We start from the raw sequence: 57,671 nt of genomic DNA on the forward strand, positions 1-57,671 counted from the left end.
TGGACAATCCCGCCGGATTCAAGGCGAAGTTGAGACCGTTCGCGCTTCCGGAGTTGAACCACATTAAGATATTGGCCCCCGGCGCGACCGAACTGGAGCTGATATCCAGGAATATACCGCTTCCCGCGTTGATCAGGTTGTATTTCGAACCGTTCTCGACGATCCACCAACGCTGCGCCGCGGTATCGTTGCTTTCGTTCTGGGCTACCGGATTAGCCAGAACATGGACGCCGTCCTTATTCTCCATGACCTTCCCAGTGAGGGAATTGGTTATCTTGTAAGATCCGTCGCTTTGCCGCTGGAACAGGAATATTTGCTCCTTGGAGCTGACCGTTCCCTTCGCGGCGGTTGTGAACTGCGTGCCGTTATTCGAGTCAGCTACGCTCATATTGGTTGCGTCAGTATTGTTCGTGATGAAATAATAGCCATCCTCTATCGTCGTGGGAACGATCGGCTTCCATACCGCGTACAAGATGACGCTGGCGTCCGCCGTATAGACTTGTGTCGGATCGTATACTCTGGTTGTTCCCGAGCTGTCGGTATCCCACCCGTCGAAGTAATAGCCCGCGCGGGTCGGGATCCCCCCTGACAGACTCAAGTTGACGCCGCTGTGCTTCATCTGCGACGCCGGTGCGCCTGTCCCGCCGTTTGCGTCGTAGAAAACCTGGTATGCATTGAACTTTAAGTCAACAAGTACCGGATAATGGTCGGAGGCATTAATTGCGCTATCATTTACATATACCCTATGAGTCAGGGCGGTAAAATGGCTTGGATTATAGAAAATCAGATCTTCATTGACTCTGTGTGTCTCTCCAATGCCAACAGTATGGAATGTACCGTATCCCGGGGTGTACTGGACTTGTGCGTTGTCGGTCGCATCTAAATATCCGTTCTGGATGACAAGATCATAAGGCGCATGACCTTTCCAGAAGTACCAGTCTCCACTAAGGATAACGGGAATCTCTCCGAACTTAGCCAGCAATTCGTTCACTCTATGGATCGTTTGCTCGGCAAAGAATGTAAACTTTCCTCCCGGCATTGACTGATCGCCATAATGGTTGTTCGAGACAAGGAAGACGCGGTCTGTCGCCAGTTCCTTAAACAATCCCCATGTATGGTGATGAAAGTACACAAGCTCCCCGCCGTAAAACCTGTAACCCGAGTCGATGACCTCATATTTTCCGGTACGGTATGCGATCGGAGTTTCATGATAGGACCCTAATCTCGGGTCATCCAGTCCCGACAAGTCGTATACATTCTCGAAAGGAGCCTTATCAATCGTATAATAATCTTTAATTAGATCAGTAATCCGATAGGATATATCATTTAAATATTCATTGAAGGTAATGATGTCCGGCAATGTCGCAAGGTAGATATCCGCTGCCAGTTCTGCGCGTTTCTGGAATGAATAACCGTTCACGAACTCCGGCGAAGGGAATAAGATATTGCTTTGCATCACTTTCATATTCGTATCGACGGGAGACACCGCAAACGCCTCAGCTTTGCAATCTCCGGACAGATCTAGGCCGGTTCCTATTTCCAGGCCGCTCAGTCCGTTAATATAACCTTCTAATGCGTCCTCCGCCTTGTCTGCCGACATCTTGCCTTGGCTTACGATAAGAAGTTTATCTCCCGCGGGCTTAATGGTGTAATAAACATTGGGCCTGTCGTACGCCGTATAAACGTCTCGGCTTGCCTGTCTTGATGTGCTTCCCACAAGGATTTCATAGCTGCTTTCTGGTTCGGAATCGGGCACGATCTCTAAATTCGCCCCTGTTTTATTCAGGAGCATGTCGCGCACGTTGTTTGCCGCGTCTTTTGAAAAAACCAATTTCGAGTTATAGACGATTTTATATGCCGTGATCGGATTGCCATTAATGGTATAGTCCGAAATGCCGCTGTCCCATGTGTCTTCGACCTCGCTGTCCTGCATGATAAGACCGGCGTATACCTTGATGTTTTTTATGGCGGACTTTACCGTGCCCGGAGCGGTGGTATCGGCAAAGACATCTTGAATAGCCAAGGCAAGGACATCGCTGGTATATCCGGATTCAAGATGTCTTTGCAGCGGTTTGCCTACATCCCCAGTAAGAAGCTTGACTCCGTTGATGTAAACGGTCATCTGATAGCCGTCGATTTCAATAGCCACATTATTGAAACCATTGTCAACATAAATACTGCCATCCTGCTTCATAGCGTCGTCATAATCGACGTAGGACGCGTAACCGTTAGGATTCTGTCCATACAATAGGGTGCCTTTACCCTCGGGATTGTCCTCGAAGCCGGCCGAACTTACATAAGAACCGTTGGTGCTTATGCGAAGCCCGGTACCTGCGTCCACAGGCATTTTATTTTGATACGTTATGGTATATTTGGATCGAGAGTTAAGAGAGAGATTGGTATAGCCCCCGAATAAAGCTTGGTTCGCAACATAGTGTCCGTATAACGTTTCGCCTACGACGCTTTTATTAGAAGTCGATATCGTTGCGCCTTCAACCGAGTCATAAGAATAGGTCGCCATGTCAGCGGAAGATTGGTGAGAGATACCTGGCGTATATACTGCTCCCTGCGCGCCGGTTGCAGGCTGCGTTAAATCTGATAGATCAAGCAGCAGCTCGCCGTTTTCAACAGGCGTTATCCCGCCGCGGGCCAACAAGCCCTCGTATACCTTTACGTCATTAAGCCTCACAAAAACGTCGGTGCCAAATGTAAACAGTATCATCGATAAATTCTCGGTGCCAAAATCCAGAACAGGGGTAGCCCCGACAAATTTATAAATGCCGCCCGATCTTATATAACAGGAGATTACGCCTGTTTCTCCGTCTACCTCATACTTAAAGTATTGGGTCGCTCTTCCGTCTTGATCGATAACAGTATCCTTGTCCGGATAAGTAACAAAACGATAACCTTCAGGACCTTGTTCGCGACTGCCGATTTGATACCGTGCCACATACATCTGCCTGGAACCGAAGGTATGAAAGCCATAGGATAAAGCGCCGTTGCCGTTAAGGTTCTGCGAATCGTTAAAGGTATGGACGCCCGCGCTTCCCGAAGCTTCATTAGTACTTCGGGTAATCGAAAACTCAACCGTATAATTATTGTTCTTAAGCGGCATATTCGGAATTTCACCGCCCCAGAAGTACCCGGATCCCGCGGCTCCGGTAATCGTCACCGAAGAACCGTCCTGTGACACATCTACTTTTGGAGTTCGCAAGTCGGCTTTACTCCTAAAACCCCAGATAGAATCATTGAAATTTGCCTGATACAGCAATGCTCCCTCCTGAGATTCGAAAGCATTGGTCGATGCGGGCATAGATGGGAATAGCATGAAAATCAAGAAGCCCGTGAGCAGAATGGAGATCAACTTATTATTCATAATAATTTCCTCCTCGATTAGCCATTCATGAAGCCATATTTGAATTAATATCCAAGTATCTTCCAGCTAACTTATTCATACTCGAGTAATACTCGCCGAGTGGGTCGTCCATTGTTGCGTGTGCTGTCATACACCGCGGCTGTTATGCCGCCTGGGCCTACCTCCACCACCCAATAACAGGTGCGGGTTCGTCCGTCCACAATCGACCGCAACGTGTGATAGCCAATGCCGTTCTTCACGCTCTCATGCCCGGTGTGCATATGTCCCTGAAGCACCACCACGGATTTATTGCAGTTTTCCAGTATGCGGCGCACCTCGGGGGCGTTCTTGATCACATGGGGGTCCTCGAAATCATCCAGCAGCGCGTGCACCATCAACACCACGACGTCCGATTGCGCCGCCGCCAAATCAGCCTCTAGCCAACGTAGTTGAGGATGTGGCAGGTAACATTCGTCCCATTTGTTCGCCTCCGGCCGGTAGGGTACGCCCTGAGCGTTGAAGTTACAGTCTAACGCAACGAAGTGCACACCCTTATGATCGAAGGAATACCAGGTTTGTCCGCCCGGCATCTCAAACCATGCGGCCAGTTCGGCGCTAGGCACCGAGTCTACATCGTGATTACCCAACAGATAATACATGGGACCGCGAAATTCGCGCATCACCGGCATGATGGCGGCCAGTGCCTCCCGGCCCTTGTCCGGCCGATCGGGCCAGTCGATGAGGTCTCCCAGGTGTACGCAAAAATCCACCGACATGCCGTTGAACTTGTCCATGCATTGACGCGTTTTACCCAGGGCGTTCCGGTAATACCGCCCCATCCGCATGGGGCGGTCTGCATATTGTATGTCTGCCAATAGACCAAAGCTAAACGGTTCCATCTCATTGCTCCTTCGATCGTGGGTTTGTGACCGAGCCGCTTGTAACAACAAAAACCAGTCCCAGAATCCCGAGGCTGGTTTCCGTCATTTCATTTTATTTGTCCAAAAAGGCTTGAGCTTCTTTCTGTGCCTTCTGAAGCGTTGCAGTGATGTCGGCATTGTTCAGATAACTCTCATCCAGCGCCAATTTGAAGGTGTTGGACACTTCGGCGAAATGACTTGTGACCATAAAAGGGCTTCTCAAGATCGGAAGTAACTCTAATGTCGTAGCGAACTGAGGCTTTTCCTCATACATGGCCTTCATCTCGGGCAGCTCATAGGCAGATTGACGAGGTCCGAAGTACCCGCTGGCTAGCATCCATTTGGCGGAAACTTCCGGACTGGTCATGTATTTCACAAACTCCCAGCTGGCATCTATCTTTTCCTGAGGGTGCTCGCCGATGATGATGAAGCCGCCTCCGCCCAAGAGGGCAACAGGGTCTTTGCCGTCGCCAGCAGGAAGTTTGGCAATGCCCCAGTCGAAAGTCGCGGTTTTGGACACATTGCCCAAAGAGCCGCTGGAGTTGGTCATAATAGCGGTGGTCTCGGCCAGGAAATTCTCCGCTGCGCCGCCGTAACTGGTGTTATCCTCGGCCAGGCCAGAGTCCATCAGACCTTTGAAAAAAGAGACGGTTTCGATGAGTTCGGGATTGTCAAGGGACATGGTGTCCATATCCTGATGAACGCCGCCGCCGTTGGAGAGCGCAAGAGCCTCGGTCATCCAATTGTCGCCCATAAACTCAAAGGGTATAAGGCTGGCATCGTGGGCCTTGATGACCTCGGTGGCCGCTTTCAACTCGCTCCAGCTTGCAGGAGGGTTCTCAGGGTCCAGGCCTGCAGCTTTAAAGATATCTTTGTTATAATACATAATCGTGCCGCTGTGCTGGAAAGGCATGCCGTACAGCAAATCGCCAGGGTATTCGAATAATGTGAAGAAGCCCGGTATATAATCGTCCAGGAAGTCCTTCGGCTCTTTGGCGATCAGAGTGTTCAGATCCACCAGCGCGTCAATGCTGAGCAGGTTGGAGAGACTGTAGCCGCTGAGAACCACATTCGGGGCATTGCCGCCAGAGATGGCCGTCAAGGTCTTCTGCATGGTTTCATCGTAGTTGCCGGTGAAGGTGGCGGTCACGCGGACTCCGGTATTAGCCGCGTTGAATTCTTTCACAATCTCCTCCATAGCAACGGCCAATGGTCCCGAGGTTTGGGTAGGGAAATAATAGACCAGTTCAACCGCTTTGCCGTCACTTGGGGATTTAGTGGACGAGTCGACAGAATTGCCGTCACCGCACCCCGCCAGAAAAACGAGCGTCAGAGACAACAAGGTGCTGAGCAGTGAAAACCTTCTGTTTTTTTCCAAGGAACTTTTCTTCATGAATGATTTCCTCCATTCGATATTTTATTACACACGCCAACGTGCATAATACAAGTTACAGGCATCGCAGATCCCGGGCTTTATTAATGGCCGGCTACTTGATGCCCGAGGTGACGAAACTGTCCACCAGTTGACGCTGGAAAAACACAAAGGCCACTAAGAGAGGCAAAACGACCAGAATCGCCGCCGCCATGGTCAGTCCCCATTCCGAGGCACTTTCCGCCTGAATGCCAAAGTAGGCCATGCCCACGGCGAGGGTGCGCTTTTGCACCGATTCGGTGATGACCATGGGCCAGAAATAATTGTCCCATTGATACACCAGTGATGTGATCGAAAACGCGATAATACGAGATTTTATTGTAGGAATGCCTATCACCAGCATGTACCTGAAGTCGCCGCAGCCGTCGATGCGTGCACTGTCTTTCAGTGCGGCTGGTATCTCCAGAAACGCTCCGCGAAATATGATGATGGCAATGGCCGAGGCAATGCTTGGAAGAGCAATGCCAAGCAGGGTGTTGTACAGATTCAATCCGTTGATGGTAAGGTAGTTGGGCAACAGCAGGCTTTCCGGAGAAACCAGCAGCCGCGCCAGCACAAACAGGTAGAAAAAGCTCATGAACTTGAATTTAAAGCTGGCAAAGGCGTAAGCCGCCGGAATGCTGATACAAAGCTGGGCCACCAAGACTCCCACCGCCACGATGATCGTATTTTTGTAAAAAACACCCCAGGGCGCGCGGCGCAACACCTCCTTCATATTCTCCACAAACATAAACTCCGACGGGATAATGGCGAGCGGCTGCTTCAGCACGTCCATCTGGTCTTTCATACTGGTGATGATGATCCATACCAAGGGCAACAGGAACAAAAGACTGACAACGAGAATAATGGCGTTAACGATCACAGTGGCTGCGATTTTTTTGCGTTTGGCCGCCGCGCCGCTTTTGTCCCAATCAACATTTGTTGCTTTAGCGCTCATACTCCACCCTCCTCTCACCAAACTTCAGATAAACGATTGTGAACGCAACTAATACCAGCAGAAATATCGTGCTCATGGCACTGCCGTAACCAAGACGTCGATTGATGATGCCTTCCTGATAGATGTAATACATCAGCACATTGGAGGAATGGCCTGGACCGCCCTGGGTCATAATCGCAACGAGATCCATAGATTGGAAGCTACTGGTGACGCACAATAGACACACGACAAACAGCGTGGGCATCAGCATAGGCAGTGTGAGCATGAAATAACGTTTGACATGGTTGTTTGTTTCAAGCGCCGCAGCCTCGTAATACTCCTTAGAGATGTTCTGCATCCCCGCCAAAATCAGCAAAAAGCTGAATCCTAGCGATTTCCATACCGAGACAATAATGAGTGCAATCAGGGCGTATTCATAGCTATTCAGCCACTGGATGCGGTGGTCCAGCAGCAGGTTAATGGCGCCGCGAGAAGGATTGTACAGATAGATCCACACCATAGCGGCCACCGCGATGGGCAACACATAGGGGTAAAAGGCCGACAGCCGGAATAAAGTGCGGAATTTAACCATATTGCTGTTGGCCACCGCCGCAAACAGCAGCCCCAGCCCCAAGGTGAGAATGACCTGGGAGAAGCCATAAATGGCCGTGTTCCCAACAACTCTCCAGAAGTGCCTGTCCGAAGTCATGTCCGAATAGTTGCCAAGACCGACAAATTGCATTTGGGTCGCGATAGCGTTAGTTTCCATAAATGATAAAAATACGGTGCGTAGCATGGGATATACGCTAAACACCCCAAAGATGACAACCATAGGCAAGATATATAGATACGGTTTAACCGACCATTTGGCCAATGATCCTCTGCTCAATAGCTTCCCTCCGTCCCAAACGATTGACCGTTTGCGCAATATGCAATATCCTTTGATAAAGCTCGTCATTCATAAAGAACTACCTTGATGAATGCTTACACCTCCCTGCAATCAATCAGTCCGCACTCTACCGTTTCGCTTTGTTCACGTTCATTCGGCAATTTAATCGCTTGCTTTATTAACGAAATGTAAACGCTGTTATAAATTTAAAAGAAAATATTAGTCAATCACGCGGATCCGGTATCAGAGAGCGAATGCACGTCTTTAACGTTGTAGAAATGTTTAATAAGCATTTTCTCATTCCGTTCGACTTTTGTCTTATCGTCCTCAATCACCCTAAACCAAGCACCTTTTTCCATTCAAAAAATCTTAACATAAATTAATAAGAAATTTACAAACCCCTTATAATCACTATTGTTTAACCCTTCTAAATCATAACGCACTTATTCTAAGCAGGAAATATCAACAAGTAGTCTATTTTTAGCATTTAGTAGTTTGTTCAAATAGCCCTTGTGGGAGGCGGCGCCATATGCAGGAAACACCCGTGGAGTTTATAGATTTGTGGTACTACAAGCCGGATGGTTTTGCCGAGCTCGGCGGTGTATGGCCTGTCCGTATTGGAACTAACATCGCAAAGCCCAATTATCGGAACGGGCCGCGTCAAACTCCCTATTGCAATATTCATTTCATCCATGAAGGAAATGTTGAATTTGTCTATAACGGAGAGAAAGTCGTGTTAGGCAAAAGAGACATGTTTTGTAAATTCCCGGATACGATCTATTCCTATCAAATTGTGAATTCAGAGCATCCTCTTCGAATGACATGGATCACATTCGACGGGCACCAGGCCCGGCAAATATTGTCGATGATTGGTTTTTCCGAAGAACAGCCCTATCAGAGGGGCACAGTGGATAAAGACATGGAGTTGTTGCTGCAGCAAATTTTTCAGTGGTGCAAGGGAGACAGCCGTAAACATCTGATGACGATGTACAGTCTGATGTATCGTATATTCAGCAAGCTGCTGCCCGACGCTCGTTCAAGTTATACTCAATCGCAAAGCGAATGGGTAAGCAAGTGCCTGGATTTCATCCATGCCTATTATACGGAAAAAATCACCGTGGATGATCTGGCGAAGTATGTAGGCCTGCACCGAACATACCTGTCAAAAATTTTTACCAAGGAAGTCGGCATGCCGCCTTCCGAATATTTAATAAAGACAAGACTTGAACAAGGCAAGAAATTACTTCTAGAAAGTTCATTGTCCGTAACTGAAATAGCCTTGTCCGTCGGCTATCCCGATATCTATTCGTACACCCGCGCATTTACGCGCCAATTCGGTTGTTCTCCAAATACAATTCGCAAACAGGGATAAGCTGCGGAAGGTCCAAAATCAGTAAATACGAACGAAGCCGGAAAATCTGGTGATGGACACAATCACCAGATTTCCGGCTTTCCTGTTTACGGATTTATTTTTCGAGTTTATTTTTCGGATTTATGCTTGCCAGTTTATGAGTTAAACTTCGCTTAACTCTATTGAGTCAGACCCGCGCGTAAATACAATCATTTTGCGATAAAATGATGGATACTTTAGAAATCTTTTTTCCAAATCATGCGGTTACGATCTTTATGCAAAGCATACAAATCATTTGAATTGAAGTCAATTGTCCTGCATCTGCGACTTATACGATTGCAATTTTCTTTGCGTTCTCCTATACATCAGGTAGTCGAATAGATTGGCTGCGCATATAACGCCGAGCACAATTCCCAAAACAGGCACAAGCTCTCCCTTATCATCCACGCTACTGCCCGGGAAAATCATTAATAATGCCATAAAGAAAGCAGCCACGATAACGGCAATCAGGTTATTGATAAAAAAATAGGTTCGAGCTTTGGCCAAACTAATGGGAAGCATCGCCGTCATCCACTCTGTCATGAATCCAATGAGGAAACCGATGCTCCCGCTGGCTAATACGCTGATCAGCCTAACGTCGCTTGGAACAGCCTCATGGTTATACATAAGCAGTGCTATGCCAATGCCGATACCGAGAAAAAACGATTTTATTACGTTTGCCAGGTTCATATTTTCCATGTCGTTTCCCCTATAGGTTGAGTGTGTGCCTAAGCTTCTTCGAGAACATCTTGGATACTTCCAATTCGGCGCCATTGTCCATTCTCAGCATATATCTGGAATTAAACCAAGGAATGATTTCTTTGACATGCAGCAGATTGACAAGTTGCGATTTATTGATCCGTATAAACCCTTTGGCTGCCCATACGTTCTCGTAATACTGCAACGTCTCCCGAATATGATATCGGTTGGTTTTTGTGCATGCCACGATGCCGTCAGAGCCTGCTTCCAAATATCTGACATCCTTCGGCTCCATAACCGCATATTTATTTTCGCTGATACCGGCAAGGGTATCCGTTTTCAGCTCGTTCTCCCGAATCCCGGAGACCAGAAGCCGGATGACATCCATATAGTCGATACCGTCGAATACGATGCAGAGCTTGTCGCCCGGGAATTCATACCCCTTCTCGACCAACGCCCAATCGCTGTTCGGGTTTATCTCGATTTGGTTCCTGGACAACTCCCGACTTAATTTCTCGTACACCTTATCCGAACATACTAATTGAACCATCTCGAGTCTCCTATATAACAGCATGCACGTCGATTAATCCACTCTCATTCTATCATATATCATTCTTATTTTTATCAGTTCTTCTATTCCCTTCTCGGCGTAATCAAGCGAGCCGAAGTTGGCCATATAGTAGGTGTCCTTCTTCTCGTCATAGAACATAAAGGTCCCCGTCGCGCCGACGCCGCCATACAAATCGGTCATGGAACCCAGCAGAAACGACAGCTCGCTAAAGTCGAAATACATCATTCCCAGACCGTAATAAATCCCCTTCTCGTACTTGTGTGCAAAGTCGCTCATTTCGGCATACACTTTCTCGGACACGATATCCCCCGCTTCCAGTGCCCTCATGAACAGTAACAAGTCCTTCATTGTAGTAACAATGCCGCCGCCGGCCCAATCAACCGATAATGCCTTTTTGCCGCTATAATCAATGCCGTTGATATAAATTCCGATGATATCGGACGGCTCGCCATGATGGAGCATCAGGTAGCTGTCGTCCATACCCAAGGGACGGAATATTTGCTCGGCCAGGATGTCCGAATACGGCTTGCCTTCAATGGCTTCCAGTATGAGACCGAGCAAAATGTATCCGGTATCCGAATAATGGAATTGCTGTCCCGGCCGACCGACAGGCTCCTGGTTATCTCTCGTAAAAGCAATCAGGGTATGCGGAGTAAACGTTTCGTCCGGGTTCTTGGCTATACGCTCCAACATCGTCTCCCCTCTAACGACAGGCCCTTCGAAGTAATCCGCGATTCCCGAAGTATGACTCAGCAGCTGCCTCGATGTAACTTCATGGCTGTAATCCACTCCCTCTATTACAAATAATCCCTCAAGCGTATCCTGCGACAGCCACGTATCGATGGAATCGTCAAAACTGATGATGCCTTCGTCGACCAGCTTGCCAAAGATCGCGGCGCACATCGTTTTGCCGATGCTGGCGGAATGATAGGGACTATCGACATGAACGGGCTCCTTCGTTTCGTGATTTTTGGTGCCGGCCGCAAACTGTCCGAAGTAACCCGTCTCATTGGAGTAAATCGTCAATAGGACGCTGGACAACAACGGATCGTCTTCCACCAGCTCGTTCAGGCTCTTTTGGATCTTGGCGTTAACGGCCTCCCTGGATATGGGCCGGTTCATGATGGCCAGTACGCCATAACCAATGAGAGCCAACGCAACTACACCGGCTAATATCTTTATTCCTCTCCTCATAGAGGCACCTCCGTCTCAACTCTGCTTCCTTCCCAATTTAATCCGGAATCAAACCATTTAATATACTTTTGGACTCAACGGTCGAAATTCGGGGTTAAGCCGTCTTTTTCGTGCTCCAACCGTCGACTAAGACAGTAGGGCATGGAGACCGCGACGCGTCATAACAGCTCTTTACGAAATCGCAAACAATCGTAATAAACGTTGGACGCTTCGAACAGAAGCATCACGCCTACGGGTGCCTTTTCTATTTAACCATCTGCCGTCTAGCCAGAACATCTTTACAAAATTCATACGGCCGCAACCTCCTGCATCCTTTATTTACCTAAAGTTAACGCTTACACATGCTCCGACACAAAAATTACAGGGAAATGCTTGTTTTTTCACGCTGAACTGCGGCTAAATTTGCAGAGATCATGTATAATAAACAATTGAATGACAATTGGACAGGAGATTGGAAGACGAGCCTGCCGGGAACTGCCTGGTTTGTTAGCGCGCTGGTATGCAAACATGCCAATGAGGAAGAGACTAAGCTGAAGAAGGATCCCGCAGACCGTATCCCGATCGGGAAGTGCGGCAAGACCATAGAGCAATGATCTAAAAAACACAATGTAGGAGGCAATCAACAATGGCATTGGAATCCATGAAGGACATGCTGAACAAAGCGCTTAAAGAAGGTTACGCGGTAGGACAGTTCAATATCAACAACTTGGAGTGGACGCAAGCGATCCTCGACGCTGCTCAATCCGAGCAATCTCCGGTAATCCTCGGCGTATCCGAAGGCGCGGCCAAATATATGGGCGGCTTCAAGGTCGTTACGGCTATCGTTAGCGCCCTGATCGAAGAATCCAAAATCACGGTTCCGGTCGCTATCCACCTCGACCACGGCTCCAGCTTCGAGAAGTGTAAAGCGGCTATCGACGCAGGCTTCACTTCCGTTATGATCGATGCTTCCCACCACCCGTTCGAAGAAAACGTAGAAACGACAAAAAAAGTCGTTGAATACGCGCATTCCAAAGGCGTTTCCGTTGAAGCCGAGTTGGGCGTTGTTGGCGGACAAGAAGACGACGTTATCGCTGACGGCGTAATTTATGCGGATCCGAAGGAGTGCTTCGAGCTTGTTCAACGTACGGGCATCGATTGCCTCGCTCCCGCGCTGGGCTCCGTGCACGGTCCTTACAAAGGCGAGCCGAACCTGGGCTTTAAAGAAATGGAAGAAATCTGCCAAGTGATCAAACTTCCGCTCGTTCTTCATGGCGGCACTGGCATCCCGACGGATCATATCAAAAAATCTATCTCTCTTGGCACAGCTAAGATCAATGTAAACACCGAGAACCAAATGGAGTTCACGGCAGCTGTTCGCAAGGTTCTAGCTGCTGACGGCGAAGTTTACGATCCGCGTAAATTCATCGGCCCGGGCCGCGAAGCTATCAAACAAACGGTTATCGGCAAGATCAGAGAATTCGGATCCTCCAACAAAGCTTAATCGGACAGGCTGATGCCTGCCGAGCCACGGTGAAACGGCTGTCGTCGTCCTTTGGCGGCGCGGCGCGTTACTTTCCGAGAAATATAGAGAAAGTATGGCGAAATCATATACTTTCCGATATTTGGCCAAACAGCCCGAAAATCCTGTTGCAGGATTTTCGGGCTGTTTTTGATTAGCGTACGACAAGGCGAAACGACTGTCGCCGTCCTTTGGCGTCGCGGAAAGTTTCATTCCGAGAAATAGATGCCAAGTATAAAAAAACTTATACTTCCTTATATTTTGAGAAAACCTCTACCCTCGGCCTCTCGAAGATGAACGACCCCCGGCTTTGCAAAGCAAAACCGCTTCAGAAGTATGAGGTAAGTTTTATCGCAATAAGAATTTCCCATTCAAGGCAAACTCGGCAACTTTTAAATGCTTTTGTTGTAAATAAGGGGAAAAGCTCCCTTTAATTTACTAGCCTTTCGGTTCTTTGAAGTGTTAGAGGGAAATTCTCCCTCTAAATCAAGTGGACTTGAGGTCAGACGTCCATTTGATGGAGAATAAAGGGAGGATTTCCCCTTAAAGCTGCAAAATCCGGTATAGAAGCGAGATTAGAGGGAGATTTCCCCCCTATTCTCTTCATGACTTGCAATGGCTTTTTACGACTTGCTACGACTTGCCACGACTTGCAATGCCTTGTTACGAATTGATATGAATTGCTATAACTTGCTACGACTTACTATGACTGCAGTGTCCTCCTACAGACACTATCGTTTCGTCCGGAGAAACGTATGTAGAAGCATGAGCAAACTCCTATGCTTTCTTGTAGGCAAGGAGGACGGCTACGCCATCCTTTGGCGGCGCAACGCGTTTCATTCCGAGAATATAGAGAAAGAAGCGTGGCGAAATGATGTACTTTCTTTCCTATATTTTAAAAGATACAGTCGTCCCCACACCCGGTTCGCTAACATTGTTAAGACCGGCTCCGTACAACCGATTAAGCCGAAGGTCTATATTGCGCAAAGCGATACCTTGGCCGGCACCGGATTTCAGCAGGACATCCGCTTTTTCCTTCTCCATACCTATTCCGTTGTCGATAACCGATATTACGACTCCGTCTTCTTGCTTTGCGATCTTGATCCGAACCGTAGCGTTTTCTCTGCGCCTTATCAAACCGTGACGGATCGCATTCTCCACAAGAGGCTGAATCGAATAAGGCGGAATTCGCAGCTCCAGACCGTCTTCTATCTCCCATTCCACGCGCAACCAGTCAAATCTGGTCTGCTCAATGAACAAGTAGGAGCGCACCAACTTGAGCTCATCTCTCAAACTGACCAAATCGCCAACACTCTGGAACTTGAACTTTTCTCGCAAATAATTGGCCAAATGTTCAATCAGCAGCAGCATCTGCCCGGGATCCACCGCATGCAAGGCAGCAATCGAATTTAAAGTGTTGAAGAAAAAATGAGGCTCGATTTGCGCCTGCAGCCACGCCACCTCCATGCGTATACGTTCTCGCGACGAGCTGGTGAGCTCAGTCAGAGCCTGCACTCTGACGCGCAACTCTCTGGCATTAACCGGCTTGGTGACATAATCATTGGCGCCTGCCAGGAAGCCTTGCTCAATATCCTCCGGCCTTGTACGAGCAGTCAGCACCAGCACTGGCAGATCAGACATCGTATATCGCTCTCGTATTCGCCTCGTAAGCTCATACCCTGTCATTCTCGGCATCATAATGTCTGTAATGACAAGGTCCCATGACCGTTTCAGAAGCATCGCCAAGGCGTCGTCACCACTTGTAACGGTCGTCACCTCATACGCATCGCCGGAAAGCAGGGATACGAGCACCTTCAAGTTCAAAGAGTCGTCGTCTACAGCCAATATGCGAGGCCTATCCTTCATATTGCGTGCGGTCGGCTGTGCCTGGACCGTCTCTGCATTTATAGTTGGGACAAAGTCGATCGGTTTCCCATATTCCTGATTCGCTTTCTGGACAGAAACCAAGCTGGCAAGCGCGGTCTGTGCTTCAGCCCCCTTCGCCTCAACACCTTGATCAAGCGCCATCGTAAAAATAAACCGAGAGCCTTGATCGGGAACGGAGTGCACCTCGATCGATCCTCCATGAATTTCAACCAACTGTTTGCATATGCTCAGCCCGAGGCCGAAGCCGCCCTCATAGCCGTTTATCGAGGCTTGCTCGTAGGGCTCAAAGATTCGAGGCAGTATCTCCTTATCTATGCCCACGCCTGTATCCGATACGGTGATAACCGCTCTGTTCTTCTCCGTATGCGCCCCTACAACGATCTCGCCTTGGTGCGTGAATTTCACTGCATTATGAAGCAAATTAAATAATATCTGAATGAGACGGTTCTCATCGGCCAGAATATTCGGGAACTCTTCGGACACTTGATTTTTTAAAATAATCGGCTTGCCGTCAGCTATAAATCGAACCATGTCTATTACTCCACTGACGACCGGCTGCAGGGCAACACCTGTTAACTGAAGCCGTAGACTGTTATCCTTCAATCGTTCAGTGTCGAGCAGATCATGCAGCATAAGCGACATTCGACGACCGACTTTCAAGATCGTATCCAATTCGTGGATGCTGGTATCGCTGATGATCTCCCTCTCGCGCTCCAACACAACCTGGGACATGCTGATCATCCCATGCAGCGGATTTCGCAGCTCATGGGACGTATTGGCCAAAAACTCATCTTTTCTCCGGTTGATCTCTTCCAGCTTCGCGGCAAGCTCCCTCTGCTCGGTATACATGACGTAGTAGCGCTTAATCCAGATCGAAGATAACAGAATCATAGCCAAAATCAGATCAAAGGGGTACGACATGGTTTTGGTACCGGTATAGATTAATAACAGCCACCAAAATATTTGATTGGCAAACGCCAAAAAAGCCAGAAATTGCAGCAAACTGTTTGTCATGCCCCGCACCGACTTGCGTAGCGCAGACACGGTTAGAATCAAGATCACCGGCGCAGCGCACAGAAAGATAGCGTACTGCAAGGCATCGCTGTTCTGGGGCGGCAACGCAATGCTTGCAACGAGGCCGATGACGGCCAACACACTGTAGACTCGCATGACAGGAACCCGCCATGCCGCTGACATCTGATCGATGGTCATTCGGAGCAGCGAATACATCAATACGGTTAGGGACAGACATAAAATTTTGTAGCCCCAGGCATAGGAAATCTGCACCCATTGATGCAATAATTTATCATCGCTGCTGTTTAACATGATGGTGGTATAACTTAAAATAACGAGGGCAAAGTATAACCAAAATGGCTTCCGTTCGATCATAAAAAAGATGATCAGGTAAGCTGCCTGCATGATAAGCGCAGCGGCGATCAGATATTGTGTCGCCAGGGAGAGCTGCCTTTCACGATAGATCGCTTCGTCCGTTCCGAATTTAAGTGATCGCACAAGTCCGCCGCTTCGCGGGTCGGAATAATTGGCAACCTGAATGACCAGCTCGATTGTACGTTGCTCGTCCGCCATAAAGGTCGCGGTGTAGGGCAAATTTTCCGCCCGATACTCCTGCTCCGTACTCGCCGGACGACCGGAAGAGGCCATCCGCCTGCCGTTAATATACAGCTCCGACGAAGTGCGAGCGCTAGGCACATGAATGCTGTATACCTCATCCGGGTCATCGACCTCGATTGTCAGACGGTAACTTCCAAACCCGTAGGGCGTCTGTATGCCAGTTCGCACCCACTCATTCCATTCCGAGGGAATGCCAACCTTAATCGCGGATTCGGATAATGGCCGACGGGCCTGCTCCTGGGACATGAGAAATAAGCCGGGATAAAATTCCCACTCCCCATCCAGGGTAATCGTTCCAGCGGACGCCGCTTTCCAGCCATGCAAATCAAGCCTTCCGTTTACAGCGTAAGGCTGCTCGGAAGGCTTAAACAGATCGAGCCAAACAAGTCGGCCAACCGTCAGTAAGGAGACGAAAACGAAGATCGTAAGGATGACATGGTGTTTTTTCATAACGTTCTATATTCCGTATAACCGGCTATAGTCCTTCTCCAAAACCTGGAGTAATTTTTTTTTGAAATTACCTATTGCTTATTGCGATTTTTGTGATAATATATCCTAGTGGAAGTGAGAAAGCCGATATTCAATATATCCTGATCATTGAAGCAGATAATTTTTGACCACAACCCATCGGGGGAGTTAAGGCCATACGGACAGCCGGGTCAAATGCCGATTGGCAACTTTAGTTGCCTTATTGATTGAGTTAAAAGCTCAAATTTTATAAGTTGGTTACTTTACAACCTGTGCATCCGCACATCAACTTGTGAAACGGTCAATAAGAGTGGTAAAAGTGATTATTTGCTATATAGACTCTGATCAAATGATGATATATCCGAATATTAAAGAGCTTCCTTACCGAAGTCTGTTTATTACTGATGTACTGATGTAATAAGACAGCCCCGAGCTTTTTAATTGGTGATGATATCAAAGCAAGTGTGATGCGCGACTAAGCGTATTTGCATTTGCTTTTTTTGCTTATTGGACGTTGATGGCAAATGATGGCAGGTAGCAGATACAAACGCGACTCGGAATGATATGGAACACTGTTCCACCACACCCCACAACGTTAGGAGCTAAAAACAATGAGCAAAGCACTAATCATCGGCTGCGGCGGCGTAGCCTCGGTAACGATTCACAAATGCGTACAGAACAGCGACGTTTTTACGGAAATTTGCATCGCAAGCCGGACGAAGTCCAAATGCGACGCGTTAAAAGCAAAACTAGATGGCGGCAAAACAAAAATTTCGACGGCTCAAGTCGATGCCGACAACGTGGATGAGCTCATTGCGCTGATCAACGATTTCAAGCCGGACATCGTCATGAACCTGGCGCTGCCGTACCAAGATCTTACGATCATGGACGCTTGCCTTGCAACAAAAACGCATTACATGGACACAGCTAACTACGAGCCGGAAGACACGGCTAAATTCGAATACAAGTGGCAGTGGGACTACCGCGAGCGCTTTGAGAAAGCCGGCATCACGGCGCTTCTCGGCAGCGGCTTCGACCCTGGCGTAACAGGCGTATTTTCCGCTTACGCGCTCAAGCACTATTTTGACGAAATCGAATATATCGACATCCTGGACTGCAACGGCGGCGATCATGGCTACCCGTTCGCGACGAACTTTAACCCGGAGATCAATATCCGCGAAGTTTCCGCTAACGGCAGATATTGGGAGAACGGCGAATGGATCGAAACCAAGCCGATGGAAATCAAACGCGAGTACAACTTCGCCGAGGTTGGCCAGAAGGATATGTACCTGCTGTACCACGAAGAGCTGGAATCCCTTGCGGTTAACATGCCGGGCCTGAAGCGTATCCGCTTCTTCATGACTTTCGGCCAAAGCTATCTGATGCACCTTAAGGCGCTTGAGAATGTCGGCATGACTTCCATCGAGCCAATCGAGTACGAAGGCAAAAAAATCATTCCGCTCCAGTTCCTGAAGGCGGTATTGCCGGATCCAGCTTCGCTTGGACCGCGCACGGTGGGCAAAACGAACATCGGCTGCATCTTCCAAGGCAAAAAGGACGGCCAAGACAAAACGTATTACGTCTACAACGTCTGCGACCACCAAGAGTGCTACAAAGAAGTGGGATCCCAAGCGATCTCCTACACGACCGGCGTTCCTGCCATGATCGGCGCTGCGATGATCCTGACTGGCAAGTGGAACAAACCTGGCGTATTCAACATCGAAGAGTTCGACCCGGATCCGTTCATGGAAGAGCTGAACAAATGGGGCCTGCCATGGGTTGAAGATTTCAACCCCGTGCTGGTCGACAACGATCGCGTCGATTCGAAGAAAGCGGAGCTGGTTCGCTAAGATGCGCTTCGAAGAACTCCCGACTCCTTGTTACGTAGTTGATCACGAGCTCATCGAGCGCAATCTGAAGATCCTGAACGGCGTCATGCAGCGGACCGGTGCCAAGATCGTATTAGCTCAGAAAGCCTTCTCGATGACGGCCATGTATCCCTTGATCGGACAATATCTTAGCGGCACCACGGCCAGCGGCTTGTACGAAGCCCGCTTGGGCCACGAGGAGATGGGCAAAGAAAATCATGTCTTTGCCCCTGCCTATCGTGAAGATGAGATCGACAGAATCATTGAGATTTGCGATCACATTATTTTCAACTCCTTCTCCCAACTGGAGAAGTACAAGGACAGAGCGCTTGCAGCCGGCAGGAAGGTAGGCCTCCGCATCAACCCGGAGTGCTCCACGCAAGTCGGACATGAAATTTATGACCCTTGCTCCCCGGGCTCCCGCTTCGGCGCCAAGCGCGACCAAGTGCGTCCGGAGCTGCTGGAAGGCGTAACGGGCCTGCACTTCCATACGCTGTGCCAACAGAACTCCGATGACCTGGCCACGACGCTGGATGCCGTGGAAGAGAAGTTCGGCGAGTTCCTGCATGGCATGGAGTGGATCAACTTCGGCGGCGGGCATCATATCACGAGAGAGGATTACGATCTCGAGACGCTCGACGCTTGCATCAACCGCATGAAGGACAAATACAACCTTCAAGTCTATTTGGAGCCGGGCGAAGCCATCGCGCTGAACGCAGGCTACTTGGTTACCTCTGTGCTGGATCTGCACCAGAACGGCCTGGACATCGCCATCCTCGACACATCGGCGACCTGCCATATGCCAGATGTACTGGAGATGCCTTACCGCCCGCCGCTCGAAGGTTCGGGCGAATCCGGCGAGAAGCCTTACACGTACCGTCTCGGCGGGCAAACTTGCCTGACGGGCGACGTGATCGGCGACTATTCGTTCGACCAGCCGCTTAAGGAGGGCGACCGTCTCGTATTCGGCGACATGGCGATCTACTCCATGGTTAAGACCAACACCTTTAACGGCATGCCGCTTCCGGCGATTGCCATCAAGTACGCCGACGGCGACTGCAAGGTAGTTCGCGAGTTCGGTTACGAGGAATTCAAAGTTAGACTTGCATAAGCGCTTAAAACGGTGGCTTCCAACTCCCCTTTTTTCGGGAAATTGGAAGCCACCGTTGCGAGAGTAGTTTGACGCTAACGGACATCAGCGACGCTAATCGTCACATTTGTGGTGCTTCATCATTGTAACGGACATGCGAGCCCCTATTAACACGATACAAGCCGAATATGGCTTGATTTCGTTGCTATAAGGGCTCTCATGTCCGTTAAACGTTTGTCTTAGCGAAAAACCCGCATTTAGTGTCGCTTATGTCCGTTAGATTAGAATCGTTCCAGTCCCAGTCGAACATATTGCTCCTCCGGGGAGTCGTGCTCGGCCATCAATCCAAGCATCAATGTGATCATACGTTGCTCGAGCTCATCATCCTGGATCGGATGATGCTGCTGCGGGTCTTTTTCGACGTCGAACAACATCGTGCCAAAGCCATGGAATCGGTCCGACCGCGCATATACGTTGGCATAAGGGTGTAGTTATAGATCGGCATGTTGTCCGGCGATGCAGGGGCGCGCATATAGACATATCGTCCATCCGTGACGTTGACATGCGCGCCATGGATGCCAAACAACGTAGCTTATACCAATCATTCAAATAATTAGCATGATACAGATAACGTTCCTGTATCGGCGCTACTAAACATAGCAAAAAAGGCCCCGCAAACCTTGCCTAGATCCTTGATCCAAGCAAGATGCGGCAGCCTGACAGCTCTTGAAAACGCTACTGTGGATTCTCGTTGGCGTAACGCTGCTTCTAGCCAGAGACTCTAAACTCTTCATTGAATACGAAGCGATGAAGCACCCACTCCGCTACGCCGATCAGGAAAGCGATAAACGCCGTTTCGCCCCAAGACAAGTCCCAGCTGAAGCCGTAGGACAACACTGCCAGATAGATCGCGGCCAACACGATATCGCACAAGGCGGCAAAAAAGTTGTTCGTCGTCCGGAGCAGGAATTGATCGCCGATCAAATAGGACACCACTGTTAAACCGGTGGCGGCAAGTGCGGCATTCCAGAATCCGATTTCCGTATAGTACAAGAGGAGCGCGACAACGATGGCTCCGTTGACAAGCCACTTCAATATAAACTTCAACATCCGAGTAAGTCGACCTCCTTAGAGCTGCCGGTTACGCTGATTTATCCGCGTATAGGTATAGAATTCCACACCGGGCAGACTTTATTCGGCGACTCATATTCATGGAGGTGTCACGGAGCCAAATTACTTAATAACGACGTACTCCAAGTTAACCAGCTTCGCGTAGGTCACGATTTGGTCCGTCGTTAGATTTAAGGAAACTACGGTATGGTGTCCGCCGCCATTTTCGATCCAGGCCTTGACCCCATCTTGGAAGTTTGGCTTCACGGTCCACAACACACGGGCGACGGGCAGCTTGGGAGCAGGGACCGTCGGCTCGAACGCGGATACCTCGTTGATAAGCAGCTTATAGTGCGTGCCAAAGTCCGCCATGGAGACAACGACGCCTTCGCCGGCTTTGCCGTCGAATACGAGGCGCGCCGGATCCTTGCGATCGCCGATGCCGAGCGGGGACACGATAATCCTTGGCTGGCTGCTCGCCAGGGTAGGATCGACCTCGAGCATATGGGATTGCAGGATCGCTTCCTGACCGGCCGCCATCTCGTACGTGTAATCCTCCATAAAGCCCGTGTTCTGATTGCGACTCATGACCTTTAGCAGGCGGTCAAGCGCGGCAGTCTTCCAGTCGCCCTCGCCGGCGAAGCCGTAGCCTTGCGCCATCAGGCGCTGCACCGCAAGACCCGGAAGCTGCTTCATGCCATGCAGATCTTCGAAGTTCGTCGTAAAGGCATTGTAGCCTTTCTCGTCCAGAAACCGTTTGATTGCGATCTCGTAGCTCGCTTGGATTCTGACGCTGGCTTCCCAAGCTTCCTTGCTGTTCTCGCCATATTCGAATACGTAAAGTTCTGCGTATTGCGCCATCAGGTCGTCGATCTCCTGCTCGGTAACGGCGTTTACGTATTGCACGAGGTCGCCGATGCCATAATAGTCCACCGTCCATCCGAATTGGATCTGGGCTTCGACTTTGTCTCCATCCGTTACGCCGACGTTGCGCATATTGTCGCCGAACCGGGCGACTTTGATGTTAAAACTTTCGTTGTACGCAACTGCTACGTCCATCCAATCGGCAATCTGCTGCTGTACTTCCTGACGCTCCCAGTAGCCGACGACGATTTTATTTTGTTTCTGCAGACGGGCGTTGATGAAGCCGTATTCGCGATCACCGTGAGCAGCCTGGTTGAGGTTCATAAAGTCCATGTCGATCGTGGCCCAAGGAATGCTTTCGTTGTATTGCGTGGCCAGGTGCAAAAGAGGCTTCTGGAGCAGCTTCGTGCCGCGAATCCACATCTTTGCGGGCGAGAACGTATGCATCCACGTTATGACGCCGGCCACCTCGTCGCGATAGTTGACTTCCTTCATGATGCTTGTGATCTTATCCGCGCTTACGGCCAAATCCTGCAACACAAGCGGGTAAGGAAGCAAGCCGCTGTTATTCAAGGCATCGGTCATCGTCTGCGCGTGCGCCTTCACTTCGGCCAGCGCCTCTTCCCCATACAGATGCTGCGAACCTACGACGAACCAAAATTGTTTATCTGCTGCTGCTGACAACCTGATCATCCTCTTTTCTATATGATATGTGGAATAAGTCCCTTACTTCTGCCCGTAGTAGGCGTCTTTGCCGTGCTTCCGGAGGTAATGCTTATCCAGAATGCCCTGCGGCAGCTCCTTGGCAAAATGGTTCAATTGACGCGCGTACAGGTTCATCTTGCACACTTCCTCCAACACGACGCTGTTCACGACCGCCGACTTCACATCCTTGCCCCAGGTGAACGGCGCATGGCCTTGCAGCAGGACGGCGGGAATCGCCATGACGTCCAGCCCGCGCTGCTCGAACGTCTCGATAATGACATGCCCCGTCTCCGCCTCGTATCCCCGGTCAACCTCTTCCTGGTTTAAGAACCGTGCGCAAGGAACCGCGCCATAGAAGGTATCCGCATGCGTCGTGCCCATGACGGGCACATCCAGTCCCGCTTGCGCCCAGATGGTCGCCCAGGTGGAGTGGGTATGTACGATACCGCCGATAGTCGAATAATGTTTGTACAAAACGGCATGAGTAGCGGTATCGGAGGATGGCCTTAATTCGCCTTCGACCACGTTGCCCTCGAGATCCACCACCACCATGTCGCTCGGCTTCATCTTCTCGTAGCTCACTCCGCTTGGCTTGATGACGAACAGGCCGCTCTCCCGATCGATCGCGCTCGCATTGCCCCAAGTAAATTTCACGAGACCGTGCTTCGGCAAGTCCAGATTGGCTTGATATACTTCTTCCTTCAACTGCTCCAACAACGTTAGCGCCCCCCGTTCTCGAGCAGATGCTCGACGGCAGCCTGCTCGATCGCCAGCCCTGCCTTGTAGCGTTCGACGAAGGCCCCGAACCCTTCGACATCCTTGGCATCCGGAGCGATCTCCGTTCCTTCGACATCCTTAAACACTTTGCCCTCGAGGAAGTCGGCCAGGCTCTCTCCCGAAGCCTTGCCCGTCAAGTAGGAGGCCAGCAGCGCCATGCCCCATGCCCCGCCTTCTCCGGCCGTGGACATCACCGAAACGGGGACGTTTAGCGCGGCGGCTACGATCCGTTGTCCGACTACCGGAGTTTTAAATAGACCGCCGTGAGCCAGTATGCTGTCTATCGCCACATGCTCGTTTTCAGTCAGAATATCCATCCCAAGCTTCAGCGCCCCGAAAGCGCTAAACAGATGCGTCCGCATGAAATTAGCCAGATTGAAATGGCTCTCCGGAGACCGGACGAACAATGGACGGCCTTTTTCGATGCCCGTAATATTTTCGCCGGACAGATAGCCGTAGCTGAGCAGTCCGCCGCCATCCGGATCGGCCTCGAGCGCCTTGTTCAGCAGCACGCTGAACAACTTGCCGGAATCGATATCGAAGCCCATCGCCTCGGAAAACTCACGAAATAATCCCACCCAGGCGTTGAGATCGCTGGAGCAGTTGTTGGCATGCGACATGGCGACCGGACTTCCATCCGGCGTCGTGACCATATCGATCTCCGGATATACCTTGGACAATTCCTTCTCCAGCACGATCATGGCGAATACGGATGTGCCCACGGAGACGTTGCCCGTACGCTTCTTTACGCTATTGGTCGCCACCATGCCCGTCCCTGCGTCGCCTTCCGGCGGACAAAGCGGAATGCCGGGCTGCAGATCGCCTGCAGGGTCCAGCAGGAGCGCCCCCGCTTCCGTAAGCTCGCCGGCTTGCTCGCCGGAGACATACACCTTGGGCAGGAGCTCCTCCAGCTTCCATGCGTAGCCTTTGGACGCAATCCGATCGTCGAATTGCCCTATCATCGTAGCGTGGTAATTATGGCTGGCTTCATCAATAGGGAACATGCCGGAGGCGTCCCCGATGCCGATGGCTTTGTTGCCGGTCAGCAGCCAGTGGATGTAACCCGACAGCGTCGTTATGAAATCAATGCGAGGGACATGCTCCTCCTCATTTAAGACCGCTTGATATAAATGCGCGATGCTCCAGCGCTCGGGTATATTGAATTGGAATAAGTTCGTGAGCTCCCTGGCCGCCTGCCCCGTCGTTGCGTTGCGCCACGTTCGGAACGGTACTAGCAGCTCGCCCTTGCCGTCGAATGCCAGATAGCCGTGCATCATCGCGGAGAAGCCTATGGAACCTGCGGTCCGAAGAGTCACGCCATAATTCCGATCTACTTCCTGCTTTAATTCGCGATAAGCGGTCTGGAGCCCCTTAAGGATATCCTCCTGGCTGTACGTCCAATATCCGCCCTTTAGCTGATTCTCCCACTCGAAGCTCCCCGATGCGATCGTCTCGAAGCTTTGATCGATCAGTACCGCCTTGATCCGCGTCGACCCCAATTCTATCCCTAGCGATGTTTCGCCCTTGGTTATTGCTTCCTTTAAGTTCACTTGACTCCTGGTCACGTTTATCCTCTCCCCTTCGCGGTTGCAAGTCCAGACGATTGTTAATGCTATAATAGCCGCTCCCGTCTGCCCGACAGATTCCATAATAAACCAGTCGATTGACATATGGAAGAAGGCGCTTTCCCTTACTGACAGCCTTAGTATATTTTTTGTACGTACATTTGTCAATGAAATTGGATAGTTATACCCACAATGTCCCCGTCACTACCTTTTGTTGCATTTTCATTCTGCAATAATCGTGTTAGAATATGTACGTACAACTTTCCGAACACTAATGAAAGAAGTGGATATCGTGAAGCCCAAGTATCAGATCATTATAGATGATATTAAAAGCAACATCCTGTCGGGGACCTACAAGGCCGGCGAACAAATCCCTACGGAGCTGGCTCTGCAGGAAAGCTACGGGGTCAGCCGGCAGACTGTCAGGAAGGCCATTCTTGAGCTCTCGAACGTGGGGTTTCTGCGGAGCGAGAAAGGCTCCGGCACGTATGTCAGCAGCCAATATCGTTCCAAAACGAGCGGAGCCGCTGCAAAAAAAACGATCGGCGTCATTACGACCTATATCTCCGACTATATCTTCCCTTCCATTATCCGCGGCATCGAGAGCCGTCTGAACGAGGATAACTACTCCCTGCTGCTCGCGAGTACGAACAACGACATCATGCAGGAGAAGAAGGCGCTCGAGATGATGTTGTCCTACGGCGTGGACGGACTCATAATCGAGCCTACCCGAAGCAACGTCTACAACCCTAACATTGCGTACTACTTGTCGTTTAAGGAACGGGAGGTTCCTTTTACGATGATTAATGCCTATTACGAAGAGCTGGAGGTTCCATTTTTTTGCCTCGACGACGTGCAGTCCAGCTATCTCGCCACTCGGGAGCTGATCGCCAAGGGCCATGCCCGGATCGGGATAATCGCAAAAATGGATGATTTGCAAGGGAAATATAGAATGAAAGGATACATCAAGGCGCTTGGGGAAGCCAAGCTTCGCTTCCACCCCGAGCAGGTGCTGTCCTTCGACACGGAGACGAAGCCGGATCTGTCCGTCAATCTGGAGGAATTCCTGGTCGATAATCGGGAAACATTGACCGCGCTGGTATGCTATAACGACGAGGTGGGTCTGGAAGTGGTGCATGCGTGCCGAAGGCTTGGGATCAGCATTCCGGACGAGCTGTCCATCATAGGCCAGGACAATTCGTATATCGCCAAAAACGCGAATATCAAGCTAACGACGCTGACCCACCCCCAAGAACAGATGGGGCGCGATGCGGCCGATTGGGTCATCAAATATTTGCAGGGCAAACGGGACTTGCCGGCGAGCATCTACTATCAGCCCGAGTTGATCGAGGGCGAGACGGTAAAGGCGATTGAGGCGAGGCGATTATGAGATCCTGCTCTTGCTTATGGCATGGTTCTGGTTGCCAAGGATGCAAATAAGGCACTCTGGTTAGAGTGCCTTATTTGACATACTGAGCCAGCCTGTATCTTCATTTATTTGTACGAGCTCAAATCTTTTCTAATGCATCCGTTTCCGTGGCTAACTTATCTTTTAATTGATCAATCTCGGATTTTGTAATACTCGTAACCAGCGCTAACGTTCTTTCGGACGCCAACCCGGCTTGTTCTGCCGCTTCCTCGTTCCGCCCCAGCCCTTCAAGCGTTTTAGCATAATAGTAATACGAATCCGCATACCTGGGCGATTTGGCCATCACCTTTTCATACATCCTTGCCGCCTCGTCCAACCTGCCCAGCATATAGTAATTCTGCGCCAAGTTATCCGTAATGGTCAGATCATTGTCGTCGTACTCATAGGCTTCCTCATTAAACGCAAGCGCTGTCTCCAGATCGCCTTTCAGCAGCTTAAAATACCCCAGGTTTCCGACCACCGTCACCGTTTTATAATCCTGACAGATTTCCTCAAGCAGCCGAATCGCCTCGTCCTGCCTGTTCAGCAGCCAGTACGCGGTCGCCAGATTGGACTTAGCCTGCATGCGAACATCCGTTGATGTAGCGACCTGCAGGAGCTTCTGCAGCACTTTCTCCGCCTTCTCCTGCTCCCCGACCTTCATAAGCAAAAATGCATATTGAATATGATGCTGAGGGTTGGCGTTTTTCGATTTATACGCCTTCTCCAGAAACGCCAGCGCTTTATCCAGATCCCCCTGCGCATAAACCGCATTGCCCCTCAAAACATACCACGTCGAAAGATTGGCGTAGATCAGATAAATCAACAGTCCGGCAATTAGCCCGATTCCAAGCAACCAGTGCACCTGAAATCCAATAACAATGACAATGAATACTCCAGCCAGTATAAGCAGTACTTTCACGATTTGCGGCACTGTCCTTCACCTTCTCCCTCAAGTCTTAATCAGCCACAATAAGTATTTCTACATAAGTCATTCTAACTCTTTTCAAAAATAATAAATAATTTAATTTGGCATGTTACAATCCATGTATGAAGAACAGTTGGAGTGTGACGAAAATGAGTAAACGAGAACAACAAAAACAACAACGCCGCCAAAAAATTATCCAGATGGCAAAGGATTTATTTTTGGAGCAAGGCGTGCAAAATATACAAATGCAAGACGTAGCGACTGCTGCTGACGTTGGAATAGCAACCTTGTTTCGCTATTTCCCTAAAAAGGAGTATTTGGTTATAGCCGCTACGAATGCGATTACAGATGAAATGGCCACGGATGTAGGACGGATTGTCGAGAAAACCATTTCTGCATACGAAAAAATCGAACAAATTCTGGATTATTATATAGATGGATCCAAGGATCCCCAGCTTCGTTTAGCGAAGTTTTTCGAGTCCTATCATTTATACGAAAAAATAGCAGCAGAATCGCCTGAGCAATATGCGGAATACTTAGTCGCACGAAGTAAATTATCCCAAATTTTATTAACATTGGCCGAGCAGGGCAAGCAGGACGGCTCCTTAAGACCGGATGTTGATTTGAATGTATTTATCATGACGATGGTGCAAAATTTCAGCATATTCACATTCAAATCAAGCCTGGCCACCCATGATGCCACTCTTTCGTCGTTGCTTTCGGCGGACAAGCAGCTTGCGATGATGAAGGATGTGTTTTTACGCTACATTCGTTCGCAACAATAACGGACGTTTAGATTGACATTCAAACGGGAAAGTTGTTTACTAGTAAGTGTGAATAGTGATAGTCGACTATCACTTTAAGCGAATCTATTTTTAGGAGGGCTTATTATGAGTCGCTTATCTGGCAAAGTAGCCATTATTACAGGAGCCGCACAAGGCATGGGTGCGGCTCATGCAAAATTATTTGTAGAGCACGGCGCGAAGGTTGTTTTAACCGATCTAAATGAGGAAAAGGGGCATGCATTTGCATCCGAGTTAGGTGAAAATGCTCTATTCGTTAAACAAAACGTAACCTCTCAAGAAGATTGGACAAACGTTGTCGCGAAAGCCGAAGAAGCTTTTGGTCCGGTAACCGTATTAGTAAACAACGCCGGCATTACGATGGCTAAAAATATGCTTGATCTTACAGAAGAAGAATACCGTCGCATCGTAGACATTAATCAAGTGTCTGTATTCTTGGGCATGAAAACCGTGGCAGCTTCGATGATAAAAGCTGGCGGCGGTTCGATCATCAACATATCTTCGATGAACGGCCTGGTTGCCGGTGCCGTAGGTTACACAGATACTAAATTCGCCGTGCGCGGCATGACAAAAGCAGCCGCGATCAACCTGGCGCCGATGGGCATTCGCGTAAACTCCGTACATCCTGGCGTTATTGCAACGCCAATGGTTGTACAAGAAGATACAAAAGCGGCTGTAGAAGCCTTCTCTCAACACATTCCATTAAAACGCGTAGCCCAACCGGAAGAAGTATCGAATATGGTATTGTTCTTGGCTTCTGACGAGGCTAGCTACTCTACAGGTTCAGAATTCATTATCGATGGCGGACTAACTGCACAGTAATAAGGTTCGCGGTATTAAAATGGCCGATTTTCTACCGGGGTAGAAAATCGGCCTTCTTTATGAGCATGTTGAGAACTGCTATTTACACTCAGTAAGGATTCGTTGCAATAAAACTCGCCGTCTTCACGTAGATGCGCGGATTTAGCTTCAATTGATTGACGATTACTTCCGCGATGTCCTCCGCTTGCATGAACTTCGAATCGTTGTTTTCCTTGATCAGATTGAGATCCAGCGCCAGATCCGTGGCGACCGTACTAGGGTTCAGGGCCGTTACGCGAATATTGTTGCGACGAACCTCTTGCGCTAGCGATTCTGTGAAACCGATCACCGCGAACTTCGATGCGCTGTAAGCGCTGGAGGTAGCCGCTCCGCTCAATCCGCTGGTAGAGGAAATATTAATAATATCCCCGCCTGACTTCTCGATCAATTGAGGCAGCACCGCACGCGTGACATAATAGGTGCCTAGCAGATTCGTATCGATGATCCGTTTCCACTCTTCGGGGTCCATATCCAATACGGTGCCGAATGTCGCGATTCCCGCATTATTGATTAGAATGTCGGCGGAGCCCAGCTCACTTCTCAGAGCTTCCACCGCAGCTTCCACTTGCTCTTTGGAGGAGATATCGGCGGTTGCATAAGCTACTTTAACGCCCAGCCCTTTCAATTCGTCGGCCACTTCCTTTAAGGAAGCCTCGCTCCTGGCAACCAGGCCAACGTTTACGCCTTCATTCGCTAATGCGACAGCCGTCGCTTTGCCGATCCCTCTTGCCGCTCCTGTTACGATTGCTACTTTTCCTTCCAACGATTGCGCCATTGTGCAGCTCCTCTCCATTCTGTACCTACATTATAACAAAGAAACAATTTCATCCATAAAGCATTGTAGCGTGCTCGATATATAGGAGTCTTTACGCCATATAAAAATGGTCGTAATTTCATGATAAGGTTCCGGTACGCTATGACCATACACGGTGCCCTTGACAATCAGATCGGTAATGGATGATTCCGGAATAATCGTCATTCCTATTCCTGCAGCGACGCTGCCCATAATCGTTCCGAACGTTCCGAATTCCATGATCTGCTTCGGGATAATCCCCTCCGCCTTCATCCAGCTTTCAAGTCTTTCCCGATAACCGCAGCCTTTATTGTACAGCAAGAGAGGCTTTTCCGTTATTTCCTCGATACGAAAGCTTTCTCCTTTGGTTACGAGCACCAGCTTTTCTTGAATAACCTCAAGCTGTTCGATTAAAGGATGCCTGATGGGGCCTGTAACAAAAGCTCCATCCAGCTTCATATCAAGTACTTGTTGGACCAAGTCATCGGTAACTCCGGTTTTTAATGATAATTCAACATTGGGATACTTGCGATAATAAGAAGATAGGATGTCGGGTAGTGCGTTCACCGTCTCCACGATCCCGATCTCCAGGACACCAGAAGGGTATGTCTTATCCTCGAATAGATGTGTCATCTCCTCCATTTTCGACAAGATCTCCCTCGAATGATCCAACAACCGCTTTCCTTCCGGATTTAAGATCATCCCGCGCTTATGCCGATAGAACAATGGCGTCCGAAGCTCTTTCTCCAGCAGCTTTATTCTTGCCGTGACATTGGATTGAACGTAGTTTAGCTCCAATGCGGCTTTACTGACACTGCCATGCGTTGCAACCGCCTGGAATATTCTCAAATCATTAAACTCCAATGCAACCTCGCCTCAGCTCTTCAATGAATACATATTTATTAAGTATCATTATAAATGATGATAAACTTGATTTGCAATCATTTTACTATACCCATTCTCCTTCCTATAATGAGTGATGTACAAAGGATTTGGCGGATTTTTATAGGCTAACTTTTGGAATACGCACTTATAGGGAGAGGCTTTACATGCTAAGCAAACAAATCGTCACAGGTTCCATTCTCTGCCTCATTGCAAGTATGTCGTGGGGAGCGATGTTTCCTGTTGCACACCTTGCATTACAAAAAATGGATCCATTTTATTTTTCATTTATTCGTTATTTCGCCGTTACCGTCATCCTCAGTGTGTTGCTTTGGATGAAAGAGGGAAAAGCGGCATTCCGGCTGGAGGGAAAGGGTAAGACATTATTGTTTTTCGGAACGATGGCATTTACGGTCTATAACATGGCCGTCTTTTTCGGGCAACAACTCATGGGGGAAGCAGGGACAATCGCCGCCTCCATTATGGAAGTGCTTATGCCGATGATATCCGTTATGCTTTTATGGATCACGACAAAAAAAGCACCGAATACATACACGCTCACAAGTGTAGGTATCGCGCTTGCCGGCGCTTTGCTCGTTATTACCAATGGGAAATTTACATTTTTTATGATGGCCGGGCAACATCTTGTTCCTTTACTTCTGATTTTCGCGGGAGTTGTCGGATGGGTCGTGTATTCGTTGGGGGAGAGCCGATTTAGAGATTGGTCGATCCTGCGTTATTCCACACTCACATGTTTGCTAGGAACTGCAGTGTCTTTCATCGTCGTTACGCTTGCCTCCGTCTTTGGTTTGGTTCCCGTTCCTGGCTGGCACACGATACTCTCGATTAAATACGAAATGTCCTTTATGATTCTACTGCCAGGGCTTGTTGCCCTGCTGTGCTGGAATTCAGGGATCAAACGGCTATCGCCGATTAACGGCATCTTATTTATTAATTTTGTTCCAATTACCACATTCGTCATTATGGCCTTTCAAGGCTATCAGATTAGCAACTATGAATTTTACGGCACGCTTCTCATTATCTTTGCCTTATTACGGAACAATATGCACCAGAGGAAAACACAGCGGTTAAAAGACAACAAAACCTATTCCGCTAGCCCTGTAAAAGAACGATCAGAGGCAGCACTCTGATCGTCCTTTTTTTTCGATGAAGTTTTCTCGGAATTGGTTTATTTAACTAACAGTCCCGCATCTGTTGTCGGATTTTTGGGCTTGCGATGGAAGAGACGATCCAGTCCTTTGTGCATAAGCGGAAGGACGTAACGATCTAATCCAAAGCGGCCAGCGTTCGTGCCGGCGAAGATGACCATCAATCCAAGAAGCAGAAGCCACGGGTTCGTGCTTACAGTACCTGCGAACATAAACATGAAGTTCATTAAGGCTCCGAAGAATGCGGCGGTAAGCGTTAGTGTACCAAGGATGAGTCCAAGTCCTACCAGGAATTCTCCCCATGGTATAGCGACGTTAATGAATCCAACGTTCGGTAATGCAAAGTGTTCTACAAATGCAGTGTAGGTCGGGTAAACCGCTTCGCCTGTAGCTTTATCAAGCACCGGGTTGTTTACGGCCGCGTTGAGGAAACCCGTTGCATCGAAAGGCGTTGCTCCCGTAATTTTATGCCATCCGGCGTCCAACCATGCGAACCCAACTACGAAGCGAACAATAGTGACTAGAATACCAGCGATTTTATTCTCTCTCCAAAATTTTAACATGAAACTCACTCCCGTTCTTCATTATTAGCAACAGTATTAACATTGGCGTCAGATTAGCTTCAATCTCGCTGATGGTTGAGATCGTTGTATATGATTCATCAGGATCACCGTCCTCGTTAGTTTCGATTGATGATTGCTTCTTGTTGATGTCTTTATTATAGAACGTAAAAACGGTTGACATTGTGATTTAAATCACAATGTTGAGGGGTAACATTTGATCAATTTGTGAATAGATTCACAATAATCGGCGTGTAACGAAGCCGAAACCAATTGTCACGTACAGCACGTTGCTCAAGAAAGCAGCAGCGGATGACAAAAACCAAGGAGCCAAGCGAGAACAAGCCGCTTAGCTCCTTGGTTTCTTTCACTTAGCATCAAAGCATTAAGGCTTCAATACGGATACGAGAGTTTCGTTATCTCCGGATATGACCGTCACTTCGGGCGGTAATTTCAGGTCTTTTACGAACAGCGTTTCTCCGATTTCCATCGCGCTGATGTCGAGCTCGACCACGGACGGCAAATTTTTAGGCAAAGCCTCTACTTCCACATAAGGGTCCTCGACCTGCACGACTCCCCCCGACTTTGTTCCAATAGGGTTGCCCAATAGCTTTACCGGAAGCTTCGTACGAATAATTTCGCCGGACTGAACAAGCTGGAAATCGACATGCAACAGCTCGCCGGTCACCGGGTTGCGATGAAGGTCCTCCAGCAATACCGTCAGGGAATGGTCATCTGCCAGCTTAAGCTCGATAAAGCCGGAGCCTCCTTTCTTTAACCACTTTTCAAATTGCTTGGTGGATATATGAATGATTTCGTTTTCTGCGTGTTTTCCGAATACGACCCCAGGCAAACGACCCTCCCGACGTAAATTCCGCAGTCCGGAAGATTTTAATCGCGGACGTCTTTCTGTATGAATGCATGCAGCCATGCTCTACCTCTCCTTTACATGAGTGATTTTAGCGCTGTAATAGCAGCGGTTGAACCTCCCCGGCACGGGGATAAATAGAGAAACATAGCATCACAACCTCCATGTCCTTTCGGATAGATAGACATACATTAAATGTAAAAACCCGCAAATACAGACCAAGGCACCCCACTCCTAAGAGTGGAATGCCTATGGGTTTCATTCACCATATCATAGATTGTCAGCCGTGTCGATACGCTCCGGCAAAGGATTGTTATCCGAAAACAAATCCGGATTATCCTTGAGCATATCCGTAATGACCTCCGCCACCAAAGCTGCATAACACACCCTAACGACGGCATCGCCCAACCGCCCTTTATACATCGCTCCCTCGCGTTCAAGCACTTCGTCCACTTTCCAAAAATGCTCGGACCACGATAACCCGCAATGTCTGCGGGAAGGCACGGGGATTTCGGTTCCATCAGCCAAAACCGTATACAGCATCTGGTGATCATCCGTTAGTCTTCCGGGTATATCCACCCATTCCTCGACGCCATGAATAAAGGTGTTGCGCTTTAAATCGACTCCGACCAACATAATCGTTGCTTGCCGGTCAAGCAGCTTCCCCCAACTGGAGCCTCTGGCGCATGGAGTATCAAATTGATGGTCGCTGTTTGTAAATGCAAGTGCATCCTTCCCCAGCGCCGCCACGGAATGAGTGGGATGCCATGAACGCGCCACGCCCGGCCTTTTGCGAAAAAGTTCCGGCAAAATGCCGACGCAAACCGGCGACTCCTCCACGTAGAACCTCGGATTCTCTGCATTTATATGCGACCATGTATGAGTGGGCAACACTAGCAGCCCATCCTTCATATAATCGGACAACGCGTCCAGGACCGTGTCCGCGCCGCCATCGACTTGTCCCAAACTTTTCATCGACGAATGAACCAATAACGTGCCGGTCGCATCAATGCCCAGCTGTTCTAATTGCTTCTTCAAGCTCTCTTTCGTGTGCAACCTTTTCCCCTCCTACCGTGATATCCTAACAGTTACCATTCTGATTCAATGGATTGTTCCTCATTCCAGCTTTCGCAGGAGCGCTGATCGGTCTTCTGCTGCCGAAAAAATGGGACTAGAAATGCAATGGAACCACTATATCCCATTCAACTCAATTTACGTCAAGTATATTTCTCAGTCCATCCAGGTTGCACACAATTATTTTTCTCTGATCATTGCGTATCAATTGCTCGTTTTGTAATTCCAGCAATAATTTCGTCACGGTTTCGCGTGCCGTTCCTGTCATATCCGCCAATTGCTGATGCGTTAACTTCAAATCGATTAAAATTCCATCCGCCGAGGGTACGCCATGTTGTTCTGTTAGTCGCAGCAGCATGCGGGCAATACGCGTGCGCACGTCGTGTATGGTCAGGTCCATGATTAATTTATTGGCATCACGCAGACGATCCAAAGCCGTTCCCAATATACCGATCAGGATTTCAGGCTTGCTATTGACTAAAGGAATGAAATGGCGTTTTTTCAAAATGCATAAAGTAGACTTCTCGATTGTCCTCGCCGAAGCAGAGCGTACTCTTTCATTCTGCAGCAAAGCCATCTCTCCAAAAAAATCTCCTTCTCTAAAAATAGAAAGAACCACATCCCTGGAGTGATTATCTTGATAAATTTGAATAACTCCGGATATAACCAGATAAAGCTCATCTCCTTCATCGCCTTCTAAAAAAATAGACTCGCCTTTTGTATATACGCGCTTGCTGCATAACTTGGAAATTTCAGTTAAATATTCATCATCAAGCTGCTCGAAGAGCGGGAAATTTCGTAATAGCTGCAGGTTCATCATCAAAGCCTCCAATTCGAGCAATAATTTGAAAGGGCCATCCTTCGGCAGCCTGTTCAGCCACGCCAGATATGACCCTTTCTTAACCGTGTTTTAAATCGCTTTTCACCTTTCAACCAGCTTGCTCCGTATTAAAGTTAACGCTTCCCGCGCTGCCTTTTCGCCCATGGCCATGTTATGGTTGGACAATTTAAACGATACCTGATTTGTCGTAATTTCGGGCCTAAGCACGACATCCGCGATTTGCGCTTCTTCCGAAATAATTTTTCGGCTCATAATTTCAATCGTGTTGAGGATCGCCACTACAAAGCTTTTTGGTTCCCCTAACACCGGCGTACTCAAATCAACGGCGATCACCACGTCGGCCCCCATGCTTTTGGTTAGCGCAACAGGAACAGGATGAACCACCGCACCATCCACCAGGTAGCGTTGCTGATACTGAACCGGCTTGATGAAACCGGGGATCGCCGTCGAAGCGCAAATCGCATGGGAAACTCTGCCTTTATTGAAAATATGCGCTTCGCCGCTCACCGCATCCGCAGCTACGGCGGCAAACGGAATCGGCAAGTCCTCAAAGTTGACAGGGCCGATATATTTTTCGACAAAACGTGCCATTGGATGATTGCTTACTAACGCCTTCGGAGGCATCACAAAGTTAACAAGCTGCCCCCAACGAACGGTTGGCAGCACCTTCTCGAAAGCGGAAACAGGCTGCCCCCCGGCGTATAACGCCCCAATAAATGCCCCTACGCTTGTCCCTGCAATGATGTCGATGGGAATGCCTTCTTGCTCCAACAGCTTAATAACGCCAACATGCGCGGCTCCCCGCGCGGCGCCACTGCCCAGCGCAAGCCCGATCCTCGGTCTTGTTCCCGGCTCGCGGTTCCTTCCGAATCGCAGATGACGCTTAAGGATCATTCGATTGCCGCTGACAACATGCGCTTCCTGCACGACCGTTTTCAGTTCCTGGACATTGCCGTCAAGATACGGATAGACCGTCATCATATTCATCGCGTCATGGGAGATCAATTCCTGCGGATCATCCGAGCCCGCGGCCAATAAAAACGCATGGACGAGCTCGGGGATGTCCTCCTTCCTCTCCCTAAGCGGAATCATCTTTACCTCTAGCGCATGGGTATCCGGTTTGTCGCAGGCCGTCATGAGGATGCGCGTATTCTCTGAAGATTGGAGCAATCGACTTAGCAGTTCCATCGGCATCGAATCCACATTTTCCAGCACGATGGTTCCTTCTCTTGCCGCCCGCACTTTCATATCCCAATCCTCTTGAAGGAAGTTTGTCCCGTCCAAGCTTACGATTGGATATTCGGCGCGCCGGGACAATCGATGAATTTCGTATGCGACATGCGACTTTCCGACGCCTTTTTCGCCCACGATACATACCGGATCTTCCCGCTGAGCACATTCTGCAATGTCTTTGCGGAGCCCATGCATAAATTTGCTGCTACCAACCAACGATCCATATTGCGCCTGCCGCTCCAGCTCCAGCTCCCGCATAACGGCAAGGCTTCTCGTATATTCCTCTGCCACCCGGTCGTTGGACTCCTGAATGCGCTTGATCATCGCTTCGGTCATATGCTGCCGGAACGTAGTGCTCCGATCCATCAATAACAGCAACCCTTGCCGAGGCATTGCTACCGTCTCTACCGTGCCGACAGCCATTACGGTAGCACTTACGGATTTCCCCGTCAGACAGGACATTTCCCCAACAAAATGTCCACGCTCCAAATTCGCCACGAGAATCTTTTTTTCATTCTCCAGGTACACATCCAATTTGCCGGACAACACGATATGGAAGACTTCGCTCGATTGCCCCTGCTTCAGAATAATCATGCCGTCAGTAAACGAATGTTTCGTTAAAAAGGGGTAGATCGATTGCAAATCTCCTTGCGCTAATTCTATCAATAACGGGTAATCCCGTATTTCGTCGAACTTCAACGGATACACCTCCCCCTGAGTCAGCGTAGCCTTCGCTCCTTTCATTTTATGGCATCCCTCCCGGCTTTACAACGTTAAAGAAAAAGGCGCCCTGATGGGCGCCCCGATTTATGCCTTGGATGCTTCGGTATATTCATCGGTTTATTTGTTCCGGAAGCCCTAATCGGGAAAATAATTTTGCATTAATGAAATTTTGAACATGTAGGATTCGATGATCTCTCATTTCAATCACATGAATGCCCCAAGGAACCAGCACGGATGCCTCCTTGCTCGGTACGTACTGCGCCAAAGCGGGATAGCCGCCATTGACGGTAGTCCGCAAAAATTTGGATCCCACGCAATGCCAGCGTGTAAGCGCAAAAAACTTGGACAAATCGTCCTGACCGCTTATCCACATGGCGAAAGGCGGCATGGACATGCAACCCTCCTCATGAAACAACGACACTAGCGCAAGGATATCGAATTGTTCGAAGGCCTCCACATATCTGGAGAGGAGATCAGGGTCGGGATGGACATCCATCTTGCTGTATTCTTCGGAACGAAGCTGCGTTCGGTCCATCGTCTCTCTGGCTCGTTGCAAGGCGCTGTTGACCGCTGCCGACGACATTCCCAACGTTTCCGCAATTTGTTTGGACGACCATTCGAATACATCCTTTAGAATAAGAACCGCACGTTGCCGAGGCGGCAAGGATTGCAAGAGTGCAATAAAGCAGAGCTGGAGGGTATCTCTGCGAACGAGAATATCCTCCGGATTTCCTCCGAAATCGGCCGAAGGCCAAATCCAGGACGAGTCTGGCAGCATTTCGACAGGTTCGACAATGGCAACCGCCGGGCCGGATCGGTCAACGGAAAGCGATCGGCGTTTGGCTTGCCTCAGCTTGTCCAGGCATAAGTTCGACGCTATGCGGTAGATCCATGTTTTAATGGAGGAATCCTGCCTAAACGCGCTCCAGCTTTGCCAGGCCCGAATGCTGGTTTCCTGAACGGCATCGTCCGCATCATCCATGGATCCCAACATTCGGTAACAAAACGATGTTAACCCCGGCTTAAGGCTCTCAAATAACTTCATATCAAAAGCTGCTTCGTTCATCTTGGCCTCCTTGGGGCGATAACCCTAAAACATTCTCCTTTCATCATATTCGAATCGCCCGGCCGCCTCAATCCAATATCGCAATTTCGATCGACGTGCAACCAAGGTTCACCTACTGTTTTACAAAATAGAGTTTATCTACATATACCGCATACACGTTTGAGGAATTATCTGCCGGCCAGATATAAGCGTATTGATTGTTGGTTTGAGAAGGAACAAATGATCCGATCTTGATCGTATGCCATAACATATTTTCCATTGCGGCAGCCGGCATTGTCTGTGTTCCAAATGGATACGACGTTGTAGTTGCATCATATACTCCGTAGGAAAACGCGTTTCCTGATGGACTTACAAATTGGGGTTTTCCGTTCGCGTCGTAGTTCAAGTCGTCGGCATATTTGATTTTAACTACCGCATAGAGGTCGTAAGTAGCACCCGGAACAAGCTGGTTTTTATTCCAAAACCATTGCATATCCCATCCATTCGAAGCTCCGACTACCTTAACGGCTGTTTTTCCATCCGATGCCGATACGTCAATATTATTTTTAGCAGCCCCTCCGAACATGCTCAAATCGATGTCTTGCCCAACGTAAACCGTTTGGGTTGTATCTTTCTTCAATTTGAGTATCTTTCCGTCCCCGGCCGCAAAAGGCAGGCTGCTTATTTCATAACGGTCCGGATAAGTCGTAAACGGGATGACGGCGTTGGTGAGCGAATCTCTTATTTCAGTAATATTCATGCCAAGCTTTGCCCGATCGATTTTGATCGTGACATTAGCAATGTTTAAACAATCATGATTGACAACGACCAAGTACTTATCTCCCGTAGCAAGATTTTCATGAGTGGTTACATCTGCATTGGGATGAGCCGAACTCGTGGTATTGCCACCTCCGATCGTTGTGGCAGCATTCGCAATTTTGGTCATGGATAAGATAGTAGGCTCCAGCGTTTTTATTTCATCAAATAAAGTTTGAACGGTAGTAAACTTCGGCCCCCTGTTATAATGCTCATCGACCATACCTTCCCACAAGCTTTCCGTTTGATAAATAAAGTAAAGAAATCCTTTGGATCCGTGTCCAATGTTGAGATAGGTCATCGCCCTTGTTTCGGCCGCAATGGGGTCTCGCAAACCCGTCGGCTCATGCCCGAAATTCTGTATGACCGTCCACCATGGAGCACGGTTTTGAATATCTTTTTTGGTCAGCATGTGAAGAAAGTCCAGATAGGGTTTATAATCAATGTTCGAATAGTAGGGGTGGTTCATGTAATGGGTGAAATCCCCGACCGGGTACCCCAAAGCCGCCCCGTATGGATCCGTTAATAACGTCTGCGTTTGTTGGACTCCGTAATGGAATTCCGTATACTCCGGAGCCACATAGTCTATTAAGGCTTGATGGTTGGGGTCAATCGATTCCGTTATTCTTTTGGCGTTTTTCAATAAATTCGCATGATCCATATCCAGGTCCATCGGCTCGTCTTTCAGTACGTACGCGTATAATGCAGAGTGATTTTTAATGGGAGAAATTCGATTGTTTATCTCGTTATACAAAGCGACTTCATCATTCGCCAGCGTCGGATTGTATAACGTGCTGTATGCCATCGGAAAAGCCATCACCTTGATATCATATGCGGCTGCCCTATCTAAAGTATCTGTATAAAGCGCGGCGGGTCCATTCCAGTTGGCGATACTGACAACATTCATATTGGCATCCTTCAGATCCTGAAAGCTGTTGTTTAAATAGGAGATTCTGGCGGAAGATGGATATGGAATTTCTCCTCCCTCAAACCATGTTCCCCGAGCTACAAAAGGCTCTGGCGCATTAGGAGCATTTAAGGATAATCCGGTAATGACCTGAATATTTTTTTTATACAATTCCCCGCTGGCATTGCTGACAACGACTGTATACATCCCATTGGGCACGATCGCATTTGCGTTATTTCTGCCGTTCCACGAAAGTTTTACCGTACCGCTCTGGTTAGCGCCGCTGACCAATGTTTTAACCAGACTGCCGCTGCTATCGACGATCTTTGCGCTTATGTTTTGAGGTGCAGAAAGCGTATACGTTATTCCCGCGGAATCGTTAAGATCGTCCTGGTTTCCCGGGGAGATCTTATACGGCTTCGCTTTTATGAGCTGGTCGGGATTATCATTGATTTGCGATTCGTTTATCGAAATTAGATCAACCTTAATTGATGGAAACTGGGAAGCGTTGTTTACTTGATAGAAGCTGACATGGTAAATATGGGTTGGATCAAGAGCTAATGGCGCGGCGTTAATTTTGATTCCGTAATAAAATTTAAACTTATCTTGCGTTTCCAAGCTAGCCGTACTGTACACCTTTGGCGGCACAAGATAGGTAGCAGTCGTCGAGTCATACAAAACAACGCCAAAAATATCGCCTGTCGAAGAATGCCAGTCCGTTCGATCGATCTGTACAATTGCAGTAATATCATAGGTTTCATCATTCCGAAGCTTGGAGCCGTCAATCGGCGCTTGAATATTCCAGTTGCCCCCGGCTCCATTGTATAGAACAGCCGCGCTATTATCGGAAGCAAGCGCGCTTGCAGTCAAAACCGATGTGTTATGGAGAATAAAGCTGCTGTCTTCAATTACAATGGAACCGTGCGGTCTCAGGATGATTTCGTCAACATAGATTTCCGATGCCTGACTGGCGTTATTGGTTCCTGCCACAAAAAAAACAAGTTGATTTACGCTTAAATTCGGCACGAATGTCCCCGCACGATATTCTTTCCATACCATGTCTTGCGTTTGGCTTAAAGGCACGGACTTTTGCGGAATGATAAAATCGCCGTAAGTATTATCCCAGACTCCGAACGAAAACGCATCCCCTGCGGGATTTGCCGACACATGATTCACTTTGACCCGAAAAAAGACATCGTAGGATTTTCCGGGCTCCAATTCACTAAAATCCATGCGAATATGCGAGATATTCCAATTATTGCTTGTGTTTATCATTTTGCCCGCAAAACCATTTCGCGCGGTTGTGTCCGTCACGGTTAAACCATCATTGTAATAAGTAAATTGATTCTCGTCTATTACAAAATCCGCGCCGGATGCTGTGGTTTTTTCGAAGATCCAAAAAATAGAGGCAGCCAAAAGGAACATCAGAAATAGCGTTGATTTCTTTATTTGCTTCAAATGGAGCAACTCCTTTATCGTTATTAGATTTTCCATTTTAGATCAGTTCCGATTTTTGCAGCAGCTTTTGAATGATCGTGGCAACCTCCGCCCTTGTCATTGCTGCTTTAGGGGCGAGGAAGTGGCTGCTTCTGCCGGATACGATACCTGCTTCGATACATTCGGCGATGCTGATTCTCGCCCATTGGGCGACGGTGGAGGCATCTTGATAAGGCTTGAGCTTCTCCTCCGGAGTCTCGGACTGGAGCTTTGCCCTCAAGTTGGTGATCGACATCGCTCTGGCGATGACCGTCATGGCTTGTTCGCGAGTGATGCTGTCATTCGGCCGGAAAGTTCCGTCTTCGAGTCCATTGATCAAGCCGTAAGAGACAGCCGCACGAACGTCGCTTGCATACCAATCCGTCGATTTGACATCGGAGAATGTCGATGCCCCGTCACCCGGCTTGATTCCCAGACCGCGAACCATGATTGCGACAAACTCGGCGCGCGTAATATCCCGATCGGGATCGAACAGCTGATTGCCGACTCCGTTAATAATCATGCGCGAGCCGATGTCTTGAATCGCCGCTTTCGCCCAATGACTCTGCGTATCGCGGAATTGGATCGGATATTTGATTAGTGCATATGTGCTGTTGGTCAAACTGCTTATTTGTGCATAGTACTTGCCTTCAATCCGCACGATTGCGGTCGGCACATGACGCGCTTTTCCGTCTAAATCGACGACGACGGCCGTCGTGACATCGTCGGGGTCGACCTGTTCCGGGATGGCAATCCTACGTTCCACATACGTTTCGAAGTTCGCAACATCATACGTCGTATCCCCATAGCTATATTTGACGGTGAAATCGATCGGCGGCACGACGATTTCGAACATGCCCTGGCTCGCCGCGTTTTCGACCAGTCGGGTCATATCGGCTGTTGAAGAAGCGATTTCGATCTGAATCCGGATATCGTTTAGTGAAACCGATTTGCCTAGCTTGGCTGCTATCGCATCAATATCGATTTGTTGCGCAGGCAACGTATACGTTCCACGTCCGGTTTGGATTTCTATAATCGCTTGTTTGTTCTCCAGATGCTTAATCGATTGACCATTGAGTACGGCGATCACCGCGTCGGCATCGGCTTGAGCCGAAATCGTCACTTTGACCGGTTGATCTTGCAAAGCAAGGTTGTTTTCCAGCTTGTCCCGATCGACAACGATAGTGGCGACGGCCTGACCATTCCGGTTTGAGGTCGTTACCGTTCCCAATTTTTCCGGTTTGCCGTTAATGATGATCTCTGCATTGCCGATAGACGTTTCCGGTTTCCACGGCCCTGTCGTTGTCGGATCTCCGGAGCCGGGTTCGTTAGGCGAACCGCCTTGCGGCTGCAAGTAAATCGGATGGAACTGATCGCTGCGCCACGGCTGGCTTCCCGCCCAACCGATAAACACCGAATGACCGTGATAATTCCGGAAGAAATGACCGAGCAGGCTTTCGGTTTCATTGGGATCGACGCCGATCATGTCGAATGGAATGGCTTGCACCACGTTCCAGCCGTTTTGATTGATGGCGGCATTGCTCTCGATTTGCAGCTCCGATTGAAACGCCGGACTGGATTGCGGCTGCAAATGATAGATCAAATTTTTGGCGAGCGGATTTGTCATATAGCCATAATAAGAGCTTGCATGATCTTTCGCGATAAAGGTTTCGACCGAATCGTCTCCACCGCTCTTCCACCAGCCGTTGACAATTTCATTGCTGATCTTCACTTTATCGGTCATGATTTCGCTATCGATATTCTCGTAACCGACATACAGGTAATCCTCGTCCCACAGTAAATACGCACGGGTGTCAACCGGAGGAGGCGTACGCTGGCTCATCACCAGGAAATCGGAGAACGGTTTGGCATCCGTCCAAGGACCGGAAGCAAAGTCGAGCGAGTTCAGGATATCCTGCTTGCTTGCCGAAGTTTCGACTGCCGTCGCACTGTATTCCTTATGGTCGATTTGTTCCAGGAAGGAATGCAGTTCTTCAGCTACGTCTACAACCTCGGGGTTGTTTTTTACATATCGCAGCAAAGCGTCGATCATCTTGAATTGAATGCCATCCCACTTCGCCGCGTCCAGATAATCCGACATTTCCAAAATGGGATCGCCTCTGAAAGACTCGCGAAGGTCCACGCGTTTTTTGGCATACGCGTAGCTGTTCTTGATGAACGCAAGATCCTGCCTGGCCTCATCTTCGTCGGCCGGTACTGCAGCCGAAGTTCTCGGAAAGGAAAGCGCTGTTGCTTCATAATATTCGAACGACTGCATCATCAGCTCCGCCCGAACCTTTTGCTTGCCTGCCGTTGCCTTCTCGACCGCCTGTTCCATCAATGCGCGCGCGGTTGCCAATTCTTCCTCCGTTACGTCTTCCAGATAACGATAGTCGAGAAACGGCAGGAAATTTGTCCTTACATCCTGATTCGCCCAGTTCGAATACCAATCCGTCTCGAAAATGCGATGGGTCCAGAAGTTTTCCCAGATGGCGTAGTAGTCGGCCATATAAGGAGCGGCATCCTCGCCCACGGCTCTCACGAACCATTCATGCATCAACTCGTCTACGTCTTGATCGGGATCCCACTGCAGCTTAGCCATAACCCATGGTTTCGGACCTTCTCCCCCGAAGTTGGGGAACAATTCTCCGACGTGTCCGATTACCTTGTTATCACTCGCATATTGATAGACTTCCGCCATTGTCTGCATATAGAGACGAGGCACATGGTATAACGAGCCATAAATATAATCATAGAATCCGATATTGGATGCGACTGCCGTCCAGGCTTCGGTTAAAGCATGATCAACCGCTTTCGCATCATCATCTCCCCATATCATGCGATCAACCGTAATATACGGAACGACATTTTCGTGCAGGGTAAACCCTGTCGGAGGATCAATAACGTTTAAATAGGCGAGCAGCCCGAAATATTTATCCGCAAACTTCCCGTTGTCGTATTCCGTAACGCCTTCCGCCACTTTGTTGACCCAGGCGTAGTAAATATTGGACATATCGACTCGGCCCATGGAGTTGGTCTTATTGGGATAATTGGGGTGATTCGGATTTGCCTCGCAATAATGAATGCTGTCGTTCGTCCCGAGCGAATAGGAGATCGCTTTGGGATTAGCCTCGAAGTATTGTACGATGCGGCCCACCGCTGCCGATGCAGTATCATCGTTGAAGCAGGGCTGCCATTCATACGGATGCGTTGGCAGTACGCCGCCCGGATAATATTCGGGATGGTCGCTGAATACGCTAGGATCGAACAACGTGCTTAAATTATGATGAAAGCTCAAGCTGTCATGCATGCCATTGCGTCGTGCCCATTCGGCATAAATATGTAGGCCGTATGATTCGTCCGTGCCGAAGAAATGACGCGCGATGACGGCAGGCTCGTCTTGAATAAGTCCCGCTGGCACATCAATCGTGCTTTGCCGGACTACATCATCGCCATCAGGACCCGGCAGCAGCCAAACCGCGCCTGCAAACTGTTCCAGGAAACGATAGACTCCGAATTCCGTGCCCCACTCCGTAGGCCCGATAATCGTAATGGAGGAGCCTTGCGCATCAATGATGTAACCATCATCCTTCATCGGGTCAAGCAGATCCCGATGACGGGCCTCCATGCTGTAGCCTACATGGATGCGAGCGGCGCCGCTCGGGTCTGTCAAAGCCCAATCGCGGGACATCACGGGCAGTTTGACGCCTGTCGATTGCTCGATATAGTTCTGCAAGGTATGCGCTGCCTTAACGATTTGCTGCTCTGCTTGTTCGGGATAAACAATGACGGCATGAGCCGTGCCGCTATCCACGATCGTTACGGGCTCCGTTTCGTTTTCTTCATATTTCACGGCGATAACCCGGTCCACGTACAAGTTTTCGATGAGGGCGTCCCCCGTATGGATATACAGATAAAGCTCATCTTGCGGATCGGCTTCATAAATCCAGGGCACTTCGACGTAATGATATTCGCCGTCTGCCAGGGGCGCTCGGCTGATTGGCGTTTCGTTTGGCTTGGACGAGGAGATGCCGACCTGGAAAGCGTTTGTCCCCGATGCCAACCCCGTCTCCATGCGAACATTGGCATACAGCTTCCATTTGCCCGTGGAAGGCATTGCTTGCGCAGGCAACCGGATCGCCTGGATGCTCGTATTTCCGGGCAGCTTAACCGCGTTTTGATTCCATACTTTCGCGTCACCGACGACTTCAGCCGGAGCGGTAAGCTGGAATTGATCCTCCTCCATGCTTACCCAATCACTCTCGGGCACGCCGCTCAGAAAATTCGGTTTTTCTACCGGCATGACAGGCTCGTATTTGACAGCGATAATCCGGTCCACATACAGGTTGGCAATTGCGGCATCCTGGGTAGAAAACCAAATCGCCTGGGACTCCTCATTGGGATCATATTCATATAACCAGGGGAACTGGATGTAATGATACTCCTCGTCCGTAGAGCCCGTAAGATTGATTTGTCCCGACTGTGGATTTGACGAGGATATACCGTAGCTTAATAACGGATCCCCAGTTTGCGCCGTTCCGCGTTCAATCCGTATATGGGCATAAACTTTCCACTGACCCTCGGCAGGCAACGCCAATCCCGGCACCTTTATGACCGGACCTTCGGTATTGCCGGCTAGCCGTGCAGACTTTTGATTTGCGGCCCCCTGATCCGCGACAACTTCCGCCGGGTTATCCAGAGCAAATTGATCCTCCTCTATTTTTAGCCAATCGCTTTTCGGCACGCCGGTCAAAAAATCCGGAAGCTGTTCGTCGGGCGTATACTTGACTGCAATGATATGATCCACATACAAGTTTTCAATTGAAGTGTTGGCCGTAGAAAAATACAAATATTGATAAGCCAAATTGGAATCATATTCGTATAGCCATGGGAATTCAACATAATGATACTCCTCATCCGCGTAGGATGAAAATTTCATCGTCGCCGAATTCTCATAGGGCGGATAAATACCGTAGCTAAACGCATTTCCAGCGTTTGCCGATCCACGATCAATCCGCGCATGCGCATAAATCTTCCACTGCCCCTCTTGAGGGAGACTCGCTCTATGCAGCTGTATCGCCCAATCTATTTTATTGCCGGCTAATTGCGCGGCCTTCTGATTTGTTGCCTTGCTATCATCGACGCTTACCGCCGGATCATAAAGAATGAACTCATCCTCCTCGAACTTCACCCAATCACTATCAGGCACGTCTACAAGGAAATCCGGCAGCTCCTCGGACGCTTCCGGGCTTTCAGTCCCGGAGGCGGCTGCGAAAGCGAGGTTTTGACACAGGGATAATACGAGAATAAAACAGCAAATCAATGAAATCGGCTTTTTCAACAAATCGTTCATCTCCTCGTTCTCAGATTTATTGCAGCTTGAATTCAAAATGAAACCGCTGTCATATTTCTAAAAGCGCCCTCGATATAAACTCACCCCTCCTGTTCTTACCATTGTTTTTATTAATTCGTCTATATACTACCAGATAGATTAAATATGATGCAATATATATTTTATGTAATATATTATATATAATATAGATTAGGTCTTTGTTCAGCCCTTTCTCCTAGCGGCGATACTGTTTGTTATATTGAACGCGATAAGACTAGTAAAGTATACTAAACAGGAGGTCAAGCGGTTTTACGGAGAGGATTGGGGTAATTGCTTAATAGAAAGTTGTTTACCTTGATTATGGCTGGCGTTCTACTGACAACGTATTTTTTATTACGTTCCCTTCACGTATTCGACACGGGTTCATTCCAAGCGGAGAATGGTGTTCTTTCTTTGCAGCAATGGGATCCTCAGGATAAGCGGATTATTCCGCTTGACGGCGAATGGGACTTCTATCCCAATGAGTTAATCGTGCCCAAACCTGGAGAGGATGTGTTTGAGACGTATCAGGGCATACATCGACCTATCTCTGTGCCTGGAGCCTGGGACGGCTATATAGCAGAAAAAGCAACGCCTTTCGGTACCGGCACGTATCGTTTGCTCATCCATGTTCCAGAGGACGATCGTTACGGGGTCAAGCTAAATACGATTCGAAATGCAAACAAGGTGTATATAAACGGAGAAGAGCTTGGTTCCGCAGGTGCTCCTTCCAAAAGCACTTTGGACTATCGCTTCGACTTTAAAAAGTATGTCGTCCTGGAGCAGAGCAGCAATAAACAGCTGGAGCTTGTTATACAGGTTGCCAATCACGATTATGCCGTTGGAGGGATTGTCAGCTCGCTCGATTTCGGTCTGGCCGATCAAATATTAGCGCTGCAGGGCCGAGAAAAATTTATTGAAGCCTTCCTTATAGCAGGCTATCTGCTATTTTCATTTATTTATTTCACATCGTATTTGCAGCATAAACGAAAATTCAGATATGAGCTGTTTTTTAGTCTATTCTGTCTGGCGCAGGCTGTACATATTTCGACAATTAATGAAAGATGGATCTACTTACTATTTCCCGAGCTCGGTCCATTGGTCCAAATCAACATACAGGCTGTTGCGCTTACCCTGTTCGTGCTCTTTTTTCTCCAATTTGTGTATCATTTTTTCAATATGATTGCTAGCAAAAAAGTCGTGACGGCATTAAGCTGGTTGCTAGGAATTCAAGCCTTGGCCGTAACGGTGTTCTTTGCAGCAACGACTCTACTGGACTATGTTCCTTTTTCGGTTATCCAATTCATTGTCTCGTTGACTACGGCTATTGGTTTTGTATACATCCTGATCATGTTGATTAAAGCCTATAAACAAAAAACCGATGAGTCCCATTATGTGCTGACGGTCGTATTTACCTTTGCAGCCTACGGCTGTCTGCTCGTAGCCGTCCTCTTGTTTGAGGTCAATATCGAAACGCCTACTCTGCTTTTATTTCTGATTATGGTAGTTAGCTTGGCGCTATTAATGAGCCATCGTTCCCAACAGGCTTTTAAACGGGTTGAGGAGTTATCCAGTGAGTTGCTCGTATTCGACCGCATGAAGGATGAATTCCTTGTCAAAACCTCACATGAGCTTGGAACGCCGCTTCACGGCATTATTAATCTATCCCGATCGCTGATGGAGGGCGTAGAAGGGCCATTAAAAAAGCAGCAGCAAGAAAGCGTTATTTTAATAAATTCGGTTGGCAGAAGATTGGCGGGCTTGGTTGAGGATCTTTCATTTGTATCCAGAATCAAGCATGGAGAAGTATCGATTGTATCCAGACCGATCCAGATTCGCGTTGTCGAGGAAGTGCTTGATGAGATTGCGTATGTCATGCAGCCCGCTAAGCAGGTACAAATCATCAATAAAATCCCGAATGATATGCCGCTGGTCTATATGGAAGAGCAAAAGCTGAAGCAGATTTTTTTCAATCTGATCTATAATGCGATTAAGTTTACAAAGCAGGGAACGATCACGATTTCTGCTTGGGTTAATGAAGAGCATATGCACATATCGGTGCAGGATACCGGGCTGGGTATTGCGAAAGAGAATTTAGAGCATATTTTCACAACCTTCTACCAAGTAGAAAGCACCAGGCTGCGCGAATCAGAAGGGCTTGGTTTAGGTTTAAGTATTACGAAACAGATTGTAGAGGCTGCAGGAGGGCATATTGAGGCAACTTCCGAACTAGGTCAAGGCTCATGCTTTACCTTCACGATTCCACTGGCAACTGAGGAGCAGCTGCTAGAGTATTCGGATAATGACACCGATCGGGATGAGCAAGCGATGACGGCGAGGTTGAACATGCAGGACCTGCAGCAGCCGCAGCCTATCCCTCAGACAAGAGTAAACGGCTCAAAGCCTTATACCATACTGGTCGTAGACGATGAGCTTGCCAATCTAAAGGTGCTTATTAATTGGCTTCATTCTTTGGATTATAGTGTAATTGCGGTAGGCAGCGGGCAGGAAGCGCTGGACATTATTGAAACAGACAAGGTGGATCTTTTACTACTGGATTTAATGATGCCGCAGATGACGGGGTATGAGGTTTGCAAAACGATCAGGCAAAAGCAGGATTGGGTAGAGCTGCCGGTCATTATGTTAACAGCAGCAGGACAATTGTCCGATTTTGTTGTTTCCTTTCAGTTGGGGGCTAATGATTACTTGCAAAAGCCGGTAAACTTGGCTGAACTAGAGGTGCGAATCGAGTCCTTGCTCCTTATGAAAAAGTCAGCCCATGAAGCGGTGGAGAATGAGCTTCGCTCCTTTTACGCACAAATTACGCCGCATTTTTTGTATAATACGATCAATTCGATTATTTCGCTCAGCTACTTTGATCAGGAAAAAACAAGATTGGCATTGGATCATCTTGCTACCTATTTCCGTGCAAAGCTGGATTACCAGAAGCAGCGTTCGCTCATCCCTTTAAAGGAGGAGTTAGAGCTTGTAGAGGCCTATTTAGCGATCGAACAAATACGTTTCGACGACAGGCTGAATATCGAATACGATATTGACGAAACCATTAACATCGACATCCCGGCGATGACGCTCCAGCCATTGGTAGAAAATGCCGTCCATCACGGCATATCCAATAATAAAGCCGGCGGAACGCTGCGTCTGGCGATCGAACGAGAACAATTCGAACGCGGGCAGCACCGAATCAAAATCACGATTGCGGATAACGGCGCAGGTATCCCTCACGAGAAGCAGCAGGAGCTCATGCATGGCAAAAGCGAGCGACTCGGCTTTATGAATCCGTTCCGAAAGCTTTCGCTTATTAAAGGAGCAAGCTTTGACATGCACAGCGAAGAGGGCAAAGGAACGACAATCATTATTCGTATGATGGAAGCAAGGTAACAGAAAGAAAATAACGCAGCCAACTGGCTGCGTTATTTCGTCTCCCTCAGGGAATAAGGTTCCCTTTTCTACTCCGTCTGCTCCTTGCCATGCGCGATGCGATACTGATTTGGCGTTATACCCGTGCTTTTTTTGAAAATCGTAAAAAAGTGACTTTTTGTTTGAAAGCCTGATTGCTTGGCAATTTCCGCAACTGTCCAGTCCGTGTTTATAAGCAGCAGGCAAACATTTTCCACTCGCTTATTTAATATATAATCCGACAAAGACATCTCGGTAACTTCTTTAAAGATCTGCCTTACATAACCCGGAGAAAGCGATAGTTTTTCTGCAATCTCATCAATATTAAGCTGAGCCGAATGCAGGTGATTTTGAATATATTCCTTCATTTCGTCCACATACTCTTCTTTACGTCCAATACGGCTGTTGTTTTGGATGGCCTCCATAACCTGCACTAGCTGTTCTTCGAACCATTGTCGAAATAATTGCAGAGTCGCAAATCGATCAAGCTGAATTTCAGTGCCGTGCAGAGCTTGAACCGATTTTATCGAATGGAAACTCCTCATAAATGTGTGCATAATAAGATCCAATTGATATTTACAATCCGTATAAGATAGATGCTGCAGCTTGGCAAATAGGGTGTCCACATGCGAGCGCATCGCATTTTCTTGCCCCAAACGAACCGAATACATAATTTGCTCAAGCAGCATAACATCATCCGGCGGCTGGAGCAGTGTATCGTATACTTCCAGATCACGCTCTTCGTAAATACGGTCCTCGCCGCTTACAAATTTAAAGGTCGATAGCTCATACATATTGTCATAGCCAAGCCGTACATCGTCCGAAATATCCCGGATCGAGCTTATAGCAATCGTAACCTGCAGCGACAGCCATTTCTTAACCTGCTCCGAAACCATCGGCAGAACTTGTCGGGTTAGTATGTCGTCCTCAGAAGAATCCGCGATTTCCTCGGGCAAACAGCCGATTAATAAGACGAGATGATCCCCGCCGATGTCGACTGCTCGAGAATCCTTTTCCGCTTGCTGTAATACTTCCTGAGCGATATTGCCTATGGCATATTTCATTAATTTACGAGATTCAAAATTATATTTTTCTTGAAACTCCGCATACGAATCGATACGGATAACGGCAAGTCTTATATAATCATAATGTACTAAGGATGACCGCTTCTCGATATAAGCTTTCATGGAGGAGTTCATCTTTCCCTGCAAAATCCAGCGACGAAAATATTCATCCGTAATCATAAACTCATGATCACGCATCGTATGTATCATCTCGTCCCTGGTATGTACCAGGCTATCAATACCGCGCTTAATAACATCATACTCCCACTCAAGCGAACGCTCATCTTTAGAGCTCGTCGAAAGCAGTTGTACTTTTTTTGCAAGGGAACTAAAAGGTTTAATATATCGATGTGAATTCCAAAACATCACAATGATAATCGCAACTAGCATAGCAAATGAAGATAACACAATAATGGCGGAAAATTGATCCACCTTCTTGTCCCAGCCGCTCATGCCAATAACATAATACAACTTCCATTTATTCGAATTCAGTCCAGCAGAGCTGGCGAAATAAGTTTCATTTCCATATTCAAACTGAAAGTAGGACTTATCCGTTTGCGAAGCATGCTCATAAATCGCTGCATCCCATTCTTCTCTATGGTCGCCAAGCACCGAACGGCCTTCACCATCCAACACAGCAATTTGGACGTCTTCATCCCCACTATTTTGAAAATAATCTTCGACTATTTGCAGATCATACAATACGACGAGGCTTCCGGTATAGTCCACATGACTAATATCCGGAGGTAAAACAAGCCCCCAATAAGCTTTTTGAGCAGTCTCGTGATAGAAAAAATGCAAATACTCTTGGCTCTTTTTGTCTTCTAATTGCAGTATCGTTTGATCATGAAAGGCTTCCAAAACAGAAATCCCTTTTTGATAATCCAATACATCGCCTGTTTGCTTATTGATCAAATAAACATTGCTAATAAAACGTTCTGTATTAATATAGCGGCGCAAAGCGACCATCGCTTGATAATCCGCCACTTTATCTCTACGATTAACCGAGATCCAATTAAAAATATCCGGATCTTGATACATGTTTATGCTGTAACTCTTTAGCTTTTCTAACGTAAATTCCGTGTCAAATACCGTTTGCTTTAACTGGTTGTCAGCAATAACTTTTATTTCATCCATATAGTATTTCGAAAATTGCTTGGTTAAAAATAAAGAAAATATGGCAATAATGAACGTGCACAATATGGCAAGGGCAATAAAGATACGAATATAAGTTGATCTGGGAATTAATTTACTTTTCATTGGAAACTACCCGCCTTGTTGACTTGGTCAGTGGAAGCAGCAGCTACAAAGATGCTGTTTGAACGCTCGGCTTGTCTGTTTATAAATGCGAAAGGAATCCTCTCTAAATGAAAGAGAGGATTTCCTTTCGTAACCGTATCGTATTGTATTATGCCAATTATAGCAATGACTATTCATTCCCTAGCAATCGTTCCATCAGAAGCCGAATAAACCGTTCGCTATTTACGCCCAGGCAAACCTGCACATTGCCTGTTTCCGACGGGACAGCCACTGTCATCCCGGATGGATGGCGCAAATCATATTCTACCGTTACGTTCATTCTTTCTGTCTGCAAAACCGCGTCATCAAGCAAGTAGGAAACCGCTATCGGATCGTGCATAGCCGTAAAGTCGCGCTGGCAAATATCAAGCCATCTGCCCAACATTTCGCTAACCGCTTGATTTAATGGGCTGGTCGAGCGGCTTAATTGCTGAACTTCCGAACGATGTATGTTTACATGCATCGTAACATCAAGTCCAACCATGACGATCGGTGCACCCGAAGCGAAAACGACAGAGGCTGCTTCCGGATCGCATTTGATATTATGCTCAAGTACGGGTAAGCTGGCACCGCCCTTGCCCAAGCGAGTTACGCCGCCCATCATAAGGATTTGCTTTACATTCGTTGCGATAGCCGGTTCACGGATGAGTGCTGCCGCTACGTTAGCAAGCGGACCAATGGCAATCAGGGTAATTTGACCGGGATTGCTCATAATTTTTTCAATTATGAAATCTACGGCATGTCCGGCAGACTCGGTCGACTCACCGCCCTCGAGTACGCCTTCGCCTTCATGCCCGCCCCACCAAACCTCGCGATTGCGCAGCAAGGAAGGACTGATGCCCGTATATATCGGAATATCCGCCTTCTCTCCGAGTCGCAGCATTTTTTTCGCTAAACGCGCTCGTAAATCAACATCGCCATACACGGTCGTAATGCCTTCAATCTGGAGTTCGGGAGATCGCATAGCGAGTGCAAGTGCGACAGAGTCATCCGGATCTGAGCCGATATCGGTGTCGATAATAATTCTTTTTACATCCATCGTTCGCTCACCTCACTCACTACTGCCAGTTTATTTTTGTCCATCCAAAAAGGTTTGAATTTGTCCTTGCAGCTCATTTTGAATCTTTTTAACGACTGCTTCGCCTTCTTTTTTATACTTGTCCCATGCTTCCGCCGGATCAACTACGCCGTTCATAATTAGCGGGTAGTACTTAGCGTCAATGGAGTTAAATTGAGCAATTTCGTTTGCAATCGGGCTTGTGTCAAAGGTAAAGCCAGTCAGAACATCTTTTTCAAAGTTTTCAGCCGTATAATAGAATTCGTTCTTCGCAAGATCTTCCGGTGAGAATTCTGCGCTGAACTTATGATATTTGGGAGCCCATAGGAAGGACCAGCCAAACCAAGGATAAGAATCTTTAAGCGGTTTATACTGCGTGTCGCCTACAGCTTCCCAATGCTCGCCTTCAATACCAAACGATATCAGGTTGTAATTGTCTTGCTCATGCGCCCAGTTCAAAAATTTAATAGCATCTACAGGATTTTTACTTGCCTTTGGTATTGCCAAATAATCGTTTTGTTTGTAATCGGATGTGTTGGCATTCTTTTCGAATTTATAAAGCTCGAAAATTTCCAAATCCGCTCCAGGCACGTTTGCCTGCAATTCGCGCAAAGTATTTTGCTGCATCGAGAAGTCCGTATAGGTCATAGATGCAATTTCACCGGATTTTAGCATAACCTTACTGTCAGGGCTGGACATAATATCCGGGTTGATCAGGCCTTCTTGATACATCGATCTTGTAAGCTCGATATAACTCCATATTGTTGGGTCCATTTCGTCAAACAAGTTGTAAACCGTCGGATCATTGCCTTTCAAGTATAACGTAAAGTTGCGGTTGAAAGCAGGTGTAACTCTAAAGCCGGCTTCGTAATCATTTTCGATGCGAATACCTGCATAGGATAAGTCCGGTGAAACGCCCCAAGCGGAATAAGGGATAATTTCAGGCTTCTTTTCTTTTACCGCTCTTAGAAACTCGATAAACTGCTCATGTGTTTTCACTTCTTCAAGTCCAAGCTCTTCGCGAATATCTTTACGAATAATGATAGAGTTGGCATGGCCGTTTTTACTTCCTAGCGGAATAGCAGTCATTTTGCCGTTAAATTTATTTGCTTCGAAAATAAGCTCGGAGCCGGCATTTAAAATGTTTTGACCGTGTTCTTTAATAAGATCAGTCAAATCAGTGTAGTAGCCTTCGCTAGTCATTTGATTAATATGCAACCAAGGAGCATCGTAAATCATGTCGATCTCTTCGCCGGATGTTAAGGTTACTTGTGTTTTGCTGGCTAGATCCGCCCAAGGCACGAACACAAAGTTCAATTTGTAATTAAGACCGTCTTCCTTCATTTTTTGCTCTGCTGCAGCAACGATTTTATCCAGATCTTGCGGACGATCGCCAGGCAGCATAATTTTAAGTGTCACTTCTTTGCCTAGATCGGCGCCCCCCTCTTTATCGCCTCCGCCTTCATTTCCGCCGCTTGGATTGGAGTTGGAACAAGCAGCAAGTACAACTAACATGACAGACAACATGACGACTAACCATTTTCTTAACTTCACTTCGATCACCCTTTTCTTGTTAGTAAAAACTATAATTAACCCTTTACCGCACCAATCGTAATCCCTTTAACGAAAAACTTTTGTACGAATGGATACAGTAAAATGATAGGTCCGATCGTTAAGCAAACGGTAGCCATTTGCAGACCATACGTCGGAATCGCTTGAGCGTAATCCATTGCGGCCCCGGCTACATATTGCTTCATATTGGCGTTGGAAATAAGCTGGCGGAGCATAATTTGCAGCGGATGAAGCTTATGGTTATCAATAAATAGCAGCGATAACCAAAAATCGTTCCAGAATGTCAGTGCATAAAACAAACTGACTGTAGAAATGGCCGGCAACGAAATCGGCCATACGATTTTAAAAAATATTTTATACTCGCTTGCTCCGTCAACTGTTGCCGCCTCATTGAGCTCATATGGCACGCTCCGATAAAAGGCGACCAGTATAAACGCGAAAAATGGATTTAATAAATACGGCAATATTAAAGCCCAAATGCTATCCTTTAAGTCCAGATAGATGGCAATTGTAATATAAAATCCAACCAGACCCGCACCAAATATCATCGTCAAGTAAGTCATGAACGATAGAAAATTTCTATACTTTACTTTGCGATGAGCGAGCACGTAAGCATACATGCTGGTAACGAGCATGGCTAAGACCGTACCTACAATCGTTACAAAGATGGTGACAAAATAGCTGCTATAAATTTGATTGCTTTTAAACAGCATCTTATAAGCATCTAATGAAAAATCTGCAGGAAACAATTGAAAGCCATTGGTCATGATTTCTTTTTCGGCAGCGAAGGAGTTGATAAGCACCATCCAAAACGGCACTAAACAAAATATTGTAAACAGCGCGACGAGAATATAACCGGACCATGTAAATAGTCTGCCCGTCCATGTATATTCCACATCCAAGTTTCTGCGCTTTCGCAAAGCTGGCTGTTCCATCACTCTCACCCTTTCGCTAAAACAATGCGGAATCTTTATCTACTTTTCGAATGATCCAGTTAAATAATATAATCGCCACGACGCCCATGATGGACTGATACAAGGCTACGGATGATGACATTCCGAAATCGCCAAGCTGTCTAAGCGCGCGATACGAGAAAGTATCGATTACATCCGTTGTAGAAAACAGTGCCGCGTTATCACCAATGATGCCGTAGATCATCGCGAAGTCTCCATAAAAAATACGACCGACTGCAAGCAGCGCCAACACGATAATCGTTGGACGGATTAATGGCAAAGTAATATGACGGATTTGCTGAAAACGAGTTGCGCCGTCTATCCGAGCACTTTCATAATAATCACTGGAAATGCCCGTAATGGAGGCTAAGAAAATAATCGAATAGTACCCTGCCATTTTCCATACATAAACGATCGTCAATATAGATGGCCAGAAATTTGCGTTATTGTACCAGCCTACGGCATCCATGCCCAATGATTTGAGCATTTGGTTGATCATGCCGTCTGTCGTGTTTAACAGTGCGTAAACCATTAAGCTGACTACCATCCATGAAATAAAATACGGCATAAAAATAATGGATTGAGCAAATCGTTTTACTATAGCGAGTCGAATCTCATTCAACAGTATGGCCATCACGACAGCAAGACCCAAACCAAAAATAATAAATAATGAATTTAGAAAAATCGTGTTCCACGTCACTTCAAGCCATTGACCCGAAGAAAAGAAAAACTCGAAATTTTTAAAGCCTACCCAAGGGCTGTTCCAGAATCCGATTGTTGCATTAAACTTTTTAAAAGCGATCAAATGACCAAACATAGGTATATAAGCAAAGATGACCAGAAACAGTAATCCAGGCAATGCTAAAGTATAAAGACTTCGATTGCGATAGATTTCTTTAAAAAATCCCATGCCGCACCTCCTTTAAGTTGCCAAGTTCGTGCCCTAGTTTACAGATTGACGGCTATCGTCTTGCCGCTCTCGCTGCTTTCTTGCGCCAATTCAATTAAACGAACGGCTGCCTGTGCATCCTCAGGTTTTACGATCAGCTCAGCCCCATGGACGATGTGATCATACACGTTTTGATAATATTGCTCGTAGCTGCCCGCCATTGTTTCGATACGGCCAATGTAATGCTGCCCTGCAAATGTCATATCCAAAGCACCAAAGCGCTCGGGCTTATCTTTACCCCAATCTGCCCACGCAGGCGTTAATCCTTGCAGAAGCGTTTCTTCCTGCGGATCTTCCCCACACTTTACAAAGGAGCCCTTTGTGCCATGCAGCGTATAGCGCGGCCCTTTTTCCCGGCGCAGCAGCGAGGCTTCCAGCGTTACGCGCGGTCCGTTTTCATACGTCAATACGATGTCAAAGAAATCGTCTGTTTCAGCGTGCTCGCGTTGTTTGCGAATATCTGCATGGATATGGCTCGGCACTCCAAATAAATAAAGAGCTTGATCAATAAAATGAATGGCGAGATCATATAAAATACCTGCGCCGGGAGCGCTGCTTTCCCTCCACGCGGATACATCGACTTTTGGCATATAGCGATCCCAACTAAAACGTACATCGGTCAAGCGGCCAAGCAGGCCTTGACCATGTAATTCTCTAATCGTTTTAAAGTCGCCATCAAACCGCCGATTATGAAAAACAGACAACATCTTTTTTTGCTCTCTTGCCAAGGCGATTAATGAACGGGCTTCCGAGGATCGAACCGTAAACG

At 48.0% G+C, this 57,671-nt stretch carries 41 protein-coding genes (1 of these 41 running past the window's edge); 10 read left to right on the forward strand and 31 right to left on the reverse strand.

Annotated elements, in window-relative coordinates:
- From PAT3040_RS08335 to PAT3040_RS08355, 5 genes are all read right to left on the reverse strand, one after another.
- The coding region (locus tag PAT3040_RS08335; protein WP_181376502.1) for an RICIN domain-containing protein at positions 1-3,376 on the reverse strand (3,376 nt) is incomplete at its 3' end.
- Between the two features lie 71 nt (positions 3,377-3,447).
- Positions 3,448-4,254: a metallophosphoesterase gene (locus PAT3040_RS08340; RefSeq protein WP_108992245.1), complete on the reverse strand. Its 807-nt coding sequence runs from the start codon at positions 4,252-4,254 to the stop codon at positions 3,448-3,450.
- Between the two features lie 94 nt (positions 4,255-4,348).
- Positions 4,349-5,668, reverse strand: a complete 1,320-nt coding sequence (locus PAT3040_RS08345; protein WP_108992246.1) for an ABC transporter substrate-binding protein — start codon at positions 5,666-5,668, stop codon at positions 4,349-4,351.
- 94 nt (positions 5,669-5,762) lie between these two features.
- A complete protein-coding gene (locus PAT3040_RS08350; protein WP_087568322.1) occupies positions 5,763-6,644 on the reverse strand; it encodes a carbohydrate ABC transporter permease in 882 nt (293 codons plus the stop codon).
- A complete protein-coding gene (locus PAT3040_RS08355; protein WP_179215561.1) occupies positions 6,634-7,512 on the reverse strand; it encodes a carbohydrate ABC transporter permease in 879 nt (292 codons plus the stop codon). The genes PAT3040_RS08350 and PAT3040_RS08355 overlap by 11 nt, the downstream gene beginning before the upstream one ends.
- A gap of 529 nt (positions 7,513-8,041) precedes the next feature.
- On the opposite strand from PAT3040_RS08355, the gene PAT3040_RS08360 reads away from it, so the two are divergent.
- The gene (locus PAT3040_RS08360) at positions 8,042-8,884 is read left to right on the forward strand and encodes an AraC family transcriptional regulator (RefSeq protein ID WP_108992247.1); all 843 of its coding nucleotides are present in this window, start codon (positions 8,042-8,044) and stop codon (positions 8,882-8,884) included.
- Positions 8,885-9,169: 285 nt separating this feature from the next.
- Here the strand turns inward: PAT3040_RS08360 and PAT3040_RS08365 are convergent, their stop codons facing one another.
- Genes PAT3040_RS08365 through PAT3040_RS08375 form a run of 3 tightly spaced genes read right to left on the reverse strand, consistent with a single transcriptional unit; the run spans position 9,170 to position 11,366 of the window.
- Entirely contained in the window at positions 9,170-9,601 is a 432-nt protein-coding gene (locus PAT3040_RS08365) for a hypothetical protein (protein ID WP_108992248.1), read from the reverse strand.
- Positions 9,602-9,611: 10 nt separating this feature from the next.
- Positions 9,612-10,151: a LytTR family DNA-binding domain-containing protein gene (locus PAT3040_RS08370; RefSeq protein WP_108992249.1), complete on the reverse strand. Its 540-nt coding sequence runs from the start codon at positions 10,149-10,151 to the stop codon at positions 9,612-9,614.
- Positions 10,152-10,184: 33 nt separating this feature from the next.
- Positions 10,185-11,366 carry a serine hydrolase domain-containing protein gene (locus PAT3040_RS08375; RefSeq protein WP_108992250.1) on the reverse strand — a complete coding sequence of 394 codons (1,182 nt, stop codon included), beginning with the start codon at positions 11,364-11,366 and terminating at the stop codon, positions 10,185-10,187.
- 413 nt (positions 11,367-11,779) lie between these two features.
- Here PAT3040_RS08375 and PAT3040_RS08380 point away from each other — a divergent pair, with 413 nt between their 5' ends.
- Together PAT3040_RS08380 and PAT3040_RS08385 are read left to right on the forward strand one after the other, a co-directional pair.
- Positions 11,780-11,959 carry a hypothetical protein gene (locus PAT3040_RS08380; protein ID WP_087568329.1) on the forward strand — a complete coding sequence of 60 codons (180 nt, stop codon included), beginning with the start codon at positions 11,780-11,782 and terminating at the stop codon, positions 11,957-11,959.
- A gap of 32 nt (positions 11,960-11,991) precedes the next feature.
- On the forward strand, positions 11,992-12,849 hold the full coding sequence (locus PAT3040_RS08385; RefSeq protein ID WP_087568330.1) for a class II fructose-bisphosphate aldolase: 858 nt from the start codon (positions 11,992-11,994) through the stop codon (positions 12,847-12,849).
- Between the two features lie 906 nt (positions 12,850-13,755).
- Here PAT3040_RS08385 and PAT3040_RS08390 read toward each other — a convergent pair.
- Positions 13,756-16,836: a hybrid sensor histidine kinase/response regulator gene (locus tag PAT3040_RS08390; RefSeq protein ID WP_108992251.1), complete on the reverse strand. Its 3,081-nt coding sequence runs from the start codon at positions 16,834-16,836 to the stop codon at positions 13,756-13,758.
- Between the two features lie 629 nt (positions 16,837-17,465).
- Between PAT3040_RS08390 and PAT3040_RS08395 the strand changes: the two genes are divergently transcribed.
- Both PAT3040_RS08395 and nspC read left to right on the forward strand, forming a co-directional pair.
- A complete protein-coding gene (locus PAT3040_RS08395; RefSeq protein WP_087568332.1) occupies positions 17,466-18,704 on the forward strand; it encodes a saccharopine dehydrogenase family protein in 1,239 nt (412 codons plus the stop codon).
- Position 18,705: 1 nt separating this feature from the next.
- Positions 18,706-19,833, forward strand: coding sequence for a carboxynorspermidine decarboxylase (gene nspC / locus PAT3040_RS08400; protein WP_087568333.1), 1,128 nt, complete (start codon positions 18,706-18,708; stop codon positions 19,831-19,833).
- Between the two features lie 260 nt (positions 19,834-20,093).
- Here nspC and PAT3040_RS36850 read toward each other — a convergent pair whose 3' ends face one another.
- The 5 genes from PAT3040_RS36850 to PAT3040_RS08420 all read right to left on the reverse strand — a co-directional run bounded on the left by PAT3040_RS36850 (position 20,094) and on the right by PAT3040_RS08420 (position 24,833).
- On the reverse strand, positions 20,094-20,246 hold the full coding sequence (locus tag PAT3040_RS36850; RefSeq protein ID WP_181376503.1) for a hypothetical protein: 153 nt from the start codon (positions 20,244-20,246) through the stop codon (positions 20,094-20,096).
- A 334-nt stretch (positions 20,247-20,580) separates the two neighbouring features.
- A complete protein-coding gene (locus PAT3040_RS08405) occupies positions 20,581-20,922 on the reverse strand; it encodes a DUF2512 family protein (protein WP_087568342.1) in 342 nt (113 codons plus the stop codon).
- Positions 20,923-21,045: 123 nt separating this feature from the next.
- Positions 21,046-22,470 carry an L-arabinose isomerase gene (araA, locus tag PAT3040_RS08410; protein WP_181376504.1) on the reverse strand — a complete coding sequence of 475 codons (1,425 nt, stop codon included), beginning with the start codon at positions 22,468-22,470 and terminating at the stop codon, positions 21,046-21,048.
- A 42-nt stretch (positions 22,471-22,512) separates the two neighbouring features.
- Positions 22,513-23,208 (reverse strand): L-ribulose-5-phosphate 4-epimerase, encoded by a 696-nt coding sequence (locus PAT3040_RS08415; RefSeq protein ID WP_108992253.1) that lies wholly within the window; start codon positions 23,206-23,208, stop codon positions 22,513-22,515.
- Positions 23,209-23,210: 2 nt separating this feature from the next.
- Complete coding sequence (locus PAT3040_RS08420) at positions 23,211-24,833, reverse strand: xylulokinase (protein ID WP_258234899.1); 1,623 nt, start codon at positions 24,831-24,833, stop codon at positions 23,211-23,213.
- A gap of 292 nt (positions 24,834-25,125) precedes the next feature.
- Here PAT3040_RS08420 and PAT3040_RS08425 point away from each other — a divergent pair, with 292 nt between their 5' ends.
- A complete protein-coding gene (locus PAT3040_RS08425) occupies positions 25,126-26,223 on the forward strand; it encodes a GntR family transcriptional regulator (protein WP_108992254.1) in 1,098 nt (365 codons plus the stop codon).
- 118 nt (positions 26,224-26,341) lie between these two features.
- On the opposite strand, the gene PAT3040_RS08430 is transcribed toward PAT3040_RS08425, so the two are convergent.
- Entirely contained in the window at positions 26,342-27,175 is an 834-nt protein-coding gene (locus PAT3040_RS08430; protein ID WP_108992255.1) for a tetratricopeptide repeat protein, read from the reverse strand.
- Between the two features lie 143 nt (positions 27,176-27,318).
- Between PAT3040_RS08430 and PAT3040_RS08435 the strand changes: the two genes are divergently transcribed.
- The gene (locus PAT3040_RS08435) at positions 27,319-27,954 is read left to right on the forward strand and encodes a TetR/AcrR family transcriptional regulator (protein WP_181376505.1); all 636 of its coding nucleotides are present in this window, start codon (positions 27,319-27,321) and stop codon (positions 27,952-27,954) included.
- A gap of 105 nt (positions 27,955-28,059) precedes the next feature.
- Positions 28,060-28,794: a glucose 1-dehydrogenase gene (locus PAT3040_RS08440; RefSeq protein ID WP_108992257.1), complete on the forward strand. Its 735-nt coding sequence runs from the start codon at positions 28,060-28,062 to the stop codon at positions 28,792-28,794.
- Positions 28,795-28,882: 88 nt separating this feature from the next.
- Here the strand turns inward: PAT3040_RS08440 and PAT3040_RS08445 are convergent, their stop codons facing one another.
- Positions 28,883-29,608, reverse strand: coding sequence for a 3-ketoacyl-ACP reductase (locus PAT3040_RS08445; RefSeq protein ID WP_108992258.1), 726 nt, complete (start codon positions 29,606-29,608; stop codon positions 28,883-28,885).
- A 30-nt stretch (positions 29,609-29,638) separates the two neighbouring features.
- Positions 29,639-30,490, reverse strand: coding sequence for a LysR family transcriptional regulator (locus PAT3040_RS08450; RefSeq protein WP_108992259.1), 852 nt, complete (start codon positions 30,488-30,490; stop codon positions 29,639-29,641).
- A gap of 185 nt (positions 30,491-30,675) precedes the next feature.
- Between PAT3040_RS08450 and PAT3040_RS08455 the strand changes: the two genes are divergently transcribed.
- A complete protein-coding gene (locus tag PAT3040_RS08455) occupies positions 30,676-31,659 on the forward strand; it encodes a DMT family transporter (protein ID WP_108992260.1) in 984 nt (327 codons plus the stop codon).
- A 38-nt stretch (positions 31,660-31,697) separates the two neighbouring features.
- On the opposite strand, the gene PAT3040_RS08460 is transcribed toward PAT3040_RS08455, so the two are convergent.
- The 8 genes from PAT3040_RS08460 to PAT3040_RS08495 all read right to left on the reverse strand — a co-directional run bounded on the left by PAT3040_RS08460 (position 31,698) and on the right by PAT3040_RS08495 (position 46,564).
- Entirely contained in the window at positions 31,698-32,240 is a 543-nt protein-coding gene (locus tag PAT3040_RS08460) for a DoxX family membrane protein (protein ID WP_087568357.1), read from the reverse strand.
- A 382-nt stretch (positions 32,241-32,622) separates the two neighbouring features.
- Positions 32,623-33,168, reverse strand: a complete 546-nt coding sequence (locus PAT3040_RS08465; protein ID WP_108992261.1) for a 50S ribosomal protein L25 — start codon at positions 33,166-33,168, stop codon at positions 32,623-32,625.
- Positions 33,169-33,375: 207 nt separating this feature from the next.
- Complete coding sequence (locus PAT3040_RS08470) at positions 33,376-34,161, reverse strand: AAC(3) family N-acetyltransferase (RefSeq protein ID WP_108992262.1); 786 nt, start codon at positions 34,159-34,161, stop codon at positions 33,376-33,378.
- A gap of 151 nt (positions 34,162-34,312) precedes the next feature.
- Positions 34,313-34,999 (reverse strand): Crp/Fnr family transcriptional regulator, encoded by a 687-nt coding sequence (locus tag PAT3040_RS08475; protein WP_108992263.1) that lies wholly within the window; start codon positions 34,997-34,999, stop codon positions 34,313-34,315.
- Between the two features lie 102 nt (positions 35,000-35,101).
- The gene (locus tag PAT3040_RS08480) at positions 35,102-36,997 is read right to left on the reverse strand and encodes a patatin-like phospholipase family protein (RefSeq protein ID WP_108992264.1); all 1,896 of its coding nucleotides are present in this window, start codon (positions 36,995-36,997) and stop codon (positions 35,102-35,104) included.
- A gap of 88 nt (positions 36,998-37,085) precedes the next feature.
- Positions 37,086-38,042, reverse strand: a complete 957-nt coding sequence (locus PAT3040_RS08485; RefSeq protein WP_108992265.1) for a sigma-70 family RNA polymerase sigma factor — start codon at positions 38,040-38,042, stop codon at positions 37,086-37,088.
- A gap of 112 nt (positions 38,043-38,154) precedes the next feature.
- A complete protein-coding gene (locus PAT3040_RS08490) occupies positions 38,155-41,202 on the reverse strand; it encodes a FlgD immunoglobulin-like domain containing protein (RefSeq protein WP_181376507.1) in 3,048 nt (1,015 codons plus the stop codon).
- A 37-nt stretch (positions 41,203-41,239) separates the two neighbouring features.
- Positions 41,240-46,564: a DUF4838 domain-containing protein gene (locus tag PAT3040_RS08495; protein WP_181376508.1), complete on the reverse strand. Its 5,325-nt coding sequence runs from the start codon at positions 46,562-46,564 to the stop codon at positions 41,240-41,242.
- 318 nt (positions 46,565-46,882) lie between these two features.
- Between PAT3040_RS08495 and PAT3040_RS08500 the strand changes: the two genes are divergently transcribed.
- Positions 46,883-49,990 carry an ATP-binding protein gene (locus PAT3040_RS08500; protein WP_108992268.1) on the forward strand — a complete coding sequence of 1,036 codons (3,108 nt, stop codon included), beginning with the start codon at positions 46,883-46,885 and terminating at the stop codon, positions 49,988-49,990.
- Positions 49,991-50,058: 68 nt separating this feature from the next.
- On the opposite strand, the gene PAT3040_RS08505 is transcribed toward PAT3040_RS08500, so the two are convergent.
- From PAT3040_RS08505 to PAT3040_RS08530, 6 genes are all read right to left on the reverse strand, one after another.
- Positions 50,059-52,332, reverse strand: a complete 2,274-nt coding sequence (locus PAT3040_RS08505) for a helix-turn-helix domain-containing protein (RefSeq protein ID WP_108992269.1) — start codon at positions 52,330-52,332, stop codon at positions 50,059-50,061.
- A gap of 169 nt (positions 52,333-52,501) precedes the next feature.
- Positions 52,502-53,410, reverse strand: coding sequence for a nucleoside hydrolase (locus tag PAT3040_RS08510; RefSeq protein WP_108992270.1), 909 nt, complete (start codon positions 53,408-53,410; stop codon positions 52,502-52,504).
- Positions 53,411-53,440: 30 nt separating this feature from the next.
- Entirely contained in the window at positions 53,441-54,982 is a 1,542-nt protein-coding gene (locus PAT3040_RS08515) for an extracellular solute-binding protein (RefSeq protein ID WP_108992271.1), read from the reverse strand.
- A gap of 35 nt (positions 54,983-55,017) precedes the next feature.
- Complete coding sequence (locus tag PAT3040_RS08520) at positions 55,018-55,935, reverse strand: carbohydrate ABC transporter permease (protein ID WP_108992272.1); 918 nt, start codon at positions 55,933-55,935, stop codon at positions 55,018-55,020.
- Positions 55,936-55,951: 16 nt separating this feature from the next.
- A complete protein-coding gene (locus PAT3040_RS08525; RefSeq protein WP_108992273.1) occupies positions 55,952-56,863 on the reverse strand; it encodes an ABC transporter permease in 912 nt (303 codons plus the stop codon).
- Positions 56,864-56,901: 38 nt separating this feature from the next.
- Positions 56,902-57,671 carry the 3' portion of an oxidoreductase gene (locus PAT3040_RS08530; RefSeq protein WP_108992274.1) on the reverse strand. 286 nt of this gene lie beyond the right edge of the window, so the window shows 770 of its 1,056 coding nt (coding positions 287-1,056); its start codon lies off the right edge, out of view; its stop codon occupies positions 56,902-56,904.

Origin of the sequence: Paenibacillus agaridevorans (genome assembly GCF_003112455.1) — a bacterium.
In the GTDB taxonomy this organism is placed as follows: Bacteria; Bacillota; Bacilli; order Paenibacillales; family Paenibacillaceae; genus Pristimantibacillus; species Pristimantibacillus agaridevorans.

Coding starts and splice junctions, on each gene's coding strand:
- PAT3040_RS08340 (WP_108992245.1), bottom strand. CDS start 4,254: ATGGAACCGTTTAGCTTTGGTCTATTGGCAGACATACAATATGCAGAC.
- PAT3040_RS08345 (WP_108992246.1), bottom strand. CDS start 5,668: ATGAAGAAAAGTTCCTTGGAAAAAAACAGAAGGTTTTCACTGCTCAGC.
- PAT3040_RS08350 (WP_087568322.1), bottom strand. CDS start 6,644: ATGAGCGCTAAAGCAACAAATGTTGATTGGGACAAAAGCGGCGCGGCG.
- PAT3040_RS08360 (WP_108992247.1), top strand. CDS start 8,042: ATGCAGGAAACACCCGTGGAGTTTATAGATTTGTGGTACTACAAGCCG.
- PAT3040_RS08365 (WP_108992248.1), bottom strand. CDS start 9,601: ATGGAAAATATGAACCTGGCAAACGTAATAAAATCGTTTTTTCTCGGT.
- PAT3040_RS08370 (WP_108992249.1), bottom strand. CDS start 10,151: ATGGTTCAATTAGTATGTTCGGATAAGGTGTACGAGAAATTAAGTCGG.
- PAT3040_RS08375 (WP_108992250.1), bottom strand. CDS start 11,366: ATGAGGAGAGGAATAAAGATATTAGCCGGTGTAGTTGCGTTGGCTCTC.
- PAT3040_RS08380 (WP_087568329.1), top strand. CDS start 11,780: ATGTATAATAAACAATTGAATGACAATTGGACAGGAGATTGGAAGACG.
- PAT3040_RS08385 (WP_087568330.1), top strand. CDS start 11,992: ATGGCATTGGAATCCATGAAGGACATGCTGAACAAAGCGCTTAAAGAA.
- PAT3040_RS08390 (WP_108992251.1), bottom strand. CDS start 16,836: ATGAAAAAACACCATGTCATCCTTACGATCTTCGTTTTCGTCTCCTTA.
- PAT3040_RS08395 (WP_087568332.1), top strand. CDS start 17,466: ATGAGCAAAGCACTAATCATCGGCTGCGGCGGCGTAGCCTCGGTAACG.
- nspC (WP_087568333.1), top strand. CDS start 18,706: ATGCGCTTCGAAGAACTCCCGACTCCTTGTTACGTAGTTGATCACGAG.
- PAT3040_RS36850 (WP_181376503.1), bottom strand. CDS start 20,246: ATGTTGTTCGACGTCGAAAAAGACCCGCAGCAGCATCATCCGATCCAG.
- PAT3040_RS08405 (WP_087568342.1), bottom strand. CDS start 20,922: ATGTTGAAGTTTATATTGAAGTGGCTTGTCAACGGAGCCATCGTTGTC.
- PAT3040_RS08435 (WP_181376505.1), top strand. CDS start 27,319: ATGAGTAAACGAGAACAACAAAAACAACAACGCCGCCAAAAAATTATC.
- PAT3040_RS08440 (WP_108992257.1), top strand. CDS start 28,060: ATGAGTCGCTTATCTGGCAAAGTAGCCATTATTACAGGAGCCGCACAA.
- PAT3040_RS08445 (WP_108992258.1), bottom strand. CDS start 29,608: ATGGCGCAATCGTTGGAAGGAAAAGTAGCAATCGTAACAGGAGCGGCA.
- PAT3040_RS08455 (WP_108992260.1), top strand. CDS start 30,676: ATGCTAAGCAAACAAATCGTCACAGGTTCCATTCTCTGCCTCATTGCA.
- PAT3040_RS08460 (WP_087568357.1), bottom strand. CDS start 32,240: ATGTTAAAATTTTGGAGAGAGAATAAAATCGCTGGTATTCTAGTCACT.
- PAT3040_RS08465 (WP_108992261.1), bottom strand. CDS start 33,168: ATGGCTGCATGCATTCATACAGAAAGACGTCCGCGATTAAAATCTTCC.
- PAT3040_RS08475 (WP_108992263.1), bottom strand. CDS start 34,999: ATGATGAACCTGCAGCTATTACGAAATTTCCCGCTCTTCGAGCAGCTT.
- PAT3040_RS08480 (WP_108992264.1), bottom strand. CDS start 36,997: ATGAAAGGAGCGAAGGCTACGCTGACTCAGGGGGAGGTGTATCCGTTG.
- PAT3040_RS08485 (WP_108992265.1), bottom strand. CDS start 38,042: ATGAACGAAGCAGCTTTTGATATGAAGTTATTTGAGAGCCTTAAGCCG.
- PAT3040_RS08505 (WP_108992269.1), bottom strand. CDS start 52,332: ATGAAAAGTAAATTAATTCCCAGATCAACTTATATTCGTATCTTTATT.
- PAT3040_RS08510 (WP_108992270.1), bottom strand. CDS start 53,410: ATGGATGTAAAAAGAATTATTATCGACACCGATATCGGCTCAGATCCG.
- PAT3040_RS08520 (WP_108992272.1), bottom strand. CDS start 55,935: ATGGAACAGCCAGCTTTGCGAAAGCGCAGAAACTTGGATGTGGAATAT.
- PAT3040_RS08525 (WP_108992273.1), bottom strand. CDS start 56,863: ATGGGATTTTTTAAAGAAATCTATCGCAATCGAAGTCTTTATACTTTA.